The following is a 56,820-nucleotide window of genomic DNA, read 5'->3' as shown; positions in this document are numbered from 1 at the left end:
TCATAGACAAAAGAGCCGAATCACTAGCAAAAAAACTCAAACTAGCAAAAAAACACTGGCCACCACCGACGGAAGAAGGCGATGACCAGCACACAACCATCGAAAAAATCGACGGTCGCACCAAAAACAAATTTGGCACTGACATTCATCGGCACACTGTTGAGTTCTCAAAGAACACGCACACACCCTCACCACACCGATCGACACGATCGGTTTCGTACGGGGGTGACTTGTTCGTACCGGATTCCTCGCGGATCCCGGGGCGACCACAAACCTTACCAGAAGATTCGATGGCCGGTAATCATTCAGGCGCCTGCGTCCAACCTCGTTGTCCCAGTCCCTCAGGTCCGGGTCGGTGTCCGTGTCGCTCTGACCTGGATTAAGGTACGCCAGCCCTCATGGAAACACCAAATCGCCTGGTCAACGCGGGTTTCTGCGTGCACATCGCGGGTTCGGGCTCCTGATCCACAGGTGGGCCGCCCGGCCGGTGAGGTGGATGCCCGCGTCGGCTCACGGATCCCCTCACTTCTCGAGTAACGTTCCCCGTGAACTGATCAAGGAAAGGGTGTCGTGACGTCGACGGGGAGCATGGTGGGGTTGTTCGCCGGCATCGGCGGCCTCGAACTCGGGCTCGCAAGCCACGGGTGGAACAGCGAGTTGCTCTGCGAGATCGACCCCGGTGCCCAAGCTGTTCTCCGCGCCCGCTTCGCAGATACTCCCCTTCACACAGATGTGACTCGACTCCGGTCGCTGCCGCAGCGCACCGAACTCGTCGCGGCAGGATTCCCGTGCCAGGACCTGTCCCAGGCCGGACGAACCGCCGGCATCACCGGATCGCGCTCCAGCCTCGTCGACGAAGTGTTCCGGCTCGTGAAGCGGAAGAACGGCCCACGCTGGCTGATCATCGAGAATGTTCCGTTCATGCTGCAGCTCGGTCGCGGTGCCGCCATGCGACACATCACCGCTGCGCTGGACGATCTCGGCTACGCGTGGGCGTACCGCGTGGTGGACGCGAGGTCCTTCGGTCTTCCACAACGGCGCCAACGAGTAGTGATGGTGGCGTCCCGTACCGAAGACCCGCGGATGGTGCTCTTCGGACAGGACGCCGGCATGCCCACCGAAGGAGACCCGGAGGCGCACCCGTGCGGGTTCTACTGGACCGAGGGCGTCCGCGGCCTGGGGTGGGCGGTCAACGCAGTGCCCACCCTCAAGGGCGGTTCGACCCTGGGTATCGCCAGTCCCCCGGCGGTGCGGTTGCCGTCCGGCGAGATCGTCACGCCCGGACTGACCGACGTCGAACGCCTCCAGGGTTTCGACCCCGACTGGACCGCTCCCGCAACGCTGGCTTCCGGAGTTCGCCCGGGGCATCGGTGGCGGCTCGTCGGTAACGCGGTAAGCGTGCGGATGGCGGCATGGGTCGGACATCGGCTGTCGGATCAGATCGAGTACTCCCCCGATCACCAGTCCCCGCTCGCGCCCGGCGACGCATGGCCGACCGCTGCGTGGGGTGCGCACCGGAAGGCGTTCCGCGTTCACGAATCGCAGTGGCCGGTCCACGATCCGTACGAGGATCTGGGCGACTTCCTCGAAGGTGCCCGGCTCCTCTCGGCCCGCGCGACCGCGGGGTTCCTGCGCCGTGCGCGTTCGGGGAATCTGCGTTTCGTTCCCGGATTCCTCGACGACGTGGAGAGCCACCTCGACCGAATGGGTGGGTTCCCGCAGGTCGCGGCGTAGGTCACCCCCATGGCTTCGTCCGATCGGCCCCCGACAGATCCGCAGACGAGCGCGCGGATGAGCCGGCAACGTCGCCGCGACACCGTGCCGGAAGTAGCTCTGCGCAGGGAACTGCATCGCCGCGGCGCACGATTCTTCGTCGATCGGGCGCCGCTGCCCGGAGTACGGCGTCGCGCGGATCTGGTCTTCCCCCGGCGACGTGTCGCGGTCTACGTCGACGGGTGCTTCTGGCATCGCTGCCCACTCCATGCGACGGATCCGAAGAACAACGCACAGTGGTGGGCGACCAAGCTGGCCGCCAACGTGCAGCGCGACCGCGACACGGACGCACGGCTGGTAGCTGCGGGGTGGACCGTCGTACGGGTGTGGGAACACGAGGATCCGGCCACCGCAGCCGACCGCGTCCAGCTGGCATTGAAGTCCGGCGACCGCGACGACGATGGCCGAACACCCGCGCCATGACAGTGGCGTGACCGACAATCGTCGTACGCGATCCCGAGGAGGAACCCGTGCCGACACTGCTGCAGATCGATTTCCCCGCCGAGGGACCCTGGGGTGACGAGATGACCGCCGCGTACGACGAGCTGGCCCGCACGATCGCGCAGGCACCCGGCCTGCGGTGGAAGCTGTGGACAGAATCTCGTCGCGACGGGATCGCCGGAGGCATCTACCTGTTCGACGACGAAGCCTCCGCCCGGGACTACCTGAAGGTTCACATCCCGCGACTCCAGTCGTTCGGTGTGACGGGCATCCGGGGATTGATCTTCGATGTCAACGAAGGTTTGTCGGTGATCACCCGCGGAAGTGCGGCGGGACTGCCGACCTGATCGCACGCGGCATGTCCGGTCCACGCAGTGCAGTGTCAGGACAGGCCGGGGTCAGGCCTTGGTCAGCTCCGCGTACCGGGCGATGTGGTGGTCTGCGGTGCCGAATTCGTATTCGATTGCCGTCAGACGCTTGAAGTAGTGACCCACGGCCAGTTCCTCCGTCATCCCCATACCGCCGTGCAACTGCACTGCGTTCTGACCGATGAACCGCGCGGCCCGGCCGACCGTCGCCTTCGCAGCAGAGACCGCCCGCGCCCGCCGCTCATCGTCCGACTCGAGGTTCAGCACCGCCAGATACACCGCCGAGACGGCCTGCTCGAGCTCCATGAACATGTCGACCATGCGGTGCTGCAGCACCTGAAAACTGCCGATCGGCCGACCGAACTGCTGTCGCTGCTTGGAATACGCGACCGTGTCTGCAAGCACCTTTCGCATCAGCCCGACCGACTCCGCCGCGATCGCTGTGGTTGCCTCGTCCGCCGCCTGCGCGATCGACGACCAGGCACGCCCCTCCCCTCCGAGCAGTGCGTCGGCCGGAAGCCGGACACCGGTGAGTACGAGGTCGGCGGCGCGCCGGTCGTCGATCGTCCGGTAGCCGTGCACCTCGATGCCGGCAGGCGGGTTGTCGTAGTCGAAGTCGACGAGGAACAGCGACACCCCGTCGGTGTCGGCGCGTTCGCCGGCGGTGCGTGCCGTGACGAGGAGGTGGGTGGCGATCGGAGCGCTGGTGACCACGATTTTCGTGCCGGCGAGCACCCATTCGTCGCCGTCGCGGCGCGCGGTGGTGGTGATGTCGTGCAGGACGTAACCGGATGTCGCCTCGGTCGCCGCGAACGCCGTGACCGCCTCACCCGCGACGATGGCCTCGAGCAGCGTGGTCGCCCGGGTGCCACCGGCACGGCCGAGAAGTCCGCCGCCGAGGACCACGGTATCGACATACGGTTCGATGACGAGCGCATGGCCGAGTGCTTCTGCGACGACCATGAGCTCGACCGGCCCGCCACCCATGCCGCCGACGTCTTCGGGCAGAGTCGCGCCGAGAATGCCGAGTTCCCGGCCGAACGCCCGCCATATCTCCGGATGTAAACCGGCGCCGGTGACCGCGACCTTCCTGCTGCGGCCGAGGTCGTATCGACTTGCGAGAAATTTGGTGACCGAATCACGAAGGAGCTCTTGCTCCTTGCTCAAACCGAAGTCCATCAGAGCCCCAATGCTGCTTTGGCGAGAATGTTTCGCTGAATCTCGTTGCTACCGGCATAGATCGAGCCGGCGCGGTCGTTGAAGTAGCGCAACGGCGCCACTGCCTGCCACTCTTCGCCGCTGACGTAACCGTCGGCCGGAGGCGAATAATCCGCAACCGGCCCACCGGGTTCGGCGGCATGCGGCTGGTAGACGCGGCCCCGCGGGCCGGCGACCTCGAGCGAGAGCTGAGTCAATGTCTGGCTCAGCTCTGTGCCCAGCACCTTGAGCATCGACGATGCCGGACCCGGGTCCTTGCCTGCCGCCAGTGCCGCCAGGGTGCGGTATTCGAGGATCTCGAGCACCTCGGTGCGAATGCGCGCCTCGGCGAGCTTGGCCGCGAAGGCGGGATCGTCGACGAACGGCCGTCCGCCCGGGCCGGGCTGCTCGGCGGCCGCGCGCGCGATGTTCTCGGCCATCACCTGCAGTGCCGGGGCTGCCGCAGCCCCACCGCGTTCGAACACCAACAGGTACTTCGCGACGGTCCAGCCGTCGTCGATCCTGCCGAGCACGTTGGCCTTGGGAACCCGCACTCCGTCGAAGAAGACCTGGTTCTGAACTTCTTCACCGGACGTCATCACGAGGGGTCGGATCTCGATGCCCGGTGCATCCATGTCGATGAGAAGAAAGGTGATGCCTTGCTGCTTCCGGCCGGTCTTCGACGTGCGGACCAGAGCGAACATCCAGTTCGCTTCTGTCGCGTGAGTGGTCCAGATCTTGCTGCCGGTCACGACGAGGTCGTCACCGTCGTCGACGGCGGCCGTGCTCAGTGATGCGAGGTCCGATCCGGCCTCGGGCTCGGAGTATCCCTGACAGAAGAACACCTCACCGCTGAGGATTCCGGGGAGGAAGAAGTCCTTCTGCTCCTGGGTTCCGTAGGCGATGATCGCGTGCGCGACCATCCTGATGCCCATCGGCGACAGCGAGGGCGCACCGGCGAGGATCGACTCCCGGCCGAAGATGTAGTGCTGGGTCTGCGTCCAGTCGCAGCCGCCGTACTCGACGGGCCATGCCGGCGCGGCCCAGCCACGTTCGTGCAGGATGCGCTGCCATTCCATGCTCGCGTCGTGATCCGAGTACACACTCGTCGCGAGCCTGCCGGCTCGGCGCAGTTCGGGCGTCAGTTTCTCGTCGAGAAACGAGCGGACCTCGTCCCGGAAGGCTGTTTCGGCCGCTGACCACGCAAGTTCCATGTTTTCTCCCCGCAGAGCCCACTTGCCATTGTGCGGCAAAATGCGCGAATCGGCGTTAACTTTTATTGCTGCAGCGGAATCTACTGGCGCGTGCGCCGTCTCGTCAACAGCGACATCGAGCGTGTTGGAGCTACCTATCTTCCGCGATGAGGCGGCAGCGGGCGGACGCTGGGACTCGCATCCAGTCCAGCGACACGGCGTTCACTCCCGCGCGGGTGGAAAGAGCATCCCCCGGGGCCGTGACCACTGTCACACACGCAAAAAGAACGCTATTCTCATATGGGATAGTGACCCTCTCAAGGAGAACAATGACTGTCGCAGGAGCCCCGGCCCCGCGCACGGAGGTACACGAATGAAGTTCTGGACCGGCACTGCCTTCATGAAGACTGCCGAGATGCCCGCCGTCGCCACGATGCTCGACCGGGCGGGCTTCCACGGGGTCCTCATCTCGGACCACCTCATCTATCCGAAGGACATGAAGACCGTCTATCCGGGGCACGAGAGCGGAAAGATGTTCTGGCACCCCGACACGGAATGGCCGGACGCGTGGGTACTGGTCGGCGCCATGGCCGCCGTCACCGAGAACCTCCACTTCGGCAACAACGTCTACATCGCGCCGTCCCGCCCGATCCTGGAAGTGGCGAAGCAGGTGGGAACCGCGGCCGAAATCTCCGGTGGCCGCGTGTCCATCGGCCTGTCCGCAGGCTGGATGCGGGAAGAGTTCGAACTGCTCGGGCAGAACTTCGACGACCGCGGCCCACGTCTCAACGAGATGATCCAGGCCCTTCGGGAACTGTGGAAGGGCGGGTGGGTGTCGTGGAGGGGTGAGTACTACGACATCCCCGAGATGACCATCGAACCGCATCCACCGTCACCCGTCCCCATCCTGTGCGGTGGGGAATCCGCGCCGGCTCTCAAACGCGCCGCCCGCTACTGCGACGGGTGGGTCGGCACCGCGTACACCATCGACGATGCCGAACAGTGGATCGACCGGCTCAACGGCTACCGGCGCGAGTACGGACGCGAGCACGAACCGTTCGAGATCATCGTCGGTCTACGCGACACGCCGTCCCTCGAGCTCTACAAGCGGGCCGAGAAGATCGGTATCACCGGGGTCATGGTCTCGCCGTGGGCGAATTGGGAACTCACCCACTCCGGCGATCACAGCCATCTCCGCGGGTCGGCGGACCGCTACCGGGCTCCCATCGAGAAGTTCGCGGAGGAGATCATCTCCAAGCAGTCCTGACAGGGCCCATGATCACGAAAATGCCCTTCACCGAAATCACGGTGAAGGGCATTTTCTGCGTGCGCCCGAAGGGATTCGAACCCCTAACCTCTTGATCCGTAGTCAAGTGCTCTATCCGTTGAGCTACGGGCGCATGGTCATTCAGTTTTCTATCGGCGTCGGTGACGCTACACCAACGTGGCGGAGGCGAGAGGATTTGAACCTCCGGTCCCCGGTAAGGGGGACAACTCATTAGCAGTGAGTCCCATTCGGCCGCTCTGGCACGCCTCCTTGCGGGGTTTCGATTCTCTCGAACCGCCGGATCGAAACATTACACAAGCAGGCCCCCGAAACGCAAAACGCCTGGTCAGCGCAGGTGACTGTCGAACCAATCGAAGATCCGGCGGCGAGCATCCACGATGGCGGCCTCCTGCGGATCGGTATCCGGATCCGCAGACGCGTGCTCGACCGGCGGCTCGTCCGGACGATGGGCCAGACCCTCGTAGCTCACGACCAGAGTCGGTGCATCCGATTCCCCGGCTGCATCACGAAGCGATTCGATGTCCGCCGGCGGGGTCTTGGGATCGTCGACCCCGTAGAGGCCGAGCCACGGCGCCCGCAGCGACCGCACCACGTCGACGAGCGGCGGCAGGCTCGAGCGCAGTGGCCGGGTGATCCCCGGCGACGACACACTCACCACTGCACCCACCGGCCGCCCGGCCGCGACGAAGAGCGCCGCGGCGCCCGCATCATCGAATCCGATGACGCCGACCGTGTCGGATGCGATACCGCCGGACGTGATCCATTCGAGAGTGGCATCGGCGTCGGCGTACAGGCTTTCACCGAACAGTTCGGACGTGTCGGTGTCGGAATCCCGATGATGCAGATCCGGCGCGACGACGATCCAGCGCTCCTCCGCCAACGCCTCCATGAACTGCAGCATCGCCGCAGAAAACGCGTGCGATTGATGCAGCAGCAAGATGCCGCCCCGGACGGAGCCGTCCGGCCGGACCACTGTGAGCGGAACCTTCCCCTCGCCCTCCAGCAGCGGCGCAGCATTCTTGCTGATCTCCGGCATGGTCTACACCATGACACGACCACCGTCCTCGCGCACGCGATCGTCGGGAGCATAATCGGCTCGTGACTCCCAGGACTCGTCCCGATCTCGCCTCGATTCCCGCCTACGTCCCCGGACGCAGTTTTCCGGGCGCGGTGAAACTCGCCAGCAATGAGACGACCGCCGGTCCGCTCCCCAGCGTGCGAGACGCGATCCTCGACGCGGCGAGCACCGTCAATCGGTATCCCGACAACGGTGCGGCCGAGCTGATCGCGGCATTGTCGGCCCGGCTCGGTGTGCCGGCCGAGCACATCGCCGTGGGATGCGGATCGGTGAGCCTGTGCCAGGAACTCGTGCAGATCGCCTGCGACGCGGGCGACGAGGTCGTCTACTCCTGGCGCTCGTTCGAGGCGTATCCCGTGGTCACTGCCGTTGCCGGCGCTACCGCCGTGCCCGTACCGAACACCCCGGAGCACGGCCACGATCTGAAGGCGATGCTCGCCGCCGTCACGCAGCGCACACGTCTGATCTTCGTGTGCAATCCCAACAACCCGACCGGCTCACTTCTGGGGAAGTCCGAACTCGAAGAGTTCCTCGATGCCGTTCCGGCCGACGTCATCGTCGCCCTCGACGAGGCGTACTTCGAATATGTCCGTATCGCACCCGGTGAAACCCTCGCGGACGGCCTCGACCTCGCCCGCGGCCGCAGCAACGTCGTGGTGCTCCGCACGTTCTCCAAGGCATACGGTCTCGCCGGACTCCGTGTCGGCTACGCCGTCGCCGATCCCGACCTGATCGTCGCCCTCGGAAAGGTGCACACCCCCTTCGCGGTGAATTCCGTGGCGCAGAAGGCCGCGATCGCGTCGCTTGCCGCAGCAGGCGAGCTGCTGGCCCGGACCGACGGGGTCGTCGCCGAGCGCTCACGCGTGCAGAACACGCTGCTCGACGCGGGCTACGTGGTCCCGCCCAGCGGCGCCAACTTCCTGTGGCTGCCGCTCGGCGGCCGATCCGCCCCGTTCTCGGAGGCAGCCGCGGAGGCGGGCGTGGTGCTGCGCAATTTCACCGGCGAGGGATGCCGCGTCACGATCGGAGATCCGCACGAGAACGACCTCTTCCTCTCCTTCGCGACATCGCGGGGACGAGAAATCGCAGGTCTCATCTGACCCGAGACCCAACCGTTACCTTCAGGTATCGATCGCGTGACCCTCCCCTGACAGACTCGGACGGTCGAAACAGCCGAATTCGGACACGGAGGCACTGGATGGGTCGAGGCATGGCACGTCGTGCCCTGTCCGCCGTTGTCGCCGTCGCAGCACTGTGCACGACAACCGGTCTCGGTCCGGCAACCGCGCTTCCGCCGCCGACCGTCCCCCTGCGACTCATCGCATTCGGCGATCTCCACGGCAATCTGCTTCCCCCGGAAGGTCCGCGCAGCGAAGTCGTCCGCTCCGACGGTGAATCGGTGCCGGCCGGTGGCGCCGCCTATCTCGCCGCGTACGTCCGCCAACTGCGTGGCCAGGCCGAGCATTCGGTGCTCTATTCCGTGGGCGACACCTGGGGTTCGTCGCCGCTCGAATCAGCAATGTTCCACGACGAACCGACGATCGAACTCCTCAACGACCTCGATCTGACAGCCGCGGCGCTGGGGAACCACGAGTTCGACAACGGATACACCGAGGTACGACGGTTACGCGACGGCGGATGCCACCCCGAGCAGGGCTGTCGCTACTCGGATTCGTTCCGCGGGGCGGACTTTCCCTTCCTCGGCGCCAACGTCACCAACGTCGACGGCACGCCCGCGGCACTTCCGTTCAGCATCAATTACATCGACGGCATCCCCGTCGGCGTGATCGGTGTCCTGCCCCGCAACACCCCGGAGTACATTCGCGCCGACGCGATCGAAGGGCTGCAGTTCGGGGACGAGATCGAAGCGGTGGACCGCACCGCGGACATCCTGGATGCACTCGGTGTCCGCGCGCTCGTGCTGCTCTACAAGGGTGACCTGCGCGCCGGCGAGGGCGCCGACAAGTGCAGCACCGACGGCAACGCAACGCACGTCGCGACGAACGTCTCGCCGAAGGTCGACGTCATCGTCACCTCCGACGGCGAAAGCCACTTCAACTGCAGCTATCCGGATGCCCTCGGCAACCCGCGCACCGTGCTGCAAGGAGCGTCGCACGGCCGCATCATCTCGGTCGCCGACCTCTCGATCGACCGGAAGAGCCGCGACGTACTCCGCGACCACACCGTCGCGTTCAACCAGGTGATCACCCACGACATCGAACCCGACCCGCAGACACGGCAGTTCGTCGACCGAGCGGTCGGTGAATCGTCCGACGTCGCGGGGCGCCCCGTCGGCCGGATCACCGACCATCTGGTCCGCGAGCCGTCGCACAGCGGAGAATCCCCCCTCGGCAATCTCGTTGCCGACGCCCAGCTCGCGGCGGCGGAACCGTTCGGGGCGCAGATCGCGTTGACGAACCCCGGGGGCATCAGAGCCGACCTCACCTACACCGGCGACGGCACTGTCACCTTCGGGCAGACCTACGCCGTGCAACCGTTCGGCAACCGCGTGCAGGTGCTGGAGCTGACCGGTGCACAAATCGACGCGGTGCTCGAGCAGCAATTTCAGGAGGAGGTCTCGGGCCGGCCTCTCGAACGCATTCTCGCCCCGTCCCACACCCTGCGGTACACACTCGACCGTCTCGCGCCGCGCGGCGAACGCATCCGCGACATCTCGATCGCCGGCACGCCATTGATCCCCGAGACGACGTATTCGGTGGCGGTCAACGGGTTCCTCGCGGACGGAGGGGACGGGTTCTCCGTCTTCTCCGAGGCGCAGCGCCGGACCGGGGCCGGCCACGAGCTGGATGCCTTGAACGCCTATCTGAGCGACCGGGCGCCGGTGAAACCGCCGGCCACCGACCGCATCGACCTGCACTGATCGGACTGCACCGACAGGTCAGCCGAGTCCGAGCGCTTCACGAAGTGTCGGCCACGCCACCTTGATGTCGTCCTGCCAGTACCCCCACGAATGCGTGCCCCACGGCCGGTAGACCACGCGCGCCGGTATGTCCAGCTCCCGTAGCCGCCGATCGAAGGTGAGCGTGCAGACGAACGTTCCCACCTCGAGAGGCGCACCGACGGACAGCGCATCCGTGTCGGCGCCGAAATCGTAGGGGCCGAGCAGCCCGTTGCCGGTGCTGATGAAGATGTCCTTCCCCCGCAAGCGCTCGGCCAGCAGGTAGGGATCGTGTTCCTCCCACGCCGGGTCGCCGGGTGGTCCCCACATATTGTCGGGATTACCACCCTTGTACGCGACGGTGCCCCGCACGGAATCGCGCGTCGAATCCTGCGACGTGTCGAGACATCCGCTCAGCGCCGCGACCCCTTCGTAGAGGTCGGGATGCCGGGTGATCAGCGTCATCGCGCCGGTGGCGCCCATCGACAGTCCGGCGATGGCGTTGGTGCCGTTCCCGTTGAACCGGGCATCGATGACGGGCGGCAATTCCTGGGTCAGGAACGTCTCCCACCGGTTCACGCCGAGCACCGGGTCCGGATTCTTCCAATCCGCGTAGTAGCTGGCCGTGCCGCCGACCGGCAGCACCACGTTGACGTTCTTGTCGGCGAAGAAGTCGGCGACGTCGGTGCGCTGAGTCCAGGTGCTCTCGCGAAAGTCCGATTCCTCGCCGGCGCTGACGCCGTCGAGCAGGTACAGCGTGGGCCTCGGTCCGTCCCATGCGGGGTGCAGCACCTGCACCTGCACGACGCGGTCCATCGCGGGCGAATACACATGCAGCGCGGTGCGCTGATCGTCGATGTGATCGACACGCTCGACCGCCGCTGTCTTCGGCGCGGGTTGTGCCTGCGTGACCGCCGGGCCGAACAGCGGTAACAGGCAAACCACCGCGAATGTGGCGATGGTTTTCTTACGCATCGATCTCCTCGTCCCCCGACGACATGAAGCTTCAAATCCCACCCGGTTTGCGCCCACAGGTCAAGTGCACTGGTAACGGCACCAGTCGCAGCGTCCCGGATCGTGACGGGTACGTGTCGCGGCGACCACGTTTGGACATGTGGCGTCCGGGTAATCGTCGAGTTCTCTGCCCGCCCGGCACGGAAGGTCTGTTGATGTTCGCTCGAGACGTCGCACCAGGTGTCCACCGGATAGCGCACGCCGACGTCAACGTCTATCTGGTCGAGGACGACGACGGCGTCACCGTTGTCGACAGTGGCTTCCCCGCGACATTCGCCCACGTCGAGCGGGGTCTGCAGAATATCGGGCGTCGCACCGACGACGTCCGGGCCGTCGTACTCACCCACGCGCACTTCGACCATGTCGGTTCTGCGCGCCGCATGCGCAGGCGCTGGCAGGTGCCGATCCGGGCGCACCGCGACGAGCGGTTTCTCGCCGCCCATCCCTACCGGTACAAGCACGAACGCAACCGGTTGATCTATCCCGTCCGCTATCCCGCCTGCATCCCGGTGATGGCACGGATGGTTGTGGCCGGAGCTCTCGGCGTGCGGGGCGTCGACGAAGTCACCCTGTTCGACGGAGGGGAGTGCCTCGACGTTCCCGGCGATCCCCTCGTGTTGCACACCCCCGGGCACACCTTCGGGCACTGCGCGCTCTACCTGCCCGACCGCGACACGGTCATCGCCGGGGACGCGATCGTCACCCTCGACCCCTACACCGCCGCGCGCGGACCGCAGATCGTGTCGGGAGCGGCGACCGCCGACAGTGCCGCCGCGCTCGCATCGCTCTCGGCGATCGCCGACACGGGTGCGACGCATCTGCTTCCGGGTCACGGAGAGCCGTGGCACGGCGGGGCTGCCGCGGCCGTCGAGTTGGCGCTCCGCGCCGGGCCTTCCTGACGCACGTGTTTTCTCCGCCCACGCGGGGTACCGAAGAACAAAGACCAGATCGGAGGCGTCATGTCCGTCGTCGACAGGGCCGGCCACATCGTGAACGACCTCGTGGGCTCGGTACTGCCCGCGGGTGCCCGAAGACACCGGCCCCAGACCATGACGATCGCTCGTCCCCGCAGCGAGGTGGAGCGGTTCTGGCGTGATCCGGAGTCGTTGTCGCGCGTGCTGGGGGAATTCGGCGAAGTCCGTCCGAACCACCCCGGCGGAGTGGAGTGGGTGCTCGACCCCGACTCGGAGGACCCCGTCGTGTGGCGCAGCGATCTCGTCGTCGAATCCGCCTCCATCCGCTTCTTCGGGCCCGGGGACGACGGATCTGCCCCGGTCACGATTTCGTTCGCGGACGCCCCCGGCGACCTCGGCACCGAGGTCAAGATCGAATTCACCGGACCTGTACCCGAGATCATGTCTCGGGCAATGGCTTTCAAGGCTCTTTACCGGGCACGCGCGTTGATGCAGACCGGCGAGATCCCCACCATCCGTCACAACCCGAGCGCCCGCGAGAGCGCCCGATAGGAGTTCGCGATGCGCGCACTGTGCTGGAACGGTGTCAACGACTTGTCGGTCGAAACTGTCGACGACCCACGGATACTCAACCCGCACGACGTCATCGTGCGGGTCGGACTGACCACGACGTGCGGCTCCGACCTGCACTTCATCGACGGTTACCTGCCGGGCATGCGGGAAGGCGACGTCTTCGGACACGAGTTCATGGGTGAAATCGTCGACACGGGTCCGGAAGTGTCGAAGGTCCGGAAGGGCGAACGCGTCGTCGTCCCCTCCTTCATCGGCTGCCCCTCCTGCTGGTACTGCGAGCACGACCTGCATTCCGTGTGCGACACCACCAACCCCAATGCCGAACTCCAGCAAGAGGTTTTCGGATATCCAACCGGTGGCATCTACGGCTACACCCACCCCTTCGGCGGCTACCAGGGCTCACACGCCGAGTACATTCGCGTCCCGTTCGGCGACGTCAACTGCTTCCCCATCCCCGACGGTGTCGGCGACGAGCACGCCCTGTTCCTGTCCGACGCCGTGCCCACCGGTTTCATGGGTGCCGACTTCTGTGACATCTCCCCCGGCGACACCGTCGCCGTATGGGGCAGCGGCGGTGTGGGACTGATGGCCGCCCACAGCGCCCGGATCCTCGGTGCCCACCGCGTCGTCGTCATCGACCGATTCCCCGAACGCCTCGCACTCGCCCGCGACCGGATCGGCGCCGAAACCCTCGACTACACCGACGTCGACAGCGTCACCGAGGCCCTTCGCGAACTCACCGGCGGCCGCGGCCCCGACGCGTGCATCGACGCCGTCGGCATGGAAGGCCACGGCACAGGGCTGCAGAACCTCTACGACAGAGCGAAGCAGGTCCTGCGGCTCGAGACGGACCGCGCCACCGCCCTGCGGCAGGCGATCATCGCGTGCCGCAAGGGCGGCACGGTGTCGGTCCTCGGCATCTACGGTCTCACCGACAAGTTCCCGATGGGCGCTTTGACGAACAAAAGCCTCACCCTCCGGACGGCGCAGCAGCACGGTCAGCGATACATTCCGCGCCTGTTCGACTACGTCCGGGAAGGCAAACTCGACCCGACGTACCTCATCACCCACGACATGTCGCTCGAAGAATCGGTGCGCGGCTACGACCTGTTCAAGAACAAGAAGGAAGGGTGTGTCCGCGCGGTCTTCCGTCCCTGACCCGGCGTCCCGAGAGGTTTCTGTACCTCGACGAGCGGGAACGCCACAACAGTGACCGTTTCACCGCCGCACACGAGGGAGCCGACATGACCGTACTCGTCGCCACAGAGAACACCGACGGACCGACCCGGAAGATCGCCGAGGTGATCGCCGAGGCGCTGACCGGGCGGGACATCGAGGTCACTGTCGGTGACCTGTCGGACCTCGAACGCGCAGAGGAGTTCGAGGCGATCGTGTTCGGCGGCGAGGTCGAGGACGCACAGTGGTCGCCGGACACTCGAGAGGCGCTGCTGGCTCAGGGCAGGAAGTTGAGCCAGCATCTGGTGTGGTTGTTCTCCGCCGGGGACGACGAGTCCTCGGACGACGACGAGACGGCCGAGCTGATCGGGAAGCTCGTCCCGCGTGACTACAAGAAATTCCGGGCGGGCGCCGAACCCGACGAAGTGCGGTCGTGGGTGTCGTTCATCGCCGACGAGATCGAAGGTCACAGCTGAGCACGACCGAACTTCACGTCATAAACCTGAGGCTCGCACCGGCCGTAGCAGCTACGGGCGTTGCGAGCCTCAGGTTGGGGTTGCGTGCCTACCCCGGGTGCGGAAGCTTCTGGCTCGGTGTGGTTCTCGATTACCTCGGCGTCACCCCCTGAAAGTGCTCGTGTGGGCCCTCTCGGCGCTCCGCGAGTTATACTTTTCCTACTAGTTAGACTTTTAGGAGAAGTTCATGGAAGACGCACCGCGGACTCCGCGAGGAAAGTACGCCGCAACACTCACGATCGGACCGAAGGGCCAGATCGTCATCCCCAAGGGGGCACGTGACCTCTTCGGCTACAAGCCAGGCGACCAGGTCCTATTGCTCGCCGACGTCGAACGCGGCATCGTGATCATGCCCGCCAGCGCACTCGCCGACCTCATGGGAGGGGTCCCGTTGCCTTCCGACCCGCCAGAGGAGGATTGATGTCCGCCATCATCTGTCGCGGGGTCCGCAGGAATTTCGGGGACGTGCACGCCGTCGACGGAGTCGACCTCACGATCGACGAACATCAGATCTTCGGCCTACTCGGACCGAACGGCTCCGGGAAGACCACCCTGCTCAACCAGTTGCAGGGGATCGATCGGCCGACCGCCGGTGAGGTCAGCGTCCTCGGACTGGACCCCATCCGGGACTGGAGTCTGCTCGCGCCGCGCATGGGAACCCAACTGCAGGAGGCGACGCTCATTCCGCGGCTCACCGTGCGGGAGGCGCTGAGCACCTTCGCGTCCTTTTACCCGCACGCGCGGGACGTGGACGAGGTTCTCGGCGAACTGGGGTTGACGGACAAGGCGACCTCCCGCGTCGAGAAGCTCTCCGGAGGCCAGCGGCAGCGGGTGTTCATCGCCCTCGCCCTGCTCCACGATCCAGAGCTGCTCTTCTTCGACGAACTGACCTCGGCCGTGGACCCTCGCGCCCGCCACGCGATCTGGGACATCCTGCGGAACCTCGCACGCCAGGGGCGCACCATCGTGTTGACCACCCACTCGATGGAGGAGGCCCAGGCGCTCTGCGACCGGATCGCGATCATCGACGCAGGACGGATCATCGCGGAGGGGGCACCTTCCGACCTCATCGCTGAGCACGCCGGCGGCTCCCGGCTCCTGCTTCGTGCCGACGGCGTGGTGGACGAGGACGCTCTCCTCGATGTCGACGGGGTCAGCTCCGTCGGCCACGACGGCGACCACCTCGTCGTCACCGGAACGGGTCAGTTCGCCGCCCGGGTGATGGCCGATCTCTCCGCCCAAGGGGCGGTGGTCACAGACATGTCGATGCAGGAGGCGACCTTCGAGGACGTCTTTCTAGCACTGACCGGGCGAACGATGCGAGAGGGCGAGTGACATGCGTGGCTACGGCAATTTGACGACGGCGTTCTTCAAGTCCCAGCTCAGGGAACCGGTCGGGTTCTTCTTCCTCCTTGTCTTCTCTCCCGTGTTGTTGCTCATCCTCGGTCTCATCTTCGGCAACGAGCCCGCACCGGAATTCGGGATGCGCGGCTTCGTCGACAACATGCTCCCCGGGATCGCGGTGATCTCGATTCTGATCGTCGGTGTCGTCTCCGTCCCCCAGAACCAGCTCATCCTCCGTGCTAGCGGAGCCCTGATGCGGCTACGCGTGACGCCGCTACGACCGCGCACCTATGTCGCCGCCGATCTCACCGTCCACTTCGTCCTCGGCATCGTCGGTTCGCTGCTCACCCTGGTGGTCGGTGTCGCGGTGTTCGGTGTCGACCCACCCGATCACCTGGTGATGGTGATACTGGCGCTGGTGCTCGGCCTGGTCGCGATGCTGGCGATCGGCTACACGCTCGCCGCGATCTACCCGAGCGTGGCCGCCGCGACGGGCGTCGGCAACGTACTCATGATCGTTCTCATGTTGAGTTCTGGCGCGTTCTTCCCCGCTGACGGGCTCAATGACGGGGTCCGCACCGTGATGACCTTTTCGCCTGTGCACCACCTAGCGGAACTCGTGAGGGCCTCGTGGACTGGGGGACCGTGGCCGTGGGTATCCGTAGCGGTGCTGCTCGGTGTGGCCGTGGTGTTCGGCATTCTCAGCACCGTGCTCTTCCGCTGGGATAAGGGACGGTAGTTCGTCAGCTGTGGGGGACGTCCAAGCCACACGAGGCCCGCACGGGGCCGATCCCATTGTTCGTTGTCGAAGAGCTGGCGAAGCAATGCGAGGACCGCGGCCGTGACGATCTGGTGTTCCCAGCAAGTCCGGCGGATACCTGCTGCATTCTGTGAGCGTCACAGGATGGTTCACAAAGGCGGTCCCTCGCAGTCGCTGCTGGAGCGAACGTGAAGGTCTTGCAGCGAATGCTCGGACACGCGAGCGCTGCGATGACACTCGACACTTATGCGGACCTATTCGACAACGATCTCGAGGCCGTGGGGCAACGCGCCCGATCAGGCACGATCCGCGGCAAATGTGGGCAAAGTGTGGGCACAAGCCGACCGACCACCACGACACGCGATCGCAAAAAGGCCCTGAACTGGCGATTTACACCAGTTCAGGGCCTTTCCCTACGGCGGAAGCGGAGGGATTTGAACCCCCGTTGGTGTTACCCAAGCTCGCTTTCAAGGCGAGTGCATTCGGCCGCTCTGCCACGCTTCCGTGGCAAATCCTAACCGCTGCGGGCACCTACTGGTCGGAGAGGGCTTCGTCGATGCGGCCGAAGATTCTTGCGAGGGCTTTGACCTGGGTCTTACCGAGCAGATCGATGAGATTGTTCCGAACATCGTCGACGTGGGTGGGTGCGGCCTCCGCGAGCCGGCGACGACCTTCGTCGGTGACGGTCGCGAGCACACCCCGGCCGTCGTCCGGGCAGGAACTCCGGACGACCATGCCGTCGTCCTCCATCCGGCGGATCTGATGCGTGAGACGGCTGCGGGACGAAAGCACACCGTCGGCGAGGTCGCTCATGCGCAGAGACCCGTCGGCGGTTTCGGAGAGCATGACGAGTATTCGGTACTCGGCGAGCGACAATCCGTGCTGCTCCTGCAGATTGCGGTTGAGAACGCTCATGAGCCGATTGGTGCCGTCCATATACAGACGCCACGCATTCTGCTCGTCCGCAGTGAGCCAGTTCGGGTCGTCGCGTTCGCTGTTCACGCGGGCAGTGTAATAGCGAACCGACGCAAAAGTTACCGGCCGGTCAACCAACGCGACGTCCGCCACAGGCGTGAAATGATCTTCGAGTCCCGCGGTGCTCGTTCGCTGCCGGCTTCGATCGGACACGCACACACGCAGCGCCACGGGATCGGGCAGGGCGCGATAGCGTCGAACGCATGCACGCAATCGTTGTCAACGAACCCGGCGGTCCCGAAGTCCTCCAGTGGGCCGAGCACCCCGACCCGGTGCTCGGCCCCGGACAGGTACTCCTCGATGTCGTGGCGACGGCGGTCAACCGCGCGGACCTGCTGCAGCGCCGGGGGCTGTACCCGCCGCCTCCGGGCGCCAGCGAGATCCTCGGCCTCGAATGCTCGGGTGTGATCGCCGAGCTCGGGGAAGGCGTGAGCGGCTGGCAGGTCGGCGACCGGGTGTGCGCGCTCCTCGCGGGCGGCGGCTACGCCGAGCAGGTCGTCGTTCAGTCCTCCCAGTTGCTGCCGGTCCCCGAGGGCATGGATCTCGCGGTCGCGGCGTCGCTACCCGAGGTGGCATGCACGGTGTGGTCGAACGTCGTGATGGTGGCCGGGCTCGCCCGCGGTGATGTCCTGCTCGTCCACGGCGGTGGCGGCGGCATCGGCACGCACGCGATTCAGGTCGGCAAGGCGCTCGGCGCGACCGTTGCGGTCACCGCGTCGGCGGGCAAACTCGACCGTTGTCGCGAGCTCGGCGCCGACCTCGCGATCGACTATCGCAGCGAGGACTTCGTCTCCGTGGTGAAGAAGCAGTACGGCGGCGCGAACGTGGTGCTCGACAACATGGGCGCGGTATATCTGTCGCGGAACATCGACGTCCTCGCTCCCGACGGCACCCTGGTGGTGATCGGCATGCAGGGCGGCACGAAGGGCGAGTTGAACCTCGGCAAGCTCCTCGCCAAGCGCGGCAGCGTCACCGCGACCGGCTTGCGCGGCCGTCCCGACCACGGCAAATCCGGTAAAACCGCGATCGTCGCCGCCGTACGCGAACATCTGTGGCCGCTGATCGAGGAGGCGAAGGTGCAGCCGGTTGTCCACGCCGAACTCCCCATCGCGGAAGCGGCGAAGGGCCACGAACTGCTCGATTCACCGGAAACGGTGGGCAAGGTGGTGCTGCGGGTCAGGGGGAACTGAGCCCGCTCACAGGTTCCGGAGTTCGCGGACGAGCTGGTCGATCTCGAAAGAGGTGGTGTAGGGCGCGAGACCGACGCTGACGGCGCCGCCCTCGTCGCTCACCCCCAGCGAATCGAGCAACCGGCTCGTTCCGCGGGCACTGGCGACGGTCGCGATGCGACGGTCGGCCAGATGCCCGGTGACCTTCTCGGCGGGCACGCCGTCGACGGTGAAGCTGAGCGTGGGGACACGGCTGGGGGCCCGGCCGAGCACGATGACGCCCGTCAGGCTGTCGAGCTGACGCATGAGCCGGTCGAACAACCGGTCCTGATAGTCCTGCATCGAACTGATCGACGCCTCGAGCCGCTCGCGTCGGCTGCCGGTGGCGTCGTCGTCGAGCGCCGCGAGGAAATCGATCGAGGTCGCGACACCGGCAAGCAACGCGTATTGGTGCCCACCCACCTCGAGCCGCTCGGGTCCGCGGGCATGCGGGTCGAGCGACAGCGCGGGAATACGGTCGAGGTGCGACGGATCGGCGAAGACCAGCGCACCGACCTGTGGGCCACCCCACGCGGCGGCGTCGACGGTGAGAATGTCGGCTCCGAGATCGCTGATGTCGACGTGCGCGTACGGAGCGGCGCCGGCGGCGTCGACCACCATGAGTCCACCCACCTCGTGGATGAGGTCGGACACGATCCTCACATCCGGAGCAGAACCGACGACGGACGATGCGGCCGACAACGCCACGAGCCGGGTCGTGGGGGTGATCAGCTCCTCGTACTGCCACGCGGGGAGATCGCACGTTTCGATCTCGACCTCGGCCCATCGCACCTGGGCGCCGTAGCGGCTGGCGACGCGCAACCACGGCGCGATATTGGCTTCGTCGTCGAGTCGCGAAAGCACCATGCCCGTGCCGAGACCGAGCCGCGAGCTCAGCGCCTCCGCCAGCCAGGCCAACAGCACCGCGTGGCTGGAGCCCAGCACGACACCCGCGGGGTCGCCGCCGACCAGTTCGGCAACAGCGTTGCGTGCGTTGTCGAGGATCACCGCGCTTCGACGGGACGAGATGTGCCGTCCGGAGGCGGAGGAGGCGGCGTTGCGGAACGCAGTGGACACCGTGCGCGACACCGCGTCGGGGATCTGCATACCCGCCTGTGGATCGAGATGAATCCATCCGTCGCCGAGCGAGGGGATCAACCCCCGAATCCGGGCAACGTCGTAAGCCATGCGTGACACTCTAAATCCCGGTGTCAATCGACGGTCGCCCACGCCCGGGGAAGCGCGAAACCGGTGGGTACGCTCGAACCCGAACCAGCGACATTCCGCACAGTCCCCCGCTGCGGCGGCGATACCCGATGTGAAGGGACACTATGTAGTTATGACCCAACCGGACAAGAACACCGTTCTCGTGATCGGCCCGGACGGCAACCCCGTCCAGGTGCCCCGACCCGAAGCCCCCGCCGACGCTCGTTCCGAGCAGACGAGCGAGAACGCGGAGAACCCCGCCGATCCACTGACCGGCATGGTCGAGCAGCCCGCGAAGGTCATGCGGATCGGAACCATGATCAAGCAACTCCTCGAGGAGGTGAAGGCCGCGCCCCTCGACGATGCGAGCCGCACCCGCCTCAAGGAGATCCATCACTCGTCCATCCAGGAACTCGAACAGGGCCTCGCCCCCGAACTCCGCGAAGAACTCGAGCGCCTGGCGCTGCCGTTCAGCGAGGACTCCGTGCCGTCCGATGCGGAACTACGGATCGCACAGGCCCAGCTCGTCGGCTGGCTCGAAGGACTGTTCCACGGCATCCAGACCGCACTGTTCGCCCAGCAGATGGCCGCACGCGCCCAGCTCGAGCAGATGCGTCAAGGCGCCCTGCCTCCCGGTCTCGGCGGTCCGGGCTCCGAGCAGCAGGGCCGTGGCCAGCACGGCACCGGCCAGTACCTGTAGGGCACGCGCCCGACGTGGTCGCGTCGGGCCGCCCGGTAGGCTCGGAACTCGTGTCAGCTTCAGGAGCAGCCTCGTGAGCCATGTGAGCATCGAAACCCGCAACGCGTGCGTCGACTTCCCGATCTTCGACGCGAAGACTCGGTCTCTGAAGAAGGCGTTCCTCGGCAGGGCCGGTGGCGCGATCGGCCGCAACAGCTCGGACGTTGTCGTCGTCGAAGCACTCCGCGACATCACCATGTCGTTGAAGGAGGGCGACCGCGTCGGGCTCGTCGGGCACAACGGTGCCGGTAAATCCACATTGCTCCGGTTGCTGTCGGGCATCTACGAGCCGACTCGCGGCGCCGCCCGCGTGCGCGGCCGGGTGGCGCCCGTCTTCGACCTCGGTGTCGGGATGGACCCCGAGATCTCCGGTTACGAGAACATCCTGATCCGAGGCATGTTCCTCGGCATGTCCCGCAAGCAGATGCTCGCGAAGGTCGACGAGATCGCCGAGTTCACCGAACTCGGCGACTACCTGCAGATGCCCCTGCGCACCTACTCGACCGGCATGCGGGTGCGGGTGGCGCTGGGTGTCGTCACGAGCATCGACCCGGAGATTCTGCTGCTCGACGAGGGCATCGGCGCAGTCGACGCCGACTTCATGAAGAAGGCGCGCGTGCGGCTGCAGGCGCTCGTCGCGCGTTCCGGCATCCTCGTGTTCGCCAGCCACTCCAACGAGTTCCTCGCCCAGCTGTGCGACCAGGCCATGTGGATCGATCACGGCCGGATCCGCGAAGAGGGCGACATCGAGCACGTGGTGCGCGCATACGAAGGCAACGAGGCGGGAGACCACGTCCGCAAGGTGCTCGAGGAACTCGAACGTGAACGCGCCGCCCAGGCCGGTTCCGGCGCCGCAGCTGCGACGGGCTCGAACGGTGGCTGACGAACGCATCATCGGTGTCGTCGTCACCCACCGTCGACGTGAACTACTCGCCGCATCGCTGAAGGTCCTGTCGGCGCAGACCCGTCCGCTCGATCATCTCGTCGTCGTCGACAACGCCGACGAGAGCGCGGTGCGTGAGCTCGTCGAGGCCGTCGACCTGCCCACCACCTACCTCGGTTCCAAGCACAATCTGGGCGGCGCGGGCGGTTTCGCGCTCGGCATCCTGTACGCACTGTCGCTGGGAGCGGACCGGGTGTGGCTCGCCGACGACGACGGCCGGCCGGAAGGCCCCGACGTTCTCGCGACGCTGCTGGACTGTGCGCGGCGCAACAATCTCGCGGAGGTGTCGCCGGTCGTCTGCGACATCGACGAGCCCGGCCGGTTGGCGTTTCCGCTGCGCCGCGGGGTGGTGTGGCGACGGTGGCGTCACGAACTCGGCGAGGAGGACCTGCTGCCCGGGATCGCGTCGCTGTTCAACGGTGCACTGTTCACTGCCGCCGCGATCGACGCCGTGGGCGTGCCGGACCTGCGGTTGTTCGTGCGCGGCGACGAAGTGGAGGTGCATCGCCGGCTCGTGCGCTCGGGTCTGCCGTTCGGCACCTGCCTGCAAACCGCATATCTGCATCCGGACGGCGCCGACGAGTTCAAGCCGATCCTCGGCGGTCGCATGCACACCCAGTTCCCCGACAACGAGACCAAGCGCTACTTCACCTACCGCAACCGCGGGTATCTGCTGTCCCAGCCGGGACTGCGGAAGTTGTTGCCCCAAGAGTGGATTCGCTTCGGGTGGTACTTCCTGATCACACGCCGGGACCCCGCGGGGCTGCGCGAGTGGGTGCGGTTGCGCAAACTCGGACGCGAGGAAAAGTTCGAGCGTCCCTGACGCAGGGAACCTCACCGAGAGATCTCGAAAACCGCTCACGGGCGTCGGCGCTTCGTCCTACACTTGCCGCCACCGCCTCACTGGGAGCCTGCGATGACATCTCGTCTCGACTCACCGTCCACCCTCTGCGCTGCGTTTCGGGCCACCGCGTCCGCGTATCCCGACAACATTGCGTTGCGCACCCCGGACGACTCGGTCCGGTACACGTGGCGGCAGTACTCCGACAAGGTTCGGTCGCTCGCCGCGGGCCTCGCAGGTCTCGGTGTACAGCACGGCGACACCGTCGGGATCATGCTGACGAACCGCCCCGAATTCCACCTCGTCGATACCGCCGCGATGCACCTGGGCGCAGTGCCGTTCTCCATCTACAACTCGCTGACCGCCGAGCAGATCACCTATGTGCTCGGCAACGCCGGCAACCGGGTGATGATCTGCGAGGAACAGTTCGTTCCCGTGCTGCGGAAGGCACTCGGCGACACGAAGGTCGAGCATCTGGTGTGCATCGACGCGAAACCCGAGGGCACGTTGTCGCTCGACGACGTGGAGGCCGCCGCCGACCCGTCGTTCGACTTCGAGGCGACGTGGAAGGCCGTGCAACCGTCCGACCTGCTCACCCTGATCTACACGTCCGGCACCACCGGGCCTCCCAAAGGCGTCGAACTCACTCATGCGAACCTCATCACCGAGATCGAGTCGACCAGCACAATCCTGAAGACCGGTCCCGACGACCGGATCGTCTCCTACCTGCCCGACGCGCACATCGCGAACAGGTGGGGCTCGCACTATTCGAGCATCTACACGGGCATGCAGATCACGACGCTCGACGACCTCAAACAGGCGATCGCTGTGCTGCCGAGCGTGCGGCCCACACTGTTCGGTGCCGTTCCGCAGGTCTGGTACAAGCTCAAAGCCGCAATCGACAAGACCCTCGCCGAGGAATCCAGCCCGGTGAAGAAGAAGCTCGCCCTGTGGGCGATCGATGTCGGACGCAAACGCGCCCGGTTGCAGTCCGATGGTAAGCCGGTTCCCAAGTCGCTCGAGGTGCAGCACGCCGTCGCCGACAAGCTGGTGCTCTCGTCGATCCGGGCCAAGCTGGGTCTGGACCAGGTGCGCGTCGCCGTCACCGGCGCAGCCGCGATCTCACCCGAAGTCCTCGAATTCGTTCTCGCCCTTGGCATCCCGTGCTCCGAGGTGTGGGGCATGTCGGAGACGTCGTGTGTGGTCACCATGAACCGGCCCGATGCCATCCGGATCGGGACAGTCGGGCAGGTGGTGCCCAACGCGCAGGTCAAGCTGGCCGAAGACGGCGAACTCCTCGTCGCCGGCCCACTGCTCATGCACGGATACCGCAACGATCCCGAGAAGACCGCCGACACCATCGACCGGGACGGATGGCTGCACACCGGCGACATCGCCGAGATCGACGCCGACGGTTACCTCCGTCTGATCGACCGCAAGAAGGAACTCATCGTCAACGCGGCCGGAAAGAACATGTCGCCGGCCAACATCGAGGGTGCACTACGCGCCGCGTGCCCGATGCTCGGCGGCGCCGTCGCCATCGGCAACGACCGTCCCTACAACGTCGCGCTGCTCGCCCTCGACCCCGACGGCCTGGCCGCTTTCGCCGAACAACACGGACTGACCGGCACGCATGAAGAACTCGCCCAGCACCCCGTCGTCCTCGACTTCATCGAAAAGTGTGTGCAGGAAGCGAATACGAAACTGTCGCGGGTCGAGCAGATCAAGAAATACTCGGTGCTCTCCACCGTCTGGGAACCATCGGGCGACGAGTTGACGCCCACGATGAAGCTCAAGCGCAGGCCGATCGACGCCAAGTACGCGGAGGAGATCGACGGGCTCTACGCTGCCGGATGACACGCATTCGCCGGCTCACGAGGAGGCACGCTTCTCCGGTGGGTCCGGGCCGTCGAATCCGCGTGGCCCGGGAGCGTTGAGACCGTATCGGACACCGATCATCCGGATGACGAAGCACAACGTCGCAGCACCGAGTGCCGCCGGTAGCTTCGGTACATCGAGACTCATGCAGACGACGATGACGGTGGCCGCAACCATCGCGGGAATCGCGTAGAGCTCGCTGCTCAACACGACCGGCACCCGACCGATGAGCACGTCGCGCACCGTCCCACCACCCACGCCGGTGATCGTGCCGAGGATGACGGCCTGCATCGGGCCGAGCCCGAAATCCAGCGCCTTGGCCGCGCCCGTCACCGCGAACAGGCTCAGACCCAGCGCGTCGAAAACGGTGATGGGTTTCGACAGTGGTTCCAGCTTGCTGCCGAAGAACGCAAGGAGACTGCCCACCGCAGCGACCGCGAGGTAGCGCCAGTCGCTGAACGTCGCGGGCGGCAGGTCGTCGATGATGATGTCGCGGATGATGCCGCCACCGAGCGCGGTGGTCATCCCGAGCGTCACGACGCCGACGATGTCGATTCGGGTGACGCGGACCGCGGTGAGCGCTCCGTTGAGCGCGAACGCGAAAACGCCTGCAAGGTCGAGTACGAGCAGCAACGTACTACCGGTGGTCACCTCGGTGTACCGCCACCCGTCAGGTACGCCAGCGCCGCGACGATCAGTGCCGCAGTTCCGGTGTCGAGCGTGGGTTGCAGCACCGGCGCGAAGCTCGCCGAATGGTTGACGGGAATGTCCTGCGCGACGCGACCCGCGACGGCCGCCTGCCTGTACAACTCGGGTTCGATGCCACCGATACCCCAGTAGGTGTAGGGAATTCCGAGTGCGCGCGGCAGGTCGCTGAAGTCCTCGCTCGCGGTCTGGAGGGGAAGTTCGCCGGCGTCGGCGCCGAAATATTCGGCGAATGCGGCCGCGACCGTCTCGGTGACCTCCGGGTCGTTGTCGGTCGCGGGATACTGGTCGAACAACTCGAATTCGGGTGGCCGCGGCGACCGGGACGACTCGCATTCCGCCCTGACGATCCGTTCGATGGCATCGAGAATCCCGGATCGGATGTCCTCGTCGTACGTGCGGATGTTGAGCAGGATGGTCGCGTGGTCGGGAATGACGTTGCTCTTCGTCCCGGCCTGCACACTGCCGACGGTGAGTACCGCCGGCTCGCCGGGTCGTGTCTCGCGGGAGATCACGGTCTGCAGCCGAATCACGATCATGGCTGCGAGAACGACCGGATCGATCGACGCCTGTGGCATCGATCCGTGTGCGCCGCGGCCGTGGACTGTGATTCGCATGCTGTCGGCGGCGGACAACACCGCGCCGCTCCGGGTGCCGATAGTTCCCGCCGGGAGTGCGAGCACGTGCTGGCAGAGGGCGACGTCGACCTTTCCGACGATCTCGGCGAGACCGTCGTCCACCATGGTCCGGGCTCCGTCTGCCACCTCCTCTGCGGGCTGGAAGACGGCGACCAGCGTGCCGTGCCAGTCGCCGGTGCCGCGCGCGAGCAGTTCGACCGCCCCCAGTAGGCAGGCAACGTGGACGTCGTGGCCGCACGCGTGCATGACCGGCACCTCGGTGCCGTCCGTACCGGTTGCCGTCACCGCCGCGGCATACGGCAGGCCGGTTTCCTCCCGGACCGGGAGAGCGTCCATGTCGGCACGCAACAGCACCGACGGGCCGTCGCCGTTGTGCACGATCCCCACGACGCCGGTGCCACCCACGCCGGTGTGCACCTCGCACCCGAGCGCCCCGAGCCACTCGGCAACGGCAGCGGCCGTCCGTGTCTCCTGATGCGACAGTTCCGGATGAGCGTGCAGGTCGCGGTAGAACTCCTCCTGCCGGTCGCGAATCCCGTCGAGCCGCTGCAGTACGGACGGTGCTGCCGAAATTGTCATGCACTTTCCTCCCGAGACGTGCACTCCAGTGTGCCCCCCGGCTCACCGGTCGGGGTCGCTGTCGATCCTTTCGACGTCGTCGGCGACCTCGGGGATCTGCGAGACTTCCTCCGGGCCTGCAAGCCTCGGAGGAGTCAGTGTCGACGCGTAGTCGTGTTCGGAGGAATATGGGAGGAACCCGAGGTGGGCCTCGTAGTGGTCCAGGACGTCGTTGATCATCTTCTGTTCGGTCGATCCCATGAGGTCGTAGCCCTCCGACCCGGTCTGGGTGAACACTTCCAGCCGGTAGTAGACGTCGATTTCTCGAGCCATGCTTCGGCCACCGAACATCGGTACCGGCGCCTCGACTCCCGCGACCTGGTACTGGAAGTCACGATGCTCCTCCATATCGACGAGGAGCGTGTGTGCATCGATGCCGGTCTCCTCGTCCGGTGTGACGGTGAGGTCCGCTCGGTACCCGAGTTCGTTGAACTCGTCCGCAACTTCGCGCAGGGCCGGGTGGATCACCCGTTCCGCGAATCGCGCCACCGCCTTGTTCGTCGGATAGGACCGCAAGCCGCCCAATCGCTGTCGCCATGTCTTCTCGGGCGTCTGCCCACCGTGCACGGCTGCCGTTCGACGGCGCAGCATCCGCCCTTCGCGCTCGGCCCGCTCCATCCTCAGGACCTTGGAGAACGAAGCCATGACGAGATAAGCGATGATCGTCACCGGCAAGGCGAAGATGAGGGTCGCGTACTCCATGGTCGTCACGCCGCCCGCAACAAGCATGGCGACCGTGAGGACCGCGGTGACCAGTGCCCAGAAGATCCGGAGCCACTTCGCGCCGTCCACCGCGGGGTCGGGTATCGACGACGAGAAGTTGGACATCACCATGGCCCCGGAGTTTGCGCTGGTGAGATAGAACAGCAGGCCGGACAGGGTCGCCAAACCGATGAGAAATGTCGCGCCCGGAAACATCTCGAGCAGCGCGTACCAACCGTGTTCGGGACTGTCGATGGCCTGCTGTGCGAACCCGTCGTTGCCGCCGAGGACCTTCCGCATGGCGCTGTTTCCGAAGAGCGACACGATGAAGAAATCGCAGAGTACCGGGGCGGTGATGGCCGCGATGACGAATTCACGCAGCGTTCGTCCGCGGGAGATCCGGGCGAGGAACAGTCCCCACGAACGGCCCCCATGCCAGCCAGAACGCCCAGAAGAACAGTGTCCAGCCGGCCATCCATGCCGAGCCGTCCTCCTCGTAGGCGAAGGTCTGGAGTGTTCGTTCGGGAAGGGTGAGAACGAAGCGGCCGATGTTCTCGACCATCGCGTTGAGCAGGAACGCGGTCTCGCCGGTGACAAGGATGTACAGCATCATCGCGCCGGCGGCCCACAGGTTGAGCTCCGAAACGAGGCGGATCCCCCGGTCTATACCGGACGTGCACGCCGCAACGGTCATGAGGACCGCGACGAGAACCAGCGCGATCTGCAGCGCGAGGCCCTCCGGTAATCCGAACAGGGTGGCGAACCCGACGTTGAGCAGCACGACGCCGATTCCCATCGAGGTCGCGACGCCGAAGACCGTTCCGACGAGGGCGAAGATGTCGATGATGTCGCCGGTCGCTCCGCGCACTCGTTTGCCGAGCAGCGGGTAGAGAGCCGCCCGGATCGACAGGGGCATGCCCCAGCGATAGGCGAAATATCCCATGGCCATGCCCAACAGTGCGTACATGGACCAGCCGGCGATGCCGTAGGGGAACATCGTCCAGACCACTGCGTCCTGTGTTGCCTCCACGGATTGCGGAGAGGCCGACGGCGGGGATATGTATTGGGTGATCGGTCCGGTGACCGAATAGAAGAGCATGTCGATGCCCACCCCGGCAGCAAAGAGCATGGCCCCCCATGTGAACAGGTTGTACTGGGGACGCGAATGATCCGGTCCGAGCCGGACGCTCCCTTCCTTCGACAGCGCGACCCAGAGAACGAAGAGGATGACCAAGGTGACCGTCAGGACGTAGAACCAGCCGAGGTTCGTGGCGATCCACGTGACGGCCGTGTCCATGGTCTCGGCCGCTCGAGAAGGCATCACGATTGCCCAGATGGAGAAGACGAGGACGATCGCCGCCGCGATGAGGAAGACGCGCCAGTTGATCCGGGGTCCGCGATGCTCAGCCAGCTCGGTCGGCCCCTTGCTCAGCTCCACGCCCGAGATGGGCGGACGGTTTTCGTCGGCCTCGGGCTCCCTGCGTCGGTCGGGCACTCCGAATTGCCTGCGTTCGATCCGGGCTGGGGGGAATTCCTTGTCGGTATGCCGGCCCTCTTCTTCGTCGGTCACCAGCACTCCTTCCTTCTGGGACCGAACCACCGTAGTCCCGCGCAGACGAAAACCTCCCGATCAGCTCCGGAGTGAGCCACGACCACCGGAACAGGCGATCCTCTGCCGCGGGTAGGCTCGGTCGCTGTGTCAGCTCCCTCCCTAGACGACGAACTCCTCGAATCGTCCTCGCGGACGTTCCGTCGTGCGTTCCACGACCTGCGCGACGGCTTCGGTCACCGCGAGTTGTGGTTGCTTCTCGGCTGGCAGGACATCAAGCAGCGCTACCGCCGGTCGGTGCTAGGCCCGTTCTGGATCACCATCGCGACCGGCGTCTCGGCGATCGCGATGGGCGTGCTGTACGGCACGTTGTTCAACCTCGACGTTCCCACGTTTCTGCCGTACGTCGCGCTCGGTTTCATCATCTGGAACCTGATCAGCGGTTCGATTCTCGAGGGCGCAGACGTCTTCATGTCCAACGAAGGCCTGATCAAACAGCTGCCGACGCCTCTGAGCGTGCATGTATACCGGCTGGTCTGGCGACAAATGATCTTGTTCGCGCACAACATCGTCATCTATGTCGGCATTCTCATCGTGTTCCCGCGAACGTTGCACTGGACGGCGTTGGCAGCGATTCCGGCACTCTTTCTGATCGCGATCAACGCGGTGTGGGTGTCGCTGGTGTTCGGCATCCTCGCCACCCGCTACCGCGACATCGCGCCGCTGCTCGGCAGCATCGTGCAACTGCTGTTCTTCATGACGCCGATCATCTGGACCGAGGAGACCCTCGCCGGCACCGGCAACGAGAGCCGCGCCAGGATCGCCGAGATCAACCCGCTGTACCACTTCCTCGACATCGTCCGCACCCCACTGCTCGGTGGCGACCAGCAGCTCTACCACTGGATCATCGTCCTGGTGATCACGGTGCTCGGCTGGGGTCTGGCGCTGCTCGCGATGCGCAACTACCGCTCCCGCGTCGCCTACTGGGTCTGAGACGGGTTTCGGCCTGCTCGAACTGCTCGGGGAACGACTGGTAGCCGGAACCCTCTCGGTGTTCGGCGAGGTCATCGTGCAGTTGCGGTGATCAGGTCAGCGCACGAAACGAATTGCCTGACTGACATTGAACTGCTGGCGCTCGTCCATTCGGAACCCGGCATTCACGAGCCCGGCGTACTCCGGGGTCCACTCGAACCGATGCGGCGGGAGCGTCCACCACTGATTCGACGTGTGGTAAATCCGCTGTTCGGTCATCCGCTCGGCGTCCGCGAAGAACCACACCACCTCGCACGTGGGCAACCGTCCCGCGACAGCCTGGAACGGGAGGTTCTCGTCCCAAAGCCATCCTTCGACGGCCGCCGTGCGCCCCAGCCCCAGATCGCGGGTCCCTGCGAAGGTCTCCGGCCGAGCAGTCGACACCAGCCGTTGCGAGGCCGGATTCCATGCCGCACCGCCGAACAGCACGCAGTCACCCGGTTCCAACCGGCCCGCGACGTAGTCGTTGACGGTGCTGAAGTCCATGCCGCTCGGGTCGGACCACTCGGAGCGCTGCTCAACGAACGACGGCACCGTCAGCAGCACCAGCGCGCCGGTGACACCGGCGATCGCCCACGTCCTCACGGCGACGGCCATGATCGCAGCCGCACCGATCAGCGCCACCGCCGGTGTCGTGAACGTGAGATATCGGTCCAGATAGACCGGGGACGCGACGAGCGAGTACCCGCCCAGCATCACCATCGGCACAAGGATCCATGGGACGGCCGTCGTGAGGACACCGCGGCGCTGTGGGGCCACCTTCGCCTCCGGACGGACGGCAACACCGCCGGTAATCAACACCGTGAATGCCACCGCGAACCACGGGGCTCCCACGAACCACTGGTACTCCCATATGATCCGCGGCAGGTTGCGATCGAGCGGCGGAATCCACGACGTCTGTCCCGCCTGTGCAAACGCCTCCAGAACGAGCGGTGAGGCCGCTACGAATCCCGTCAGGGCAGCTCCGAGCCACGCGAGGCCACGCCCACGTAGGTCACCGCGGAGCGCCACGGCGATCAGATGGGCCGGAATCAGCGCGACCGTGTAGAGGAACAGCACCACGGACAGCGCGAGCACGGCGGCGTAGACCGCCCACCATCGCAACCGTCCCGACCGGCAGGCAACGAGGAGCAGTACGGTCAGCCACACTGCGGCGGCCGCGGACGGCGCATAACTGCGGGCCTCGACCGCAGCCCACGTCACACGCGGCAGCAGTAGGAAGACGACTCCGGCGAGCAGACCCAGCCGTCGGCTCCCGAGCCTCTGGCCCAGCACGACCACGCCGCCCGCCGCGACTCCGACAGCCAGGGCACTCGGCAACCTGGCCGAGAACTCCGAGGCGCCGAACAGTCCGAACCAATACCGCATCGAGACGTAGTACAACCCGTGGACGACATCGACGTTGCCGAGCACTCTGTCCAGGTCGGCGCGGGAGCGGAGCGACACCGAGAGCGTGGCGAGTTCGTCGTACCAGAAAGAGGGTCGCCACGTGCCCACTGCGGCGACGATCGAACCCAGCAATGTGATGAGGACAGCATCCTGCGCGCACACAGTGGTCCGATGGGCCATCGGCCGTTTCCCGTACCGGTGGGCCCGGTTCTCTCGGCTGGTCAGCTCCGACATCGCCTCACTCACCCTCGGACCGAGCGAGGGTGTCCTGCTTCAAGGCCTGCAACGCGCATACCGCGCCGGAGCAGCGCGACGGACCGGCTTCTGGAAAACCGGTGCGGTGAGGAGCCGACATTTTCACGTCCTCCTACGGAATCGGACACCAGCCACCACTTGTTGTAGTCGGCGTCGACGGGGATATCCTGCTTTCAACGTGCCCTTGTCGACGATGCAGTTCGCGACATGTCGAGCCGAGTTTGTCACCAAACCGGGATGCGACGTGTAGGAACTTCTGCTCGCACCCAATTGCTCGCCGTCCGGCCCATCCTCGTTATTCTTGGCTGCCTGGCCAACCCTGTCCCCGACCTATGGAGCACATGTGACCTCCCCCACAGCCCTCACGGCGACGCCGCTCCGGCAGCGCTGGGGCTGGGGTTGCGTGGTGGTCTTGGCCGTGTCGGCCGTCTACATGGTGATACTTGCCGCCGACGATCGGTGGTTCTACACCGACGACACCGAATCGGGCGCGGCGCCGAACTGGATCATGCTCGGCAGGATCCTGCGCACCGGACAGCTCCCGAGCCTGGTCCCGGAACATTGGATGGCCGGCAACTACCCCGTCGAGGGGCAGGGTGGCCTCTGGAATCCGCCGCAGTTACTGGTCAATCTGATCGCGCCGTCCGTGGACAACATGGTTCTGCTGGCAACAGGCGTGAAGTGGGCTTTCTCCGTCGTGTTGGCGCTGGGCGTGTACCGGATCTGCCTGGAGTACGGCGCTCGCGCACCGTGGGCCGCGGTGGCCGGCGCAGCGGTCCCGTTCACCGGCTTCGCCCTGTTCTACGACCAGGCGACATGGGTCACGGCTCTCACCGGCTCGGCATGGGTGGCCCAGGCGTGGGCGAGTGCATTGCGCTACCTGCGCGGGCGCTCGGGCCCCCTGCCGACGTTTGCGTTCCTGTACCTCGCCATCAGCGTCGGCTACGTCTTTCCCGCGCTCGTAGCGGCGATACTCACGGGCTGCCTGATGTTCGGTGAACGGCTTGCGCAGCGGTCGTGGCGTCCCTCTCTCCGGCTGGCGGTCGTCGCGCTCTGCGCAGCCGCGGGCGGGTTGATCACCTACTTGCCCGGCATGCTGTCCAACTCCGTCACGTGGCGCTCCGACCAGGGTTTCGACAACGACAACTTCCTGACCGCACCGTGGTCGGACACGTTGAACTCGGGTATTCCGTCCGCGTTGCCCGGCATCGAGGCCTGGTTCGGCGAGGTGCAGCCGTTCCCGGTCACCTACATCGCCTGGTTTGTGGTGCCGGCGCTGGCCTTCGTCGACTGGAAGGCGGTGCACCGGTCGGTGCGGGGACTGTCCGGTGCCCTGATCTTCCTCCTCGCGATGCTGATGGCGACGGCCGGACCGAGCGTCATGGGGCCACTACGCTGGCCGGCCCGGCTCCTGCCGATGTTCGCCCTCGCGGCCCTGGTGGTGGTGTGCGTCCTGGTCGGCCGCCACGGCACGCTGCACAACATCCGGGTGCGGGCCGGCGCGGCGGCCACGCTGGTGCTGCTGATGGCCCTGCGCTCGGGGTCCTCGTCCCCGGAGTTCATGAACCGTCACCTGCTGTGGGCCGGCGCCGCTCTCCTCGTCGGTGCGCTCGTGTTGTGGGCGGCGAGCCGCGCTCGCGAGGGGGCCGTCGTATCGATCCTGATGCTCTCGGCGTTGCCGGTGGCGTACTTCCAGGTGGCTTCGACGACGCCGCACCCCCTCGCATGGGACCTGCCTGCTCGCCAGTCGGTCGCGAAGGCGAACTTCCCGGACCGGCCGGGCACCACGCTGCAACTCGCGGACCGCGCAGAGGTGCTGTCGTGGACCGCGAACCCCGAGGGCGTCTATCGCTCCCTTGTGTTCGGCAATTTCGCCAAGTCCCTCGACGAGACGTATGTCAACGCGTACACGCCCATCGGTTTCGAGGAGTTCGCGGTCCACTTGTGCATGCGGCACGACGGATCGAGCTGCACCGACGCGTTCGACGCCGCGTTCGCCGTCGAACCGAGCACCGGACGAACATATGTGGATCTCATGCTCATCGACCGCGTGGTGCTGCAGCGCCGGCAGTACCCGGACGCGGACTCACAGATGCCTCCACCGGGCTGGCGCTGGGTGCAGTCCCCGCCCGGGTCCGCGGACGCCGTGGATGCGGTGATCCTGGAACGAGCCGACGGACCGATCAGCGGCCGCAACGGGCGCATAGCGTTCGCCGATGGCGTCGCTGCCACCACGGTCTCCGAGGGGTACGCGACGAGCCGGGTGCGCGTCGAGTCGGTGGACGGGGGGCGGGTCGTCTTCGCCCGCCTGAACTGGCCCGGTTACACGGCCACGCTCGATGGGCGCACGCTGGAACCACGCTCGGTGGACAAGATGTTCCTCGCGGTGGACATTCCTGCCGGCACGGAGAACGGCGAGCTGGCGGTGAGCTGGACTCCGCCGGGCCAGGACGTCGGTCTCGCCGGCCTGGGCCTCGGGCTCGCCGGCGCCGCCGTCATGCAGGTGCTGTACCTGCTGCAGCGACGCAAGGTTCGGCGGGACCGCTCGGACGAGGCCGAGATGGTGCCTGTGCCGACGGCTACCGTGGGTTGAGCCGCGACCGGAACACCGTGTAGAAGAGCCGGCGCTGGATCGCGGTCAGTTCCGCGCGGCGATCCCCCTGCCACACGTCGGCCGCCCCGATGTCGTCCGGACGCTGTTCGGCGACCCAACGGTGGTAGGCCTTCGCCTGCCGGGCCTGCTCGGCCACGAGCGCGACACTCCATTGGCCGGCGCTGACCCGAAATCCTCCGACCACGTCCCTGAGAGCGTAGAGGTCGCCGTGGAACAGCACCTTCGTGTAGGAGGCCATGTCGATCAGATACGGAAACCGGCCGTCCCACCCGCCGACGCGCTCGAGGGTCTCGCGGCGCAGGGTCACGCACATCGGTTCGCCGAACACGTTGGTGCCCAGCCGTACGGTTCGCCGGATCGCCGTCGCACCGGGCACCAGTCCCGACAGTCCTTGGAGCCCGCGGCCCGCGATCATCCTCGTGCCCCGCGCGTCGAGAATGTCCCGCCGCGATGCCACCGCCACCGCTGACGGATGGGCGTCCAGGGCTTCCACCTGGGTCGACAGTGCGCCCGGGTACAGCAGGTCGTCTCCGCAGACGAGCTTGATGTACTCCCCCGTGGCCTCTGCTGTCACACGCTGCCAGTTCCGGGGCGCACCGCCACCGGCCGGGGTTGTGTGCAGAGTCACCCGAGGATCGGAGGCGTACTTGCCGAGAAGTTCCGCGGTGCCGTCGGTGGAGCTGTGATCGGCGACGATCAGCTCGAAATCGTCGAAATCCTGACCGAGTACCGACTCGACGGTCGCGTCGATGAACTCGGCGTTGTTGTAGGCCGGAATGACCACGGAGAGTTTCGGTCTCGTCACTGCTGATCATCCCATTCTCGAAAACACGCCCGACGTGGTGGCCGACCGATTGACGGCGCCACCGTACATCGGCGCACCGCGTACCGGAAACAAGCCCCGTCCGCGTATAAACTCCCGGTTTGTGAGCAGCGACGATCGGCCGCAGGTGGGCAGGCCCCACCGCGTCTCGATCGTCGTGCCGGTCTACCAGGGCGAATACACGCTGGGAGGCCTGCTCGAACAGATCGTTCCGTGGACAGAGGTCACTCTGACGCCCGGCGGGCGTCCCATGGTGGTCGAGGAGGTCCTGCTCGTCCACGACAACGGCCCCGACGACTCGGCCCGGGTCATCCGCGAGCTGACCGAGAAATACCCCTTCGTCGCCGGAGTCTGGCTCAGCAGGAACTTCGGCCAGCATCCGGCGACACTCGCGGGCATCGCCTCGAGCGGTGGCGAGTGGATCGTCACCCTCGACGAAGACGGTCAGCACGACCCCACCGCCATCGGCGGTCTCCTCGACACCGCGCTCGACGAGCATGCGACCGTCGTGTACGCGAAACCGACGAATGCGGCCCCACACGGTCCACTGCGCAACGTCGCATCCAAGGGCGCCAAGTGGATACTGGCCCGGGCGCTGTCCGTGCCGCACAGCCCCGACTACCAGAGTTTCCGGCTGATGCTCGGCGAGGTGGGACGTTCCTTGGCCGCGTATGCGGGTTCCGAGGCGTATCTCGACGTCGCCCTCGGCTGGATAGCCGGCAAGGTCAGCACGAGTCCTGTCGCGCTGCGCGAGGAACAGGGACGCGCGTCCGGTTACCGGATCCGGAGTCTGATGTCGCACTTCTGGCGGATGGTGCTGTCGAGCGGCACCAAGGGTCTGCGGATGGTGAGCATGCTGGGCGTGGTTCTGTCCCTCGGCGGGCTCCTGTGGGCGGCCTGGGTGCTGCTGTCCTACCTGTTCGTCGGCGATCGCTTCCCGGTACAGGGCTGGGCCTCGACGACGGTCATCCTGCTGCTGGGATTCGGCGCCGTCCTGTTCTCCCTCGGGGTCATCGCCGAGTACGTCGGAGTCGCGGTGAAGACGGCGATGGGCAAACCGCTCTACCTGATCGTCAGCGACCCGGGCTCCGGTCCGCTGGCTCGCACGCAGCGGTATCCCGATCTCGAGTCGTTCCGGAGCGCCTAGCCGTGCCGACGCCAACGTGGGTCGTCGGCAGCGGTGGACTGCTCGGTTCCTGGGTCGGCCGGGAGTTGCACCGCCGCGATGTCCCGGTGACCACGAGCGTCGTGCCGTGGGACGATCCTGCGCAGGCGCGCGCGGTACTGCTCGACGACGCCCATCGGTTCGTCTCCACCGCCGGCGGCGGTCGCTGGCGGGTGGCGTGGTGCGCCGGCGCCGGCGTGAACGGAACGACCGAGCAGGCGTTCGCTGTCGAGAATGCGATGCTGCGCGACGTGCTCGCCGGGCTTGCGCATGCGGCGGGAGGCAGTGCCGAGCAGGGCACGGTGTTCCACTCCTCGTCGGCCGGTGGGGTCTACGCCGCCGCGCCGGGCGCGCCCCACTCCGAGTACAGCCACACAGCTCCACTCGGTCTCTACGGACACGCGAAGCTGGCGGCAGAGTCCGTCGTCACCGAGTTCGCCCGGGAGACCGGGGCCACCGCGGTGATCGGCCGCTTCGCGAACCTGTACGGGCCGGGGCAGAACCTCGCCAAGCCGCAGGGCCTCATCTCCCACCTGTGCCGCGGCTATCTCACCGGGAGGCCGGTCTCGATCTACGTCTCGATGGACACCCTGCGGGACTACCTGTACGTCTCCGACGCGGGTGAGATGGTCGCCGACGCGCTTGCACGAGCGGACGCCGAGCCGGGCGGTGTGACGACCAAGATCTTCGCGTCCGGGCGGTCGGTCACGATCGGCGCGATCCTCGGCGCATGCCGGACCGTGTTCCGCCGTCGCCCCAACGTCGTGCTGGCGTCGTCGCCGCTCGCCTCCGTGCAGGGCCGGGACCTGCGGCTGCGGTCACGAGTGTGGACGGACCTGGACCGGCGCAGTCATCGCCCCCTGCCGGCCGGGATCGCCGCCACCCTGGAATCGACGCGGCGCGCGATGGGCCGGTCCGAACCTCCTCAGTCCGAACGTCCGAGCGTCCGTTCCCCAGAACGGGCGTAGGCCTGTTCGGTGGCGTCCGTCTGCGGTCGCCACCATTGTTCGTGGGTGCGATACCAGTCGATGGTGGCTTCCGGCCCGGAGCTGAAGTCGCGGTAGCGGGGCTGCCAGCCGAGTTCGGTGGTCAGCCTGCTCGCGTCGATCGCGTAGCGCAGGTCGTGGCCGGGCCGGTCGGTGACGAAGTCGAACTCGTCTTTGTTCTTCCCGGACAGCTCGAGGACGGTTTCGACGACGGTGCGGTTGTCGGTCTCGCCGTCGGCCCCGATCAGGTAGGTCTCGCCGAGCCGGCCCTTGTCGATGATCGTCCACACCGCGCTGTTGTGGTCGTCGACGTGGATCCAGTCGCGCACATTGGTGCCGGTGCCGTACAGCTTGGGTCGGATCCCGGTGAGCACGTTGGTGATCTGGCGCGGGATGAACTTCTCCACATGCTGGTACGGGCCGTAGTTGTTCGAGCAGTTCGAGATGGTCGCGCGCACCCCGAACGAGCGCACCCAGGCACGCACCAGCAGATCGGAGCCGGCCTTGGTCGACGAGTACGGCCTCGAGCAGGGTGCTCGAGCAGGGTGAAGGTGCCGATGAGGTTGGTGTGCACGAACGGGGACGGATCGGTCAGGGAGTTGTCGTTGTGCGATTCGGCGGCGAAGTGCACCACCAGGTCGGCGTCGGAGACGTCGCCGTGGACGAAGGTGATCTTGTCGGCGACCCGATCGAGGGAGGCCAGGTTACCGGCGTAGGTGAGCTTGTCGAGGACGGTCACGTGCACGTCGGGGCGGTCGCCGACGGTCTGGTGGACGAAATTCGCGCCGATGAAACCGGCACCGCCGGTAACGAGCAACCGCATGTGGCAACCCTGCCGAGCGGGGCATTCATCGTCCCAAGTCCACCCGGATGGGAGACTTTCGCCATGCGCGGAATCATTCTCGCCGGCGGGACCGGGTCGCGGCTGCACCCGATCACCCTCGGAGTGAGCAAGCAACTCGTGCCTGTCTACGACAAGCCGATGATCTATTACCCCCTGTCGACCCTCATGCTCGCCGGGATCCGCGACATCCTGGTCATCACCACAGTCGAGGACGCCCCCCAGTTCCAGCGGCTACTCGGTGACGGCTCCCGGTTCGGGGTGAACCTGACCTACCGGGTGCAGCCGGAGCCGAACGGGCTTGCCCAGGCGTTCGTCCTCGGCGCCGAGCACATCGGGGACAGTTCGGTGGCTCTCGTCCTCGGCGACAACATCTTCTACGGTCCCCGCCTGGGCACCCAGCTCACCCGTTTCGCCGACCTGGACGGCGGCGCGGTGTTCGCCTATCGAGTCTCCGACCCGAGCGCCTACGGGGTGATCGAGTTCGACTCCGACGGCCGGGCCATGTCGCTCGAGGAGAAACCCGTCACCCCGAAGTCGCCGTACGTCGTTCCGGGCCTGTACTTCTACGACAACGACGTCGTGGCCATCGCCCGCGACCTCCGCCCCTCGGACCGCGGCGAGTACGAGATCACCGACGTCAACCGCGCCTACCTCGAGGCCGGCACACTCCAGGTCGAGGTGCTGCCGCGCGGTACCGCCTGGCTCGACACCGGTACCTTCGATTCGCTGCTCGACGCCTCCAACTACGTCCGTACCATCGAACAACGTCAGGGCCTGAAGATCGGCGCCCCCGAAGAGGTGGCGTGGCGGCGCGGTTTCATCACCGACGACGATCTCCGCGCGCTGGCCGAGCCGCTGGTCAAATCCGGCTACGGCAGCTACCTGCTCGACCTGCTCGACCGGGAAGGACACTGATGTGCAGTACCGCGAACTGAAGATCCCCGGCGCCTACGAGATCACCCCGCGTCAGTTCGGCGACGACCGCGGAGTGTTCTACGAGTGGTTCAAACAGCCCACCTTCTCGGACGCGACCAGCGGCGCTCTCGAGCTGGCCCAGGCCAACTGCTCGGTCTCCGCCGCCGGGGTACTGCGCGGCATCCACTACGCCGACGTCCCACCCGGGCAGGCCAAGTACGTCACCTGCGTCGCCGGTGCGGTGCTCGACGTCGCCGTGGACCTGCGTGTGGGCTCTCCCACCTTCGGGCAGTGGGACGCGGTACTGCTCGATGACGTCGATCGCCGCGCGCTCTACCTGCCCGAGGGTCTCGGGCACGCGTTCTGCTCCCTCGCCGACGGCTCCACCGTCGTCTACCTGTGCTCGAGCACCTACAACCCCGAGTGCGAACACGAGATCAACCCCCTCGACCCGCAGATCGGCATCGACTGGCCCACCACCGGTCGCGACGGACGACCGTTGCACTACGAGCTTTCGGACAAGGACCGGGCCGCACCGTCGTTGTCGGACGCCGTCACTGCAGGATCGCTTCCGCGGTACCTCGGGTGAGCGCTCAACCGGTGTCCTCCCCTGATCCCGTCGGCGCGCCGGGCGGGATGTCGGGCGCGCCCGGTCCGCTCATGCGCCTGTTCAAGAACCAGGCGGTGGCGTTCCTACTGGTGGGAGCGTTCAACACCGCGCTGGGCACCGCGTGGTTCATTGTGTGGCAGCTGGCAGTGGGCGACACCCTCGGGTACCACTTCGCGATCGTGGCGGGTTACGCCTCCAACGTGCTGTGCGCCTTCTCCACTTACCGCTACCTGGTGTTCCGTGTGCGGGGCCATTACCTGCGGGATCTGTGGCGGTTCGTGACAGTGAACCTGAGCGCATTCCTGATCAATCTCGCACTCATGACACTGGCGGTGTCCGTTCTCGGGTTCCCCCCGATCCCCGCCCAGATCGTGATCACGGTCGTGACCGCGACGGCCAGCTTTTTCGGGTACCGGGACTTCTCCTTCCGTCGGAGCGACCACGGCTGAACGACTCATCGCGCCTCGACCGGGCGTGATCAGCGGATGCGGAAGATCACGACCCGCTGCACGACGAAGTTGATGACCGTCGCGGTGCCCTGCGCGACGACGAACGCGAACGGGGTGACCCACCAGTTGTCGCCCAGCGACTCGTTGAGGATGCGGTTGATGCCGACCTGCGCAGCGAAGGTCACGGCGTACAAGATCACCACGGCGACGAAGCGCGCGCGGCTCGGCTCGGCCTTGAACGTCCAGCGCCGGTTGATGAGATACGCGGTGGTCGTGCCGGCGACGAACGACAGCGCCTTCGCGCCGTCGCGGGTCACACCCAGGGCCATCAGTAGCACGTAGAGGCCGTAGTCGACGATCGCCGACAGTCCGCCCGTCAGCACGAACCGCACGAGTTGTGTCTTCAGATCGAGCGCCTCGTCGGCGGTCGAATCGGTCAAGGGCAGCTCGGGAGCCAGCGGAACATGATGTTCGGGCAGCGGCTGCACGTGGTCGTGGCGTTCGGGCACGGAGTCGAGGGTAACGCCCGCACCCGAATCGGCCTTGACCTCGAGCGGACTCGAGGTTGCAACCTGGGTCCATGACCATCCAACTCGACCACACCATCATCCACGCGACGGACCCGGAAGCGTCGGCGCGCTTCCTCGCGGACCTTCTCGGACTCGCGCCCCCGAAGGCGGTCGGGCCGTTCCATGTGGTGCAGGTGGACAACCATGTATCGCTCGATTTCATGGCGGACGACCGTCCGATCCGCCCGCAGCACTACGCGTTCCTCGTCGGAGAAACCGAGTTCGACGAGATCTTCGCGCGCATCACCGCGCGGGGCCTGCGGTACTGGGCGGACCCGATCCATCGGCAACCTGGGCAGATCAACACCCGCGACGGTGGCCGCGGTGTGTATTGGCCCGATCCGGACCGCCACAACATGGAGATCCTCACCAAGTCGTGAGGCGTGACCGACGGCATCTTGCCGGGTGGCCGGTCGGCGCGGGTAGCCTTTACCTCGATGTCTACGACAGCTGCAGAGCAGGCGAGCGAGCCGCTCCCAACCCAGACCCGCACCCTGACCGGCTGGGGGCGTACCGCGCCCACCACCGCTGAGGTGCTGTCCACGCCCGACGTCGAGCTGATCGCTGCGGCGGTCGCTCGGGTTGCAGAGCAGAACGAGTCGAAGCCGACCCACCTGCGGCGCGGTGTCATCGCGCGCGGACTCGGCCGCTCGTACGGTGACCCCGCCCAGAACGCCGGCGGCCTCGTCATCGACATGACGGCGCTGAACAAGATCCACAGCATCGACCGCGAGTCCGGTCGCGTCGTGGTGGACGGCGGCGTCGACCTCGATCAACTGATGCGCGCCGCGCTTCCGTTCGGCCTGTGGGTGCCGGTACTGCCGGGCACCCGCCAGGTCACCATCGGCGGCGCCATCGGTTCCGACATCCACGGCAAGAACCACCACAGCGCGGGCAGCTTCGGCAACCACGTACGCTCCATCGATCTCCTTACCGCAGACGGTCAGGTTCGCACGTGCACGCCCACCGGCCGCAACGCGAAACTGTTCTGGGCGACCGTCGGCGGAATGGGCCTGACCGGCATCATCCTGCGGGCGACCATCGAGATGACCCCCACCGAGACGGCGTACTTCATCGCCGACAGCGTGCGCACCACAAGCCTCGACGAGACCATTGCGCTGCACAGCGACGGTTCCGAGGAGAACTACGACTACTCGAGCGCCTGGTTCGACGCGATCTCCGCACCGCCCAAGCTCGGACGCGCCGCTGTGTCGCGCGGTTCGCTCGCCAAGCTCGATCAGCTGCCGAAGAAGCTGCAGAAGGATCCCCTGCGCTTCTCCGCGCAGCCCCTGCTGACGTTCCCCGACATCTTCCCGAACGGTCTGGCGAACAAGTTCGACTTCTCGATCGTCGGCGAGCTGTACTACCGCAAGACGAAGAACGCCACCGGCCAGGTCCAGAACCTGACGCAGTTCTATCACCCGCTCGACCTGTTCGGTGAGTGGAACCGCGCCTACGGTTCCAAGGGGTTCCTGCAGTACCAGTTCGTGGTGCCGCCGGAGGCCGTCGACGAGTTCAAGAAGATCATCCGCGACATCCAGCGGTCGGGGCACTACTCGTTCCTCAACGTGTTCAAGCTGTTCGGTGAGGGAAACAAGGCGCCGCTGAGCTTTCCCATGAAGGGCTGGAACGTCTGCGTCGACTTCCCGATCAAGGCGGGCCTGAACGAGTTCGTCCGCGAACTCGACAAGCGTGTCCTCGAATTCGGCGGTCGTCTCTACACTGCGAAGGACTCGCGGACCGACGCGAAAACGTTCCACTCCATGTACCCGCGCATCGACGAGTGGCTCAAGGTGCGCCGCTCCGTCGATCCCACCAACGTCTTCGCCTCCGATATGTCCAGAAGGTTGGAACTGCACTGATGATCAACGCCGTCGGCAATCCCCAGACACTGCTGCTTCTCGGTGGCACCTCCGAGATCGGCCTGGCCATCGTCGAGGAGTACCTGCGCAAGGCCCCCGCCCGGGTGATCCTCGCTACCCTGCCCGGCGACCCGCGGCGGGAGGACGCCGTCGCCCAGGCCAAGGCTGCCGGTGCGACGTCCGTCGACGTCATCGACTTCGACGCGCTCGACACCGACAGCCACCCCCAGGTGATCGACACCGCCTGGAAGGACGGGGACGTCGACGTCGCCATCGTCGCGTTCGGTCTCGACGCCGACTCCGAGGAGCTCTGGCAGAACCAGCGCAAGGCCGTGCAGGTCGTGGGCGTGAACTACACGGCAGCCGTGTCGGTGGGTGTGCTGATCGGCGAGAAGATGAAGGCGCAGGGCTTCGGGCGGATCATCGCGATGTCGTCGGTCGCCGGTGAGCGCGTCAAGCGCGCCAACTTCGTCTACGGCTCCACGAAGGCCGGCCTCGACGGCTTCTACCTGGGTCTGGGTGAGGCGCTGGCGAAGTTCGGTCCGCGCGTCACGGTGGTCCGCCCCGGTCAGGTGCGCACCCAGTTCAGCGCGCACGTCGACGAGGCGCCGCTGACCGTGAACAAGGAAGACGTCGCGAAGCTCGCGGTCGCCGCGTCCGACAAGGGCAAAGAGATCGTGTGGGCGCCCGGCACGTTCCGCTACGTGATGGTCGTGCTGCGGCACGTCCCGCGCGCGATCTTCCGGAAGCTGCCGATCTAGAACACCTCTCGAACAAGATGTCGCTGCCGCGGCGGGCTCGGCCTGCCGCGGCAGTGTCGTCTGCACCGTGGCCGGTTCACTAAGCTCGGGGCTCGTGACCGACGCACCCGCGACCTCCCCAGCCCTGCCCGTCGCCCCGTTCCGTCGGATCGCAGCCACCGCGGCCCAGATGCTCGCCGCGGTCGTCGTCGCTGCCCTGGTGGCCGCGATCGGGCTGTTCGCATTCGCGCAGGTGCAGTGGCCGGCATTCAATTCGTCGAATGTCACGCAGGCCGTGACGACGGTGCTGCAGTTCGTCGCGTTGGCCGTGCTCGGGCTGTCGGTCTTCCTGCTGCGCCGTCACCGGTGGGTCTGGGGTGCGCGCGTGCTGTCGTGGGCCGCGCTGTCGGGTTTCGTGACGGTGACGTTGGGGATGCCGCTCGCGGCGACCCGCCTGTATCTGCACGGCATCTCCGTCGATCAGGAGTTCCGCACCACCTTCCTGAGCCGGTTGACGGACAGCGCGGCACTGCGCGACATGACGTATGCGGACGTTCCGCCGTTCTACCCGGCAGGCTGGTTCTGGATCGGCGGCCGCGTCGCGAACGTGCTGGGGATGGATGGCTGGGAGGCGTTCAAGCCGTACGCGATCGGGTCGCTCGCGGTCGCGGCGGTGCTGGCGCTGGTGCTGTGGTCGGAGCTCGTGCGGTCGGATCTGGCGGTGCTGGTCGCGACCGCAACCACCGCGATCGTGCTGGCGTACGGGTCGCCGGAGCCGTACGGGGCGGTGATCGCACTGTTGATCGCACCGGCGCTCGTGCTGGCGTGGGGCGCTCTCATGCCGGTGCGCGGTTCCGGTAGCGGTGCCTACCGAAAACACGCACGGCAGGGGTGGGGTGCCGTGCTCGGCACCGGACTGTTCCTCGGCGTGGCAGCCACGTTCTACACCTTGTATCTGGGTCTGGCCGCGTTCGCGGTGACGGTGATGGCCGTGGCCGCGGCGGTGCTCTCGCGGCGGGCAACGGGGTCGTGGCGGGCCGCGGTTCCGGTGCTGGTGCGGTTCGTCGCCATCGCGGTGATCGCGATGCTGGTTGCGCTGATCGTGTGGGCGCCCTTCCTCCTCGAGGTGGCGAGTGGCGGTTCGACGGCCGGTTCCGGCACGGCCACGCACTACCTGCCCGACGCGGGAGCGCGGCTGCCACTGCCGATGTTCCATCTCTCGCTGGTCGGGTTGCTGTGCCTGCTCGGCAGCGTGTGGCTGATCGGGCGGGCCGCCTCGTCACGGCGCGCGCAGGCCCTCGGACTCGGTGTGGTCGCGGTGTACGTGTGGTTCCTGGCGTCGATGGCCGTGACCGCCGTCGGCAACACGTTGCTCGCGTTCCGTCTCGAGGTGATCCTGCTGGTGCTGCTCGGCGCCGCGGGTGCATTCGCGTTCGTCGACTTCTCCCGCTGGATCAGTCTCGCCACCAGCGACAATCCGCGGGTGCGCCGAGTCCTGGTCGCGGTGGGAGCGCTCGGCGCGGTCGCGTTCGCCCAGAACATTCCGCAGGTGCTCGCCAACGAGATCACCGTCGCCTACACCGACACCGACGGCGACGGGCAGCGCGCCGATCAGCGACCGGCCGGCGCCGCGTCGTACTACGCGGAAGTCGACGAGATCCTCACGGCCCGGCTCGGCCCGGAGCGGGACGAGCATGTGGTGCTCACCGCCGACACCGCGTTCCTCGCCTACTACCCGTACTTCGGCTTCCAGGGTCTGACGTCGCACTACGCCAATCCGCTGGCCGATTTCCCGGGTCGCGCCGCGGCGATCGAGGAGTGGGCTGCGCTCGAGTCCGCCGACGAACTGCTCGCGGCGTGGGACTCGCTGCAGTGGCGGGCCCCCGACGCCGTCGTCTTCCGACAGGGCGCCGAGGGCTACACGCTGCGCTTGGCCGAGGATGTATACCCGAACGACCCGAACGTGCGTCGCTACACGGTCACCTTCCCCAAGGACCTGTTCGACGATCCGCGTTTCACCGTCACCGAGGCGGGACCGTTCGTGGTGGTCACGCGCGACGCAGGGGCATGATCCTCCGGACTCCGAGGTCGCGGAGCCACAGGCCGCCCCACACGAAGATGCCGGTGTAGATGGGGAACAGGGTGGTGCTGACGATCGGCTGCTCGGTGAGCAGGTTGGTCGCGACCGCGCCGCCGAGGTATCCGGTGAGCAGCACCGCGCCGAGGATCGAGGTGGCCGGCACGACGTACGCGATGAGGCAGATGAGCAGCACGATGCCGAACACCCGGTTCAGGCCCGGGTCGAAACCCAGATCGGCCATGGCTTCCCGCACCTGCGAGGTGTTCATGATGTGGATGACCGAGTCGAAGAGCAGGAACAGGACGACCAGGCCGCTGACGATCAGTCCGGCGAGGCGTGCGGCCTTCGGCGGCGCTGCGGTGTCGGTGTGCGTGTGACGGATCGAAGCGGTGGAAATCATTTCGGCCTCCCGAGGTCGAAGCAGTGGTGTCGCATGTATCGACCGGGCACGCCGCGAAAATTCATCGCTCCGGGAGGCGGGAGGCCAGCAGTTCCGCGAGGTGGATGCCTCGCCGGTCGGTGAGGTCGCCGAGCTGGGTGCGGCACGAGTAGCCGTCGGCGAGCACGACGGTGTCGTCGGCTGCCGCCTCGACCGCGGGTACCAGCGCGTTGTTCGCGACCGCGACGGACACGTCGTAGTGGCCGCGCTCGACACCGAAGTTGCCTGCCAGACCGCAACAGCCGCCGAGCCGTTTGACGTGGGCGCCGGCGTTCCGCAGCAGCGCGGCGTCGGTGCCCCAGCCCATCACCGCGTGATGATGGCAGTGGGGTTGCGCGACGACGTTGGTGCCCTCGAGGGACGGCGGCTGCCAGTCGCCGAGGAGTTCGGCGAGAGTCTTCGTGTGGTCGGCGACCACTCGTGCCGGCTCCGAGCCGAGCAGTTCGACGGTGTCGGACCGCAGGACCGCGGTGCACGACGGCTCGAGACCGACGATGGACGTGCCCGCACGAAAGAGGTCGGCGACGGTGCGCCCCAATATCTTTCGCGCGTCATCCAGTTGCCCGGTGGTGATCCACGTCAACCCGCAGCACTGCTGCTGCTCGGTGATCCGCACCCGATATCCGGCGGCCTCGAGCACCTGCACCGCCGCGATGCCCACTTCGGGGGTGAAGTACTCGGTGAAGGTGTCGACGAACAGCAGCACGGGATCGCCGGTGCGTGCGCGTTGCGCCGCGGTCTCGGTGAACCAGCGGCGGAAGGTGCGGGGCGCGATCGCCGGAACAGTTCGGCGGCGGTCCATACCGGCGAGCGTCAACCCGGCCGCGGCGACACCGGGCACCCGCGTGAGCGTGTTGACCATGCGTGGCAGCCGCGATGCGAGCGCCGCCCAGCGCGGCAACCGGCCGAGCGTGTAGTGACTGATCGGCCGTCGCCGGCCTCGGTAGGTCTGGTGCAGCACTTCGGATTTCCAGGTGGCCATGTCCACTCCCGTCGGGCAGTCCGACGCGCAGCCCTTGCACGACAGGCACAGGTCCAGGGTTTCGTGTACTTCTTTCGACTGCCACGAATCTGCGACGAGACCTCCGTTGAGCATCTCCTGCAGCGCTCGGGCCCGGCCGCGCGTCGAATCCTTCTCTTCGCGCGTCGCGAGATAGGACGGGCACATGACGCCCCCGACACCGGTGGTGTCGGCGCGACACTTGCCGACGCCGGTGCAGCGGTGCACCGCCTGGGTGAAATTGCCGCCGTCGGCGGGATAGCGGAACGCCAGCCCGTCCCGAATCGTCGTGGCGGCCGGAACTCGCAGATCGACGTCCACGGGACGCGGATCCACGAGAACGCCGGGGTTGAGTATGTTCTCGGGATCGAACACCGCTTTGACGGCACCGAACAGCTGCAGCGCTGCGGGCGAGTACATCAACGGAAGCAGCTCGCTGCGGGCGCGTCCGTCACCGTGCTCACCGGACATCGAACCGCCATAGGACGCCACCAATCGCGCTGCGGCGAAAAGGAATTCGCGGAACAATCCGGGCATCTCGAGTGGTATGTCGAGCCGGATGTGGATGCATCCGTCGGCGAAGTGCCCGTAGGGATAACCGGTGATTCCGTAGGTGCCGGTCAGTGCCTCGAAGTCGCGCAGGTAGTCGCCCACCCGCTCCGGCGGGACCGCCGCATCCTCCCACCCGGCATGCGCCGGCAGTCCTTTCGGACTGCGCGCGGACAATCCCGAACCGTCCTCCCGGATCCGCCACAGCGCCGCGGCACGCGCCGGATCGTCGACGTGCACCGCATCGACGGCGCCCGAAGCCTTCTCGAGCGCCTGCGCGCGGTCGCGTACCTCGTCGAGGTCGTTGCCGACGAGTTCGACGAACAACCAGGCCGCCCCCTTCGGCAACGGCGGAACCGAGCCCGGTCCGCGGCGGGTCCGCACGACATCGACGATCCGGGAGTCGAGCCCCTCACACGCGGTGGGCCCGAACACGAGGAGCGTGGGCGCGGCGTGGCCGGCCGTGACGATGTCGGGGTAGCCGAGTACCACCATCGTGCGCACCGGTGAATCCGCCACGAGCCGTACGGTCGCCTCGGTCAGGACACCGAGCGTTCCTTCGCTGCCGATCAACAGTTTGCGCACGTCGAACCGGTTCTCGGGCAGCAGATGCTCGAGCGCGTATCCGGACACCTGGCGCCCGAACCGGCCGAATTCGGTGCGGATGGTCGCGAGGTGCGCGTCTACGAGTGCGTGCAGCGGTTCGAGCATCGGGTCGCTGCCCGGCAGCGACAGCGGATGCCCGGTACCGGTGAGCGCCTCGAGGGCCGCCACGTTGTCGGAGGTCCGGCCGTAGCCGAGCGCACGCGCACCGCAGGCGTTGTTGCCGATCATTCCGCCGATCGTGCAGCGGTTGTGGGTGGAGGGGTCGGGTCCGAACCGCAGCCCGTACGGTGCGGCGGCCCGCTGTACGTCCGCCTGCACCGCTCCCGGCTGCACCCGCGCGGTGCAGACATCGGGATCGACCTCGAGCACCTTGCCCAGGTGCCGGGAGAAGTCGAGCACCACCCCGGTGCCCACGGCGTTGCCGGCGAGCGACGTGCCGGCACCGCGCGAGGTGAGGGGCACCCCTTCCCGCCGGCACACGTCGAGCACGGAGGCGACCTCGTCGATCGAACGGGGACGCACCACGGCCTGCGGGGGCACCCGGTACAGCGAGGCATCGGACGAATACAACGCTCGCGTGGTGGTGTCGTCGCGCACCTCGGCTATCCCGGCGCGGCGAAGAAGTCCGCCGATCGCCGTCGAGGTCTCCATGTTTTCGATGCTAGTGGTGCCGCCGCCGCACCGGATGAGGTCCGGCAGAACGGTATCCGCAGGACCCGACGGTGCTGCCACGGCACGAACGCTCTCTCGCATAGCATCGAGCCTTGTGTCAGCCGATTCCCGTTCGACCGTTACGACCGCTTCGCCCGACCTGACGGGACGTGTCCGCACCGCCCGGATCGTCGCCGTCGTCACCGGTCTGCTCGGGTTCGTGCTGGCACTGACCATCCCGTTCCTGCCGGTCCGGCAGGAAGCCGCGACGGTGCAGTGGCCGCAGAACGACACTCTCGACAACATCGAAGTGCCGCTCGTGACGTATACACCGCTCGCTCTGCGCGTCAGTGTGCCGTGCGCGGCGGCGGACCGGCTCGGCGGTGAGGGCGGCACCCTGGTCTCCACCGTGCCGCCCGGCGCTCCCGACGCGACCGACACTGCCCTGGTGATCCGCGCGGTCCCGGGTGAGGACGGTGCACCCGGTCGCATCGAGGCGGTCCTGCGCAACTCCGTGCTGGTCTCCGCGCCGCTCGACGCGCCGTGCACGGCCGTGACCGTGGCCTCGAATTCCGAACGCACCGCCGCCGAGATCGTCGGGGCGAACCCGCCGGTGGACGCCGCAACGGTGAACGGTGACGTCCGGCCGCAGATGGTCGGGGTGTTCTCCGACCTCGGCGGGTCCGCGGAGGAACTCACCTCGGGCACCAGCGCCCCGGATCGGCTGTCGGTGCGCGCCGAACTCGACTCGCGGTTCACGTCGACGCCCACGCCGCTCAAGCTGCTGGTGATGATCGCGTGCGCGCTCGCCACGGCGATTTCCCTCGTGGCGCTGCACCTCGTCGACGGCGTCGACCGGCGCCGCGCACGCCGGTTCCTGCCCGCCCACTGGCTTCGGTTCACACTCGCCGACGCCGTCGTGGTGGGCACCCTCCTGCTGTGGCACATGATCGGCGCCAACACCTCCGACGACGGCTACATCCTCAACATGGCCCGCGTGTCCGAGGACGCCGGGTACATGGCCAACTACTTCCGGTGGTTCGGTGTCCCCGAGGCACCCTTCGGCTGGTTCTACGACGTGCTGGTGCTGTTCACCCACGTGTCCACCGAGAGTGTGTGGATGCGGGTACCCGCGCTCGTCGCCGGCGTCGTGTGCTGGCTGGTGATCAGCCGGGAGGTCATCCCCCGTCTCGGCGTCGCGGTCCGCAACAACCGGGTGTCGCTGTGGACGGCCGGACTGGTGTTCCTCGCAGTCTGGCTGCCCTACAACAACGGGCTGCGTCCCGAACCGATCATCGCGCTCGGCGCCCTGCTGACGTGGTGTTCGATCGAGCGGGCCATCGCCACCGGCCGCATGCTGCCCGCCGCCGTGGCCGTGCTCATCGCCGCGTTCTCGCTCGCCGCCGGCCCCACCGGGCTCATCTGCGTTGCCGCGCTCATCGCGGGAGCCCGCCCGCTCGTGAAGGTCCTCGTCTCCCGTCGCCACCTCGTCGGTGTGGTCGCGCCGCTCGCCCCGGTACTCGCGTCCGGCACCGTCGTGCTGATCGCGGTGTTCGCCGACCAGACGCTCGCCTCGGTGCTCGAGGCCACCCGGGTGCGCTCCGCCGTCGGCCCCAACGTGTCGTGGTTCGACGAACGGCTGCGCTGGGATGCACTGCTGACCGTGTCCCCCGACGGTTCGCTGGCGCGCCGGTTCGGTGTGCTGATCATGGTGCTGTGCCTGGTGGTGTGCGTCATGCTCATCCTGCGCAAGGGACGCATCCCCGGCACCGCCATCGGACCGTCGCGGCGGATCCTCGGGATCGTCTTCGCCTCGCTGCTCCTGATGATGCTCACCCCAACGAAGTGGACGCACCATTTCGGTGTGTACGCCGGCCTCGCCGGCTCGGTCGCCGCCCTCGCCGCGATCGGTGTGGGTTCCGTCGGCATCCGCTCCGCCCGCAACCGCGCACTGTTCACCGCCGGCGTGCTGTTCGTGCTCACCATGTCCTTCACGGGTTCGAACGGCTGGTGGTACGTGTCGAGCTACGGCATTCCGTGGTGGGACAAACCGCCGTCGATCTCCGGCTACGCGTTCTCCACCGCGCTGCTGGCCCTGACCGTCGCCGCGCTTCTCGCCGCCGCGTGGTTCCACCTGCGCGAACCTTTCCGGCAGCCGCGCCCCGAGCGGAACGGCAAGGTCAAGGCGATCGCGTCGGCGCCGCTGACCGTCGTTGCCGCGGCGGTCGTGCTGTTCGAGGTGCTGTCGCTGCTCAAGGGCGCCGTGTCGCAGTACCCCGCCTATTCGATCGCCCGATCCAATTTCGCCGCGCTCACCGGCGACAGCTGCGGCCTCGCCGACCACGTGCTCGTGGAAACCGACCCGACCGCCACGCTGCTCTCCCCCGTCGCCGGGTCGGCCGCCGATGCCCTCGGTGCCGGACGCAGCGACGGTTTCACTCCCGACGGAGTGGCGCTCGACCTCACCGCCGATGCCGAACTGTCCACCACCGGCGGCGCCAACACCGTCGACGACGAAGAAGAGGGTGGCACCACCACCTCCACCGGTGCCGGCACCGGCGGCGGCCGCAGCGGCACCGAGGGGATCAACGGCAGCACCGTCCGGCTGCCCTTCGGTCTCGATCCCGCCCGCACTCCCGTGCTGGGCAGCTACCGCACCGGAGCGCAGCAGCCCGCCCGGCTCGAATCCGGCTGGTACGCCCTGCCCGACCGCACCGAGCAGACGCCGTTGCTCGTCGTCACCGCCGCGGGCCGCGTGCACTACGTCGACCCGGACGGTGTCATCAGCCCGGGCCAGGACGTGCGGTTGGAGTTCGGGACGGAATCCGGTGGGGAAGTGACGCCCCTGAGCACCATCGCGCCCGTCGACATCGGCCCGTCGCCGTCGTGGCGAAACCTGCGAGTTCCCAGTGAGGCGATCCCCGCCGAAGCGAACGCCGTGCGGATCGTCGTCGACGACGAGAACCTCGCGCCCGATCAATGGGTCGCGGTGACTCCGCCGCGCATGCCGCGGCTCGAGACGCTCGACGACGTCGTGGGCAGCACCGCGCCTGTACTGCTGGACTGGTCGGTCGGCCTGGCGTTCCCGTGCCAGCGCCCGTTCGGGCACCGCAACGGTGTCGCCGAGGTGCCCGAATTCCGGATCCTGCCGGATCGGGTGGGCGCCGACGCAACGAACGGCTGGCAGGACGAAATCGGTGGCGGTCCGCTCGGCTGGATCCCGCTGCTGCTGGCCGCCGACACGCTCCCGACCTACCTGAACGACGATTGGGACCGGGACTGGGGATCGCTCGAGAAGTACCGGCCGATCGACCCGAGCGCGACCACCGGAGTGATCGACACCGAGACGGTCACCCGGTCCGGAGTGTGGTCGCCGGGGCCGGTCCGTGACGGGGTGCCCGACCTCCTCGAATGAGGGAGAGTGTCGTCACAGGTCACTGCCCGATACCATCGACTCCCGTGCCCGACGACGTGACAACCATCCCCGGCCCAGCCCTCACCGCGACCAGTCCGGTCGGCGAGGATCTGCGCACGCGGTACCGGACCGCGCGGCTCGTCGCCGTCGTCGCCGGACTGCTCGGCTTGGTGCTGGCGGTGGCCACGCCCTTCCTGCCCGTGCGGGTCACCGACGCCACCCTGTCGTGGCCGCAGAACGGGTCGATGACCGACATCGAGTCGCCCCTGATGTCGCAGGTGCCGCTCCGCCTGGACGCGACCGTGCCGTGCGCCGCGGTCGAACAGCTGCCCGACGACGGCGGCATGCTGCTCGCCACCGCGCCCTCCAGCGGAGAGGATGCCGCGCTCAACGCGATGTTCGTGCGGGTCGGTGCCGAGAACGTCGACGTGCTCGACCGCAATGTCGTGGTCGCGACAGCTCCGCGCTCCGAAGTCGAATCCGGGGCCTGCAGCGAAATCCGCATCTTCTCGGACGTCGACCGCACCACCGCCGAGTTCGTCGGCCTCGTCGACGAGAACGGCAACCCGCGTGCCGGAGAACTGACCGGCGATCTGCGGCCCCTCGTCGTCGGCGTGTTCAGCGACCTGACCACCGCGGTGCCCGGCCTCGATGTCACCGTCGACGTCGACTCGCGGTTCTCGTCGTCGCCGACTCTGGTGAAGACGCTCGCGATGATCCTCGCGGTGCTGTCGACGGCGCTCGCGCTGGCAGCGCTGGCCAAGCTCGACGGCACCGACGGCCGCGGGCACCGGCGCTTCCTGCCCGGCCACTGGTGGAAGTTCACCGGCGTAGACGTCGTCGTGGTCGTCACCCTCGTCGGCTGGCATTTCTTCGGTGCCAACACCTCCGACGACGGCTACCTGCTCACCATGGCCCGGGCCTCGCAGGAATCCGGGTACATGGCCAACTACTTCCGGTGGTTCGGCGTGCCCGAGGCACCGTTCGGCTGGTACTACGACGTGCTGGCGCTGTTCGCGAAGATTTCCACGGCCAGTCCGTGGATGCGACTGCCCGCGCTGATCGCCGGCATCCTGTGCTGGATGGTCATCAGCCGCGAGGTGGTCCCCCGCCTCGGACGGGCAGTACGCCACAATCGGATCGCGCTGTGGACCGGCGGTCTGGTGTTCCTCGCCTTCTGGCTGCCCTACAACAACGGGCTGCGCCCCGAACCCATCGTCGCGCTCGGCGCCCTGCTGACCTGGTGCTCGATCGAGCGGGCCATCGCCACCGGCCGGCTGCTGCCCGCGGCAACCGCGGTGGTCATCGGTGCCTTCACGCTCGCCGCCGCACCCACCGGCCTGATGTGTATTGCCGCGTTGATCGCCGGTATCCGTCCCATGACCCGGATCGTCGTGCGCCGTCACCGCGAGGTCGGTGCCCTGCCGCTGCTCGCCCCCATCGCCGCCGCCGGTGTGCTCGTCCTGGTGGTGGTGTTCTCCGACCAAACGATCGCGGCCGTGCTCGAAGCCACCCGCGTGCGCACCATCATCGGCCCGAACGAGGAGTGGTGGAACGACTTCCTCCGCTACTACTACCTGATGGTGCAGACCGTCGACGGGTCGCTGCCCCGCCGGTTCGCCTTCCTCGTCATGATCTTGTGCCTGTTCACGACCATGCTCGTGCTGCTGCGCCGGCGTCGCATCCCCGGCATCGCCGTGAGCCCGTCGTGGCGGCTGATCGGCATCGTGTTCGGAACGATCTTCTTCATGATGTTCAACCCCACGAAGTGGACGCACCACTTCGGGGCCTACGCGGGCATCGCCGGATCCCTCGGCGCCCTCACCGCGGTGGTGGTGTCCACCCAGGCGCTGCGGTCTCGGCGCAACCGTACGATCTTCCTCGCCGGATTGCTGTTCGTCCTCGCCGTGTCGTTCGCCGGGATCAACGGCTGGTGGTACGTGTCGAGCTACGGTGTTCCGTGGTTCGACAAGACCGTGTCGCTGCAGGGCTACCAGGCGAGCAGCCTGTTCCTCATCCTGTTCGCGCTGGCACTGGCCCTCGTCGCGTGGCAGTACCTGCGTGAGGGCTACGCACCCCCACCGGAGAAACCGACCACGAAGAAGGGCCGCCGTATCCGCACGTTTGCGGCGGCGCCACTGACCGTCGTCGCCGGAGCGATGGTGCTGTTCGAGGTGCTCTCGCTCGCGAAGGGCGCCGTGTCGCAGTACCCGGCGTACTCGCTCGCCCGCTCCAACATCGACGCCCTGACCGGTCAGACGTGCGGTCTCGCCAACGATGTGCTGGTCGAGACGGACCCGAACGCCGGACGGCTCGAGCCGATCGACGATCCGGCGAACCCACCCGCGAACGGCGACCCGCTGGCCGGAGCCGACCCTCGCGGTTTCAGCCCCAACGGTGTCCCCTCCGACCTCACCGCCGACTATGTGGAGGTCAAGCCGGGACAGGGCAACACCGACACCCAGAGTGTCGGTCCGACGTTCGAGACCGGCGCGGGCGGCGGCACCACCGGTGGTTCCGGCGCGCAGACCGTCAACGGCAGCACTGTGCGTCTGCCGTTCGGCCTCGACCCGGCCGTGACTCCGGTGCTGGGCAGCTACCAGGACGGCATCCAGGAACCCGCGCAGCTCACCTCCAGCTGGTACGGGCTGCCCGAACGCAGCGAGGAGTCCCCGCTGATCGTCCTGTCCGCAGCCGGCCGCATCTGGTCGTACGACGACACGGGTGCGTTGACCTACGGGCAGTCGCTGCTCGTCGAGTACGGCACCCGTCAGGCCGACGGCAGTGTCGCCGTGCAGGGCAGTTACCTGCCGCGCGACATCGGTCCCGCACCGTCGTGGCGGAACCTGCGGGTGCCCCTCGCGGATCTGCCCGACGACACCGATGTCGTCCGCGTCGTCGCCAACGATCCGAACCTCACCGGCGACCAGTGGCTCGCGTTCACCCCACCGCGGGTGCCGGTGCTCGAAACGCTCAACGACGTGATCGGCAGCGAACAACCGGTGCTGCTGGACTGGGCCGTGGGCCTCCAGTTCCCGTGCCAGCGGCCGTTCGACCACCGAGCGGGCGTCGCCGAGATGCCGAACTACCGCATCCTCCCCGATCGTCCGCTGGCCGTGTCGTCCACCGACACCTGGCAGTCGGCCGACAACGGCGGGCCCCTCGGCTTCACCGAGGTCCTGTCCCGGCCCGAACAGGTGCCCACCTACCTGAAGGACGATTGGGCGCGCGACTGGGGTTCGCTGGAGCGGCACGTGCGGTTCTATCCGAACGCGGAGGCGGCCGATGTCGAGACCACCGTGTCGACCCGATCCGGACTGTGGAGTCCCGGCACGCTGAGGGTGTACGAGTAGCGGTCCCGGCTCGGGGTGGTGTGACGAGTGGACACCGACACCGCAGGGATGGCGAGAATCCGGTTCCCGTTCCCTAGAATGCGGGGGTGAGCACCGAGACCACCCCCGAGCCCGCCTCGCTCTCCCCGCGCGCGACCGAGGCCGTCAAGCGCAGCCTGACGCCGCGGCAAGAGGCGGCGAGCCGTGACGTCGATCGGCTGATCAAGGCCGGCCGCGACCTTCTCACCGAAGGCGCTCCCGCCCGCGTGGCGGACATCGTCGCGGCCGCAGGTCTGTCGAACGACGCGTTCTACCGCTACTTCCGCAGCAAGAGCGATTTCGTCGACGCCGTGGTCGAAGAGGGCGGGCGCCGCCTCGTGAGTTATCTGCGCCGGAAGATCGACGCGGCCGGTTCACCGGAAGAAGCCCTGCGGGCGGGCGTGACCGCGATCCTGAACCAGGCCGTCGACCCCGGAATCGCGGCGGCGACCCGGAACGTCGTCGCCGTCGGGGGCGGCCGGTCGCATGCTCCGAAGGTGCGGGAAGAACTCGAACTCGCCCTCGCCCGCGTACTGGCCGGCCCGATCGCCGCGCTGGGTTCGACCGACCCGGAGCGGGATTCGACGACGACGTCGATCCTGCTGCTGGCCTCGATGGAACACCTTCTCTGGAAGGACAATTCCGGGATCGATGCCGACAAGGAGGTCGACCACATCGTCGGCTACGTACGGCACGCCCTGCGCCCGGACTGACACCCCTCCTGCGCAGAACAGGGGTTCACGTCGGCACTTGTCGACGTGAACCCCTGTTCGGCAGGCAGATACCGCTACAGCGGCAGCAGGTGGTGCTTGCGCGGATTCTTGAACACCTTCTTGTCGCGCAACAGATTCAGCGCCTTGCGGATCTCGAGGCGGGTGGTCGCCGGCTCGATGACCGCGTCGATGTAACCACGCTCGGCCGCAATGTACGGCGTCGCAACGTGTTCGTTGTAGAAGTTGATGAGCTGCTGTCGCACGACCGGAGCATTGTCGCCGGCTTCGGCGATCTGCTTACGTCCGATCACCGCGACCGCGGATTCCGCGCCCATCACCGCGATGCGGGCCGTCGGCCACGCAAAATTGATGTCGGCACCGAGCTGCTTGGACCCCATCACCGCATAACCGCCGCCGTACGACTTGCGTACTACGACGGTCACCTTCGGCACCGACGCCTCGACGTACGAGAACAGGAAGCGGCCACCGCGCTTGATCACGCCGATCTTCTCCTGCTCGACGCCGGGGAGGAACCCGGGGGTGTCGACGACGAACACGAGCGGAATGTCGTACGCGTCGCACACCCGGACGAAATGGGCGGCCTTGTCGGCTGCGGCCGCGTCGAGAGCACCCGACAGGTACAGCGGCTGGTTCGCGACGACACCGACCGGCCGCCCGTCCACGCGCGCGTACCCGGTGATGATGTTGTGAGCCGTCTGCGAACGGACCTCGAAGAAGTCGCCGTCGTCGAAGATCTTGAGCAGGACGTCGTGCATGTCGTAGCCGGAGTTGTCGGCGTCGGGCATGAAGGTGTCGAGCGCGAGATCGTCGGGCGTAATCTCCGGTTCCAGACCTGGATTGATGACCGGCGGCTTCTCCTGCGCATTGGAGGGCATGTAGCTCAGGTACTGGCGCACCCACTCGAACGCGGCCTTCTCGTCGGCCGCGACATGGTGCACGTTGCCGTATTCGGCTTGCTTGCGGGCACTTCCGAGCTCTTCGAGGCTGACGTCCTCACCGGTGACGGCCTTGATGACGTCCGGGCCGGTGACGAACATGTACGCCTCTTCGGTGGCGACCACGACGTCGGTGTTGATCGGCGCGTACACGGCACCGCCGGCGCACTTGCCGACGATCACCGAGATCTGCGGGCACAGACCGGACAACGGCTCGGTGCGCTTGCCGATCTCGCCGTACCAGGCGAGCGA

46 protein-coding genes, 3 tRNA genes and 2 pseudogenes are annotated in these 56,820 nt (G+C 66.9%); 32 read left to right on the top strand and 19 right to left on the bottom strand.

Annotated elements, in window-relative coordinates:
* The first annotated feature begins 588 nt into the window (after positions 1-588).
* From Q8814_RS03510 to Q8814_RS03500, 3 genes are read left to right on the top strand one after another with little or no spacing between them, the layout of a single operon-like run.
* Positions 589-1,734: a DNA cytosine methyltransferase gene (locus tag Q8814_RS03510; RefSeq protein WP_330150622.1), complete on the top strand. Its 1,146-nt coding sequence runs from the start codon at positions 589-591 to the stop codon at positions 1,732-1,734.
* 9 nt (positions 1,735-1,743) lie between these two features.
* Positions 1,744-2,196, top strand: a complete 453-nt coding sequence (locus Q8814_RS03505; protein WP_330150619.1) for a very short patch repair endonuclease — start codon at positions 1,744-1,746, stop codon at positions 2,194-2,196.
* A 47-nt stretch (positions 2,197-2,243) separates the two neighbouring features.
* Positions 2,244-2,561: a monooxygenase gene (locus tag Q8814_RS03500; protein ID WP_330150618.1), complete on the top strand. Its 318-nt coding sequence runs from the start codon at positions 2,244-2,246 to the stop codon at positions 2,559-2,561.
* A 51-nt stretch (positions 2,562-2,612) separates the two neighbouring features.
* Here the strand turns inward: Q8814_RS03500 and Q8814_RS03495 are convergent, their stop codons facing one another.
* Together Q8814_RS03495 and Q8814_RS03490 are read right to left on the bottom strand one after the other, a co-directional pair.
* Complete coding sequence (locus tag Q8814_RS03495; RefSeq protein WP_330150617.1) at positions 2,613-3,761, bottom strand: acyl-CoA dehydrogenase family protein; 1,149 nt, start codon at positions 3,759-3,761, stop codon at positions 2,613-2,615.
* Positions 3,761-4,993 (bottom strand): acyl-CoA dehydrogenase family protein, encoded by a 1,233-nt coding sequence (locus Q8814_RS03490; RefSeq protein WP_330150616.1) that lies wholly within the window; start codon positions 4,991-4,993, stop codon positions 3,761-3,763. Before Q8814_RS03490 ends, Q8814_RS03495 begins: the two co-directional genes overlap by 1 nt.
* 352 nt (positions 4,994-5,345) lie before the next feature.
* On the opposite strand from Q8814_RS03490, the gene Q8814_RS03485 reads away from it, so the two are divergent.
* A complete protein-coding gene (locus Q8814_RS03485) occupies positions 5,346-6,239 on the top strand; it encodes a TIGR03619 family F420-dependent LLM class oxidoreductase (protein ID WP_330150615.1) in 894 nt (297 codons plus the stop codon).
* A gap of 60 nt (positions 6,240-6,299) precedes the next feature.
* On the opposite strand, the gene Q8814_RS03480 is transcribed toward Q8814_RS03485, so the two are convergent.
* The 3 genes from Q8814_RS03480 to Q8814_RS03470 all read right to left on the bottom strand — a co-directional run bounded on the left by Q8814_RS03480 (position 6,300) and on the right by Q8814_RS03470 (position 7,296).
* Positions 6,300-6,372 (bottom strand) — tRNA-Arg (locus Q8814_RS03480).
* A gap of 45 nt (positions 6,373-6,417) precedes the next feature.
* A tRNA-Ser gene (locus Q8814_RS03475) sits at positions 6,418-6,509 on the bottom strand.
* Between the two features lie 76 nt (positions 6,510-6,585).
* Positions 6,586-7,296 (bottom strand): dienelactone hydrolase family protein, encoded by a 711-nt coding sequence (locus Q8814_RS03470; protein WP_330150614.1) that lies wholly within the window; start codon positions 7,294-7,296, stop codon positions 6,586-6,588.
* 62 nt (positions 7,297-7,358) lie between these two features.
* Here Q8814_RS03470 and hisC point away from each other — a divergent pair, with 62 nt between their 5' ends.
* Together hisC and Q8814_RS03460 are read left to right on the top strand one after the other, a co-directional pair.
* Positions 7,359-8,438 carry a histidinol-phosphate transaminase gene (hisC, locus tag Q8814_RS03465; RefSeq protein ID WP_330150613.1) on the top strand — a complete coding sequence of 360 codons (1,080 nt, stop codon included), beginning with the start codon at positions 7,359-7,361 and terminating at the stop codon, positions 8,436-8,438.
* Positions 8,439-8,536: 98 nt separating this feature from the next.
* Positions 8,537-10,219 (top strand): bifunctional metallophosphatase/5'-nucleotidase, encoded by a 1,683-nt coding sequence (locus Q8814_RS03460; RefSeq protein ID WP_408015818.1) that lies wholly within the window; start codon positions 8,537-8,539, stop codon positions 10,217-10,219.
* 18 nt (positions 10,220-10,237) lie between these two features.
* Here Q8814_RS03460 and Q8814_RS03455 read toward each other — a convergent pair whose 3' ends face one another.
* Positions 10,238-11,212 (bottom strand): alpha/beta hydrolase, encoded by a 975-nt coding sequence (locus Q8814_RS03455; RefSeq protein WP_330150611.1) that lies wholly within the window; start codon positions 11,210-11,212, stop codon positions 10,238-10,240.
* 194 nt (positions 11,213-11,406) lie between these two features.
* Here Q8814_RS03455 and Q8814_RS03450 point away from each other — a divergent pair, with 194 nt between their 5' ends.
* From Q8814_RS03450 to Q8814_RS03420, 7 genes are all read left to right on the top strand, one after another.
* Positions 11,407-12,150 carry an MBL fold metallo-hydrolase gene (locus Q8814_RS03450; protein WP_330150610.1) on the top strand — a complete coding sequence of 248 codons (744 nt, stop codon included), beginning with the start codon at positions 11,407-11,409 and terminating at the stop codon, positions 12,148-12,150.
* Positions 12,151-12,210: 60 nt separating this feature from the next.
* Positions 12,211-12,717: a hypothetical protein gene (locus Q8814_RS03445; RefSeq protein WP_330150609.1), complete on the top strand. Its 507-nt coding sequence runs from the start codon at positions 12,211-12,213 to the stop codon at positions 12,715-12,717.
* Between the two features lie 9 nt (positions 12,718-12,726).
* Positions 12,727-13,896, top strand: coding sequence for a zinc-dependent alcohol dehydrogenase (locus tag Q8814_RS03440; RefSeq protein WP_330150608.1), 1,170 nt, complete (start codon positions 12,727-12,729; stop codon positions 13,894-13,896).
* An 86-nt stretch (positions 13,897-13,982) separates the two neighbouring features.
* Positions 13,983-14,390, top strand: a complete 408-nt coding sequence (locus tag Q8814_RS03435; protein ID WP_330150607.1) for a flavodoxin domain-containing protein — start codon at positions 13,983-13,985, stop codon at positions 14,388-14,390.
* Between the two features lie 226 nt (positions 14,391-14,616).
* Complete coding sequence (locus Q8814_RS03430) at positions 14,617-14,850, top strand: AbrB/MazE/SpoVT family DNA-binding domain-containing protein (RefSeq protein WP_330150606.1); 234 nt, start codon at positions 14,617-14,619, stop codon at positions 14,848-14,850.
* Positions 14,850-15,764 carry an ABC transporter ATP-binding protein gene (locus tag Q8814_RS03425; protein ID WP_330150605.1) on the top strand — a complete coding sequence of 305 codons (915 nt, stop codon included), beginning with the start codon at positions 14,850-14,852 and terminating at the stop codon, positions 15,762-15,764. Before Q8814_RS03430 ends, Q8814_RS03425 begins: the two co-directional genes overlap by 1 nt.
* A 1-nt stretch (position 15,765) precedes the next feature.
* Complete coding sequence (locus Q8814_RS03420) at positions 15,766-16,512, top strand: ABC transporter permease (protein WP_330150604.1); 747 nt, start codon at positions 15,766-15,768, stop codon at positions 16,510-16,512.
* A gap of 440 nt (positions 16,513-16,952) precedes the next feature.
* Here Q8814_RS03420 and Q8814_RS03415 read toward each other — a convergent pair.
* Positions 16,953-17,037 (bottom strand) — tRNA-Ser (locus Q8814_RS03415).
* Positions 17,038-17,064: 27 nt separating this feature from the next.
* A complete protein-coding gene (locus tag Q8814_RS03410) occupies positions 17,065-17,535 on the bottom strand; it encodes a MarR family winged helix-turn-helix transcriptional regulator (protein ID WP_330150603.1) in 471 nt (156 codons plus the stop codon).
* 176 nt (positions 17,536-17,711) lie between these two features.
* On the opposite strand from Q8814_RS03410, the gene Q8814_RS03405 reads away from it, so the two are divergent.
* Entirely contained in the window at positions 17,712-18,698 is a 987-nt protein-coding gene (locus Q8814_RS03405) for an NAD(P)H-quinone oxidoreductase (protein WP_330150602.1), read from the top strand.
* A gap of 6 nt (positions 18,699-18,704) precedes the next feature.
* Here Q8814_RS03405 and Q8814_RS03400 read toward each other — a convergent pair whose 3' ends face one another.
* Positions 18,705-19,904: a cysteine desulfurase-like protein gene (locus Q8814_RS03400; protein WP_330150601.1), complete on the bottom strand. Its 1,200-nt coding sequence runs from the start codon at positions 19,902-19,904 to the stop codon at positions 18,705-18,707.
* Between the two features lie 151 nt (positions 19,905-20,055).
* Between Q8814_RS03400 and Q8814_RS03395 the strand changes: the two genes are divergently transcribed.
* The 4 genes from Q8814_RS03395 to Q8814_RS03380 all read left to right on the top strand — a co-directional run bounded on the left by Q8814_RS03395 (position 20,056) and on the right by Q8814_RS03380 (position 24,302).
* On the top strand, positions 20,056-20,622 hold the full coding sequence (locus Q8814_RS03395) for a bacterial proteasome activator family protein (RefSeq protein ID WP_330150600.1): 567 nt from the start codon (positions 20,056-20,058) through the stop codon (positions 20,620-20,622).
* 82 nt (positions 20,623-20,704) lie between these two features.
* Positions 20,705-21,544, top strand: a complete 840-nt coding sequence (gene wzt / locus Q8814_RS03390; protein WP_330150621.1) for a galactan export ABC transporter ATP-binding subunit Wzt/RfbE — start codon at positions 20,705-20,707, stop codon at positions 21,542-21,544.
* A complete protein-coding gene (gene glfT1 / locus Q8814_RS03385; protein WP_330150599.1) occupies positions 21,537-22,427 on the top strand; it encodes a galactofuranosyltransferase GlfT1 in 891 nt (296 codons plus the stop codon). Before wzt ends, glfT1 begins: the two co-directional genes overlap by 8 nt.
* A gap of 93 nt (positions 22,428-22,520) precedes the next feature.
* Positions 22,521-24,302 carry an AMP-dependent synthetase/ligase gene (locus tag Q8814_RS03380; protein ID WP_330150598.1) on the top strand — a complete coding sequence of 594 codons (1,782 nt, stop codon included), beginning with the start codon at positions 22,521-22,523 and terminating at the stop codon, positions 24,300-24,302.
* Positions 24,303-24,317: 15 nt separating this feature from the next.
* Here the strand turns inward: Q8814_RS03380 and Q8814_RS03375 are convergent, their stop codons facing one another.
* The 3 genes and pseudogenes from Q8814_RS03375 to betT all read right to left on the bottom strand — a co-directional run bounded on the left by Q8814_RS03375 (position 24,318) and on the right by betT (position 28,556).
* Positions 24,318-24,974 carry a trimeric intracellular cation channel family protein gene (locus tag Q8814_RS03375; protein WP_330150597.1) on the bottom strand — a complete coding sequence of 219 codons (657 nt, stop codon included), beginning with the start codon at positions 24,972-24,974 and terminating at the stop codon, positions 24,318-24,320.
* Complete coding sequence (locus Q8814_RS03370; protein WP_330150595.1) at positions 24,971-26,245, bottom strand: amidohydrolase; 1,275 nt, start codon at positions 26,243-26,245, stop codon at positions 24,971-24,973. The genes Q8814_RS03375 and Q8814_RS03370 overlap by 4 nt, the downstream gene beginning before the upstream one ends.
* A 42-nt stretch (positions 26,246-26,287) precedes the next feature.
* Positions 26,288-28,556 (bottom strand): annotated as a pseudogene (gene betT / locus Q8814_RS03365) (choline BCCT transporter BetT).
* Positions 28,557-28,682: 126 nt separating this feature from the next.
* On the opposite strand from betT, the gene wzm reads away from it, so the two are divergent.
* Entirely contained in the window at positions 28,683-29,528 is an 846-nt protein-coding gene (wzm, locus tag Q8814_RS03360) for a galactan export ABC transporter permease subunit Wzm/RfbD (protein WP_330150594.1), read from the top strand.
* A 96-nt stretch (positions 29,529-29,624) separates the two neighbouring features.
* Here wzm and Q8814_RS03355 read toward each other — a convergent pair whose 3' ends face one another.
* Positions 29,625-31,136 carry a glycosyltransferase family 39 protein gene (locus Q8814_RS03355; RefSeq protein WP_330150593.1) on the bottom strand — a complete coding sequence of 504 codons (1,512 nt, stop codon included), beginning with the start codon at positions 31,134-31,136 and terminating at the stop codon, positions 29,625-29,627.
* Positions 31,137-31,644: 508 nt separating this feature from the next.
* Here Q8814_RS03355 and Q8814_RS03350 point away from each other — a divergent pair.
* Positions 31,645-33,804: a hypothetical protein gene (locus Q8814_RS03350; protein ID WP_408015820.1), complete on the top strand. Its 2,160-nt coding sequence runs from the start codon at positions 31,645-31,647 to the stop codon at positions 33,802-33,804.
* Here the strand turns inward: Q8814_RS03350 and Q8814_RS03345 are convergent.
* A complete protein-coding gene (locus tag Q8814_RS03345) occupies positions 33,791-34,630 on the bottom strand; it encodes a glycosyltransferase family 2 protein (protein ID WP_330150591.1) in 840 nt (279 codons plus the stop codon). The genes Q8814_RS03350 and Q8814_RS03345 overlap by 14 nt on opposite strands.
* Positions 34,631-34,751: 121 nt before the next feature.
* Between Q8814_RS03345 and Q8814_RS03340 the strand changes: the two genes are divergently transcribed.
* Complete coding sequence (locus tag Q8814_RS03340) at positions 34,752-35,795, top strand: glycosyltransferase (protein WP_330150590.1); 1,044 nt, start codon at positions 34,752-34,754, stop codon at positions 35,793-35,795.
* Positions 35,796-35,797: 2 nt separating this feature from the next.
* A complete protein-coding gene (locus tag Q8814_RS03335; RefSeq protein ID WP_330150589.1) occupies positions 35,798-36,781 on the top strand; it encodes an NAD-dependent epimerase/dehydratase family protein in 984 nt (327 codons plus the stop codon).
* On the opposite strand, the pseudogene Q8814_RS03330 reads toward Q8814_RS03335, so the two are convergent.
* A pseudogene (locus Q8814_RS03330) lies at positions 36,739-37,622 on the bottom strand (dTDP-glucose 4,6-dehydratase). The gene Q8814_RS03335 and the pseudogene Q8814_RS03330 overlap by 43 nt on opposite strands.
* 63 nt (positions 37,623-37,685) lie before the next feature.
* Here Q8814_RS03330 and rfbA point away from each other — a divergent pair.
* From rfbA to Q8814_RS03315, 3 genes are read left to right on the top strand one after another with little or no spacing between them, the layout of a single operon-like run.
* Positions 37,686-38,558 carry a glucose-1-phosphate thymidylyltransferase RfbA gene (rfbA, locus tag Q8814_RS03325; RefSeq protein WP_330150588.1) on the top strand — a complete coding sequence of 291 codons (873 nt, stop codon included), beginning with the start codon at positions 37,686-37,688 and terminating at the stop codon, positions 38,556-38,558.
* A 1-nt stretch (position 38,559) separates the two neighbouring features.
* On the top strand, positions 38,560-39,147 hold the full coding sequence (gene rfbC / locus Q8814_RS03320; protein ID WP_330150587.1) for a dTDP-4-dehydrorhamnose 3,5-epimerase: 588 nt from the start codon (positions 38,560-38,562) through the stop codon (positions 39,145-39,147).
* Entirely contained in the window at positions 39,144-39,617 is a 474-nt protein-coding gene (locus tag Q8814_RS03315) for a GtrA family protein (RefSeq protein ID WP_330150586.1), read from the top strand. The genes rfbC and Q8814_RS03315 overlap by 4 nt, the downstream gene beginning before the upstream one ends.
* 29 nt (positions 39,618-39,646) lie before the next feature.
* Here the strand turns inward: Q8814_RS03315 and Q8814_RS03310 are convergent, their stop codons facing one another.
* A complete protein-coding gene (locus Q8814_RS03310) occupies positions 39,647-40,126 on the bottom strand; it encodes a GtrA family protein (protein ID WP_330150585.1) in 480 nt (159 codons plus the stop codon).
* Between the two features lie 71 nt (positions 40,127-40,197).
* Here Q8814_RS03310 and Q8814_RS03305 point away from each other — a divergent pair, with 71 nt between their 5' ends.
* The 4 genes from Q8814_RS03305 to Q8814_RS03290 all read left to right on the top strand — a co-directional run bounded on the left by Q8814_RS03305 (position 40,198) and on the right by Q8814_RS03290 (position 44,859).
* Positions 40,198-40,566, top strand: coding sequence for a VOC family protein (locus tag Q8814_RS03305; RefSeq protein ID WP_330150584.1), 369 nt, complete (start codon positions 40,198-40,200; stop codon positions 40,564-40,566).
* 57 nt (positions 40,567-40,623) lie between these two features.
* Positions 40,624-42,048: an FAD-binding oxidoreductase gene (locus Q8814_RS03300; protein WP_330150582.1), complete on the top strand. Its 1,425-nt coding sequence runs from the start codon at positions 40,624-40,626 to the stop codon at positions 42,046-42,048.
* A complete protein-coding gene (locus tag Q8814_RS03295; RefSeq protein WP_330150581.1) occupies positions 42,048-42,809 on the top strand; it encodes a decaprenylphospho-beta-D-erythro-pentofuranosid-2-ulose 2-reductase in 762 nt (253 codons plus the stop codon). The genes Q8814_RS03300 and Q8814_RS03295 overlap by 1 nt, the downstream gene beginning before the upstream one ends.
* A 169-nt stretch (positions 42,810-42,978) precedes the next feature.
* Positions 42,979-44,859 carry a galactan 5-O-arabinofuranosyltransferase gene (locus tag Q8814_RS03290; protein ID WP_330150620.1) on the top strand — a complete coding sequence of 627 codons (1,881 nt, stop codon included), beginning with the start codon at positions 42,979-42,981 and terminating at the stop codon, positions 44,857-44,859.
* Here Q8814_RS03290 and Q8814_RS03285 read toward each other — a convergent pair.
* The gene (locus Q8814_RS03285) at positions 44,837-45,268 is read right to left on the bottom strand and encodes a DoxX family protein (protein WP_330150580.1); all 432 of its coding nucleotides are present in this window, start codon (positions 45,266-45,268) and stop codon (positions 44,837-44,839) included. The genes Q8814_RS03290 and Q8814_RS03285 overlap by 23 nt on opposite strands.
* 61 nt (positions 45,269-45,329) lie before the next feature.
* Positions 45,330-48,113 carry an FAD-binding and (Fe-S)-binding domain-containing protein gene (locus Q8814_RS03280; protein WP_330150579.1) on the bottom strand — a complete coding sequence of 928 codons (2,784 nt, stop codon included), beginning with the start codon at positions 48,111-48,113 and terminating at the stop codon, positions 45,330-45,332.
* A gap of 34 nt (positions 48,114-48,147) precedes the next feature.
* Between Q8814_RS03280 and Q8814_RS03275 the strand changes: the two genes are divergently transcribed.
* From Q8814_RS03275 to Q8814_RS03265, 3 genes are all read left to right on the top strand, one after another.
* Positions 48,148-51,528, top strand: coding sequence for an arabinosyltransferase domain-containing protein (locus Q8814_RS03275; RefSeq protein ID WP_408015819.1), 3,381 nt, complete (start codon positions 48,148-48,150; stop codon positions 51,526-51,528).
* 44 nt (positions 51,529-51,572) lie between these two features.
* Positions 51,573-54,881, top strand: a complete 3,309-nt coding sequence (locus tag Q8814_RS03270; RefSeq protein ID WP_330150577.1) for an arabinosyltransferase domain-containing protein — start codon at positions 51,573-51,575, stop codon at positions 54,879-54,881.
* An 86-nt stretch (positions 54,882-54,967) separates the two neighbouring features.
* Positions 54,968-55,612, top strand: a complete 645-nt coding sequence (locus tag Q8814_RS03265; RefSeq protein ID WP_330150575.1) for a TetR/AcrR family transcriptional regulator — start codon at positions 54,968-54,970, stop codon at positions 55,610-55,612.
* A gap of 74 nt (positions 55,613-55,686) precedes the next feature.
* Here Q8814_RS03265 and Q8814_RS03260 read toward each other — a convergent pair.
* On the bottom strand, positions 55,687-56,820 hold a 1,134-nt coding region (locus Q8814_RS03260; RefSeq protein WP_330150574.1), incomplete at its 5' end, for an acyl-CoA carboxylase subunit beta.

Origin of the sequence: Rhodococcus chondri (assembly GCF_036327435.1) — a bacterium.
Classification (GTDB): domain Bacteria; phylum Actinomycetota; class Actinomycetes; order Mycobacteriales; family Mycobacteriaceae; genus Rhodococcus; species Rhodococcus chondri.
Note: the sequence above shows the minus strand (reverse complement) of the source record. Positions and strands in the feature narration are given on the sequence as shown.

Excerpts from the sequence above, each read along its gene's own strand:
- Q8814_RS03510 (WP_330150622.1), top strand. The coding sequence starts at position 589 with ATGGTGGGGTTGTTCGCCGGCATCGGCGGCCTCGAACTCGGGCTCGCA.
- Q8814_RS03505 (WP_330150619.1), top strand. The coding sequence starts at position 1,744 with ATGGCTTCGTCCGATCGGCCCCCGACAGATCCGCAGACGAGCGCGCGG.
- Q8814_RS03495 (WP_330150617.1), bottom strand. The coding sequence starts at position 3,761 with ATGGACTTCGGTTTGAGCAAGGAGCAAGAGCTCCTTCGTGATTCGGTC.
- Q8814_RS03490 (WP_330150616.1), bottom strand. The coding sequence starts at position 4,993 with ATGGAACTTGCGTGGTCAGCGGCCGAAACAGCCTTCCGGGACGAGGTC.
- Q8814_RS03485 (WP_330150615.1), top strand. The coding sequence starts at position 5,346 with ATGAAGTTCTGGACCGGCACTGCCTTCATGAAGACTGCCGAGATGCCC.
- Q8814_RS03470 (WP_330150614.1), bottom strand. The coding sequence starts at position 7,296 with ATGCCGGAGATCAGCAAGAATGCTGCGCCGCTGCTGGAGGGCGAGGGG.
- Q8814_RS03460 (WP_408015818.1), top strand. The coding sequence starts at position 8,537 with ATGGGTCGAGGCATGGCACGTCGTGCCCTGTCCGCCGTTGTCGCCGTC.
- Q8814_RS03455 (WP_330150611.1), bottom strand. The coding sequence starts at position 11,212 with ATGCGTAAGAAAACCATCGCCACATTCGCGGTGGTTTGCCTGTTACCG.
- Q8814_RS03450 (WP_330150610.1), top strand. The coding sequence starts at position 11,407 with ATGTTCGCTCGAGACGTCGCACCAGGTGTCCACCGGATAGCGCACGCC.
- Q8814_RS03445 (WP_330150609.1), top strand. The coding sequence starts at position 12,211 with ATGTCCGTCGTCGACAGGGCCGGCCACATCGTGAACGACCTCGTGGGC.
- Q8814_RS03440 (WP_330150608.1), top strand. The coding sequence starts at position 12,727 with ATGCGCGCACTGTGCTGGAACGGTGTCAACGACTTGTCGGTCGAAACT.
- Q8814_RS03435 (WP_330150607.1), top strand. The coding sequence starts at position 13,983 with ATGACCGTACTCGTCGCCACAGAGAACACCGACGGACCGACCCGGAAG.
- Q8814_RS03430 (WP_330150606.1), top strand. The coding sequence starts at position 14,617 with ATGGAAGACGCACCGCGGACTCCGCGAGGAAAGTACGCCGCAACACTC.
- Q8814_RS03425 (WP_330150605.1), top strand. The coding sequence starts at position 14,850 with ATGTCCGCCATCATCTGTCGCGGGGTCCGCAGGAATTTCGGGGACGTG.
- Q8814_RS03420 (WP_330150604.1), top strand. The coding sequence starts at position 15,766 with ATGCGTGGCTACGGCAATTTGACGACGGCGTTCTTCAAGTCCCAGCTC.
- Q8814_RS03405 (WP_330150602.1), top strand. The coding sequence starts at position 17,712 with ATGCACGCAATCGTTGTCAACGAACCCGGCGGTCCCGAAGTCCTCCAG.
- Q8814_RS03400 (WP_330150601.1), bottom strand. The coding sequence starts at position 19,904 with ATGGCTTACGACGTTGCCCGGATTCGGGGGTTGATCCCCTCGCTCGGC.
- Q8814_RS03395 (WP_330150600.1), top strand. The coding sequence starts at position 20,056 with ATGACCCAACCGGACAAGAACACCGTTCTCGTGATCGGCCCGGACGGC.
- Q8814_RS03380 (WP_330150598.1), top strand. The coding sequence starts at position 22,521 with ATGACATCTCGTCTCGACTCACCGTCCACCCTCTGCGCTGCGTTTCGG.
- Q8814_RS03370 (WP_330150595.1), bottom strand. The coding sequence starts at position 26,245 with ATGACAATTTCGGCAGCACCGTCCGTACTGCAGCGGCTCGACGGGATT.
- Q8814_RS03355 (WP_330150593.1), bottom strand. The coding sequence starts at position 31,136 with ATGGCCCATCGGACCACTGTGTGCGCGCAGGATGCTGTCCTCATCACA.
- Q8814_RS03350 (WP_408015820.1), top strand. The coding sequence starts at position 31,645 with ATGGTGATACTTGCCGCCGACGATCGGTGGTTCTACACCGACGACACC.
- rfbA (WP_330150588.1), top strand. The coding sequence starts at position 37,686 with ATGCGCGGAATCATTCTCGCCGGCGGGACCGGGTCGCGGCTGCACCCG.
- Q8814_RS03305 (WP_330150584.1), top strand. The coding sequence starts at position 40,198 with ATGACCATCCAACTCGACCACACCATCATCCACGCGACGGACCCGGAA.
- Q8814_RS03300 (WP_330150582.1), top strand. The coding sequence starts at position 40,624 with ATGTCTACGACAGCTGCAGAGCAGGCGAGCGAGCCGCTCCCAACCCAG.
- Q8814_RS03295 (WP_330150581.1), top strand. The coding sequence starts at position 42,048 with ATGATCAACGCCGTCGGCAATCCCCAGACACTGCTGCTTCTCGGTGGC.
- Q8814_RS03290 (WP_330150620.1), top strand. The coding sequence starts at position 42,979 with ATGCTCGCCGCGGTCGTCGTCGCTGCCCTGGTGGCCGCGATCGGGCTG.
- Q8814_RS03285 (WP_330150580.1), bottom strand. The coding sequence starts at position 45,268 with ATGATTTCCACCGCTTCGATCCGTCACACGCACACCGACACCGCAGCG.
- Q8814_RS03280 (WP_330150579.1), bottom strand. The coding sequence starts at position 48,113 with ATGGAGACCTCGACGGCGATCGGCGGACTTCTTCGCCGCGCCGGGATA.
- Q8814_RS03275 (WP_408015819.1), top strand. The coding sequence starts at position 48,148 with ATGAGGTCCGGCAGAACGGTATCCGCAGGACCCGACGGTGCTGCCACG.